General features: G+C 66.4%; 54 protein-coding genes and 2 pseudogenes (2 of these 56 running past the window's edge). 19 read left to right on the top strand and 37 right to left on the bottom strand.

Going from position 1 to position 57,398, the window contains the following annotated elements; all coding sequences use genetic code 11:
• Positions 1-133: the start of a glycine--tRNA ligase gene (locus AC59JP_RS01670; RefSeq protein ID WP_497323883.1), read on the bottom strand. It extends 1,253 nt beyond the left edge of the window; the window shows 133 of its 1,386 coding nt (coding positions 1-133); it begins with the start codon at positions 131-133; the stop codon falls past the left edge of the window.
• A gap of 130 nt (positions 134-263) precedes the next feature.
• Here AC59JP_RS01670 and AC59JP_RS01665 point away from each other — a divergent pair, with 130 nt between their 5' ends.
• Both AC59JP_RS01665 and AC59JP_RS01660 read left to right on the top strand, forming a co-directional pair.
• The gene (locus AC59JP_RS01665; RefSeq protein ID WP_497323882.1) at positions 264-623 is read left to right on the top strand and encodes an ArsR/SmtB family transcription factor; all 360 of its coding nucleotides are present in this window, start codon (positions 264-266) and stop codon (positions 621-623) included.
• A gap of 4 nt (positions 624-627) precedes the next feature.
• Positions 628-1,050: a Fur family transcriptional regulator gene (locus tag AC59JP_RS01660; RefSeq protein ID WP_497323881.1), complete on the top strand. Its 423-nt coding sequence runs from the start codon at positions 628-630 to the stop codon at positions 1,048-1,050.
• Between the two features lie 2 nt (positions 1,051-1,052).
• Here the strand turns inward: AC59JP_RS01660 and AC59JP_RS01655 are convergent, their stop codons facing one another.
• Positions 1,053-1,811, bottom strand: coding sequence for an 8-oxoguanine DNA glycosylase OGG fold protein (locus tag AC59JP_RS01655; protein ID WP_497323880.1), 759 nt, complete (start codon positions 1,809-1,811; stop codon positions 1,053-1,055).
• 74 nt (positions 1,812-1,885) lie between these two features.
• On the opposite strand from AC59JP_RS01655, the gene AC59JP_RS01650 reads away from it, so the two are divergent.
• The gene (locus AC59JP_RS01650) at positions 1,886-2,392 is read left to right on the top strand and encodes an acyl-CoA thioesterase (RefSeq protein ID WP_497323879.1); all 507 of its coding nucleotides are present in this window, start codon (positions 1,886-1,888) and stop codon (positions 2,390-2,392) included.
• A gap of 458 nt (positions 2,393-2,850) precedes the next feature.
• Here the strand turns inward: AC59JP_RS01650 and AC59JP_RS01645 are convergent, their stop codons facing one another.
• The 5 genes from AC59JP_RS01645 to AC59JP_RS01625 form a co-directional block, all read right to left on the bottom strand.
• Positions 2,851-3,258, bottom strand: a complete 408-nt coding sequence (locus tag AC59JP_RS01645) for a YbjN domain-containing protein (RefSeq protein ID WP_497323878.1) — start codon at positions 3,256-3,258, stop codon at positions 2,851-2,853.
• A complete protein-coding gene (locus AC59JP_RS01640; protein ID WP_497324836.1) occupies positions 3,255-4,049 on the bottom strand; it encodes an isoprenyl transferase in 795 nt (264 codons plus the stop codon). Before AC59JP_RS01640 ends, AC59JP_RS01645 begins: the two co-directional genes overlap by 4 nt.
• Positions 4,018-4,830, bottom strand: coding sequence for a DNA repair protein RecO (recO, locus tag AC59JP_RS01635; RefSeq protein WP_497323877.1), 813 nt, complete (start codon positions 4,828-4,830; stop codon positions 4,018-4,020). Before recO ends, AC59JP_RS01640 begins: the two co-directional genes overlap by 32 nt.
• A gap of 113 nt (positions 4,831-4,943) precedes the next feature.
• Entirely contained in the window at positions 4,944-5,447 is a 504-nt protein-coding gene (locus AC59JP_RS01630) for an SRPBCC family protein (protein WP_497323876.1), read from the bottom strand.
• A gap of 11 nt (positions 5,448-5,458) precedes the next feature.
• On the bottom strand, positions 5,459-6,514 hold the full coding sequence (locus AC59JP_RS01625) for a VIT1/CCC1 transporter family protein (RefSeq protein WP_497323874.1): 1,056 nt from the start codon (positions 6,512-6,514) through the stop codon (positions 5,459-5,461).
• A gap of 73 nt (positions 6,515-6,587) precedes the next feature.
• Between AC59JP_RS01625 and AC59JP_RS01620 the strand changes: the two genes are divergently transcribed.
• Positions 6,588-7,988 (top strand): amidase, encoded by a 1,401-nt coding sequence (locus tag AC59JP_RS01620; RefSeq protein WP_497323873.1) that lies wholly within the window; start codon positions 6,588-6,590, stop codon positions 7,986-7,988.
• Positions 7,979-8,560, top strand: coding sequence for a TetR/AcrR family transcriptional regulator (locus AC59JP_RS01615; protein WP_497324835.1), 582 nt, complete (start codon positions 7,979-7,981; stop codon positions 8,558-8,560). Before AC59JP_RS01620 ends, AC59JP_RS01615 begins: the two co-directional genes overlap by 10 nt.
• A 5-nt stretch (positions 8,561-8,565) precedes the next feature.
• Here AC59JP_RS01615 and AC59JP_RS01610 read toward each other — a convergent pair whose 3' ends face one another.
• Positions 8,566-9,039: a DUF6294 family protein gene (locus AC59JP_RS01610; protein ID WP_497323872.1), complete on the bottom strand. Its 474-nt coding sequence runs from the start codon at positions 9,037-9,039 to the stop codon at positions 8,566-8,568.
• A 193-nt stretch (positions 9,040-9,232) separates the two neighbouring features.
• On the opposite strand from AC59JP_RS01610, the gene AC59JP_RS01605 reads away from it, so the two are divergent.
• The gene (locus AC59JP_RS01605) at positions 9,233-11,602 is read left to right on the top strand and encodes an FdhF/YdeP family oxidoreductase (RefSeq protein WP_497323871.1); all 2,370 of its coding nucleotides are present in this window, start codon (positions 9,233-9,235) and stop codon (positions 11,600-11,602) included.
• Positions 11,603-11,626: 24 nt separating this feature from the next.
• On the opposite strand, the gene era is transcribed toward AC59JP_RS01605, so the two are convergent.
• The 4 genes from era to AC59JP_RS01585 form a co-directional block, all read right to left on the bottom strand.
• A complete protein-coding gene (gene era, locus AC59JP_RS01600; RefSeq protein ID WP_497323870.1) occupies positions 11,627-12,538 on the bottom strand; it encodes a GTPase Era in 912 nt (303 codons plus the stop codon).
• Positions 12,531-13,835: a hemolysin family protein gene (locus tag AC59JP_RS01595; RefSeq protein WP_497323869.1), complete on the bottom strand. Its 1,305-nt coding sequence runs from the start codon at positions 13,833-13,835 to the stop codon at positions 12,531-12,533. Before AC59JP_RS01595 ends, era begins: the two co-directional genes overlap by 8 nt.
• Positions 13,832-14,377 (bottom strand): rRNA maturation RNase YbeY, encoded by a 546-nt coding sequence (gene ybeY, locus AC59JP_RS01590; RefSeq protein WP_497323868.1) that lies wholly within the window; start codon positions 14,375-14,377, stop codon positions 13,832-13,834. The genes AC59JP_RS01595 and ybeY overlap by 4 nt, the downstream gene beginning before the upstream one ends.
• Before the next feature lie 68 nt (positions 14,378-14,445).
• Entirely contained in the window at positions 14,446-15,507 is a 1,062-nt protein-coding gene (locus AC59JP_RS01585) for a PhoH family protein (protein WP_497323867.1), read from the bottom strand.
• Between the two features lie 150 nt (positions 15,508-15,657).
• Here AC59JP_RS01585 and AC59JP_RS01580 point away from each other — a divergent pair, with 150 nt between their 5' ends.
• On the top strand, positions 15,658-16,047 hold the full coding sequence (locus AC59JP_RS01580) for a PPOX class F420-dependent oxidoreductase (RefSeq protein ID WP_497323866.1): 390 nt from the start codon (positions 15,658-15,660) through the stop codon (positions 16,045-16,047).
• Positions 16,048-16,073: 26 nt separating this feature from the next.
• On the opposite strand, the gene AC59JP_RS01575 is transcribed toward AC59JP_RS01580, so the two are convergent.
• Genes AC59JP_RS01575 through hrcA form a run of 3 tightly spaced genes read right to left on the bottom strand, consistent with a single transcriptional unit; the run spans position 16,074 to position 19,085 of the window.
• On the bottom strand, positions 16,074-16,835 hold the full coding sequence (locus AC59JP_RS01575; protein ID WP_497323865.1) for a 16S rRNA (uracil(1498)-N(3))-methyltransferase: 762 nt from the start codon (positions 16,833-16,835) through the stop codon (positions 16,074-16,076).
• Between the two features lie 9 nt (positions 16,836-16,844).
• Complete coding sequence (dnaJ, locus tag AC59JP_RS01570) at positions 16,845-17,996, bottom strand: molecular chaperone DnaJ (protein ID WP_497323864.1); 1,152 nt, start codon at positions 17,994-17,996, stop codon at positions 16,845-16,847.
• A gap of 45 nt (positions 17,997-18,041) precedes the next feature.
• Complete coding sequence (gene hrcA, locus AC59JP_RS01565) at positions 18,042-19,085, bottom strand: heat-inducible transcriptional repressor HrcA (protein WP_497323863.1); 1,044 nt, start codon at positions 19,083-19,085, stop codon at positions 18,042-18,044.
• Positions 19,086-19,140: 55 nt separating this feature from the next.
• Here hrcA and AC59JP_RS01560 point away from each other — a divergent pair, with 55 nt between their 5' ends.
• Positions 19,141-19,446 carry a type II toxin-antitoxin system VapB family antitoxin gene (locus AC59JP_RS01560; protein WP_497323862.1) on the top strand — a complete coding sequence of 102 codons (306 nt, stop codon included), beginning with the start codon at positions 19,141-19,143 and terminating at the stop codon, positions 19,444-19,446.
• Between the two features lie 34 nt (positions 19,447-19,480).
• Here AC59JP_RS01560 and hemW read toward each other — a convergent pair whose 3' ends face one another.
• On the bottom strand, positions 19,481-20,668 hold the full coding sequence (hemW, locus tag AC59JP_RS01555; RefSeq protein ID WP_497323861.1) for a radical SAM family heme chaperone HemW: 1,188 nt from the start codon (positions 20,666-20,668) through the stop codon (positions 19,481-19,483).
• 309 nt (positions 20,669-20,977) lie between these two features.
• Between hemW and AC59JP_RS01550 the strand changes: the two genes are divergently transcribed.
• The 5 genes and pseudogenes from AC59JP_RS01550 to AC59JP_RS01530 all read left to right on the top strand — a co-directional run.
• Complete coding sequence (locus tag AC59JP_RS01550; RefSeq protein ID WP_497323860.1) at positions 20,978-22,678, top strand: nitrite/sulfite reductase; 1,701 nt, start codon at positions 20,978-20,980, stop codon at positions 22,676-22,678.
• Between the two features lie 67 nt (positions 22,679-22,745).
• A complete protein-coding gene (locus tag AC59JP_RS01545) occupies positions 22,746-23,462 on the top strand; it encodes a phosphoadenylyl-sulfate reductase (protein WP_497323859.1) in 717 nt (238 codons plus the stop codon).
• A complete protein-coding gene (locus tag AC59JP_RS01540) occupies positions 23,459-24,238 on the top strand; it encodes a sirohydrochlorin chelatase (protein ID WP_497323858.1) in 780 nt (259 codons plus the stop codon). The genes AC59JP_RS01545 and AC59JP_RS01540 overlap by 4 nt, the downstream gene beginning before the upstream one ends.
• A 28-nt stretch (positions 24,239-24,266) precedes the next feature.
• Positions 24,267-25,184 carry a sulfate adenylyltransferase subunit CysD gene (gene cysD / locus AC59JP_RS01535; RefSeq protein ID WP_497323857.1) on the top strand — a complete coding sequence of 306 codons (918 nt, stop codon included), beginning with the start codon at positions 24,267-24,269 and terminating at the stop codon, positions 25,182-25,184.
• Positions 25,184-26,863, top strand: a pseudogene (locus AC59JP_RS01530) (GTP-binding protein); the annotation flags it as partial. The gene cysD and the pseudogene AC59JP_RS01530, both read left to right, overlap by 1 nt.
• 50 nt (positions 26,864-26,913) lie before the next feature.
• Here the strand turns inward: AC59JP_RS01530 and AC59JP_RS01525 are convergent.
• From AC59JP_RS01525 to AC59JP_RS01500, 6 genes are all read right to left on the bottom strand, one after another.
• Positions 26,914-27,969 carry a sulfate/molybdate ABC transporter ATP-binding protein gene (locus AC59JP_RS01525; RefSeq protein ID WP_497323856.1) on the bottom strand — a complete coding sequence of 352 codons (1,056 nt, stop codon included), beginning with the start codon at positions 27,967-27,969 and terminating at the stop codon, positions 26,914-26,916.
• The gene (gene cysW, locus AC59JP_RS01520) at positions 27,966-28,769 is read right to left on the bottom strand and encodes a sulfate ABC transporter permease subunit CysW (protein ID WP_497323855.1); all 804 of its coding nucleotides are present in this window, start codon (positions 28,767-28,769) and stop codon (positions 27,966-27,968) included. Before cysW ends, AC59JP_RS01525 begins: the two co-directional genes overlap by 4 nt.
• The gene (gene cysT, locus AC59JP_RS01515) at positions 28,766-29,602 is read right to left on the bottom strand and encodes a sulfate ABC transporter permease subunit CysT (RefSeq protein ID WP_497323854.1); all 837 of its coding nucleotides are present in this window, start codon (positions 29,600-29,602) and stop codon (positions 28,766-28,768) included. The genes cysW and cysT overlap by 4 nt, the downstream gene beginning before the upstream one ends.
• Before the next feature lie 2 nt (positions 29,603-29,604).
• Positions 29,605-30,624 carry a sulfate ABC transporter substrate-binding protein gene (locus AC59JP_RS01510; protein ID WP_497323853.1) on the bottom strand — a complete coding sequence of 340 codons (1,020 nt, stop codon included), beginning with the start codon at positions 30,622-30,624 and terminating at the stop codon, positions 29,605-29,607.
• 116 nt (positions 30,625-30,740) lie between these two features.
• Positions 30,741-30,830, bottom strand: coding sequence for an Ms4533A family Cys-rich leader peptide (locus AC59JP_RS01505; protein ID WP_371829923.1), 90 nt, complete (start codon positions 30,828-30,830; stop codon positions 30,741-30,743).
• Between the two features lie 120 nt (positions 30,831-30,950).
• On the bottom strand, positions 30,951-31,172 hold the full coding sequence (locus AC59JP_RS01500; protein ID WP_497323852.1) for a hypothetical protein: 222 nt from the start codon (positions 31,170-31,172) through the stop codon (positions 30,951-30,953).
• A gap of 66 nt (positions 31,173-31,238) precedes the next feature.
• Between AC59JP_RS01500 and AC59JP_RS01495 the strand changes: the two genes are divergently transcribed.
• Together AC59JP_RS01495 and AC59JP_RS01490 are read left to right on the top strand one after the other, a co-directional pair.
• Positions 31,239-33,281: a glycoside hydrolase family 15 protein gene (locus AC59JP_RS01495; protein WP_497323851.1), complete on the top strand. Its 2,043-nt coding sequence runs from the start codon at positions 31,239-31,241 to the stop codon at positions 33,279-33,281.
• Between the two features lie 110 nt (positions 33,282-33,391).
• Entirely contained in the window at positions 33,392-34,759 is a 1,368-nt protein-coding gene (locus AC59JP_RS01490) for an MFS transporter (RefSeq protein ID WP_497323850.1), read from the top strand.
• 16 nt (positions 34,760-34,775) lie between these two features.
• On the opposite strand, the gene lepA is transcribed toward AC59JP_RS01490, so the two are convergent.
• Complete coding sequence (gene lepA / locus AC59JP_RS01485) at positions 34,776-36,653, bottom strand: translation elongation factor 4 (protein ID WP_497324834.1); 1,878 nt, start codon at positions 36,651-36,653, stop codon at positions 34,776-34,778.
• A 53-nt stretch (positions 36,654-36,706) separates the two neighbouring features.
• Here lepA and AC59JP_RS01480 point away from each other — a divergent pair, with 53 nt between their 5' ends.
• On the top strand, positions 36,707-37,267 hold the full coding sequence (locus AC59JP_RS01480; protein WP_497323849.1) for a type II toxin-antitoxin system PemK/MazF family toxin: 561 nt from the start codon (positions 36,707-36,709) through the stop codon (positions 37,265-37,267).
• Positions 37,268-37,405: 138 nt separating this feature from the next.
• Here AC59JP_RS01480 and AC59JP_RS01475 read toward each other — a convergent pair whose 3' ends face one another.
• From AC59JP_RS01475 to AC59JP_RS01465, 3 genes are read right to left on the bottom strand one after another with little or no spacing between them, the layout of a single operon-like run.
• Entirely contained in the window at positions 37,406-38,248 is an 843-nt protein-coding gene (locus tag AC59JP_RS01475) for a transglutaminase family protein (protein WP_497323848.1), read from the bottom strand.
• On the bottom strand, positions 38,245-39,216 hold the full coding sequence (locus AC59JP_RS01470) for an alpha-E domain-containing protein (RefSeq protein ID WP_497323847.1): 972 nt from the start codon (positions 39,214-39,216) through the stop codon (positions 38,245-38,247). Before AC59JP_RS01470 ends, AC59JP_RS01475 begins: the two co-directional genes overlap by 4 nt.
• Positions 39,216-40,766 carry a circularly permuted type 2 ATP-grasp protein gene (locus tag AC59JP_RS01465; protein WP_497324833.1) on the bottom strand — a complete coding sequence of 517 codons (1,551 nt, stop codon included), beginning with the start codon at positions 40,764-40,766 and terminating at the stop codon, positions 39,216-39,218. Before AC59JP_RS01465 ends, AC59JP_RS01470 begins: the two co-directional genes overlap by 1 nt.
• A 365-nt stretch (positions 40,767-41,131) precedes the next feature.
• On the opposite strand from AC59JP_RS01465, the gene rpsT reads away from it, so the two are divergent.
• Complete coding sequence (gene rpsT / locus AC59JP_RS01460) at positions 41,132-41,392, top strand: 30S ribosomal protein S20 (RefSeq protein WP_497323846.1); 261 nt, start codon at positions 41,132-41,134, stop codon at positions 41,390-41,392.
• A gap of 90 nt (positions 41,393-41,482) precedes the next feature.
• On the opposite strand, the gene holA is transcribed toward rpsT, so the two are convergent.
• From holA to AC59JP_RS01410, 10 genes and pseudogenes are all read right to left on the bottom strand, one after another.
• Positions 41,483-42,469 carry a DNA polymerase III subunit delta gene (holA, locus tag AC59JP_RS01455; RefSeq protein ID WP_497323845.1) on the bottom strand — a complete coding sequence of 329 codons (987 nt, stop codon included), beginning with the start codon at positions 42,467-42,469 and terminating at the stop codon, positions 41,483-41,485.
• Positions 42,470-42,515: 46 nt separating this feature from the next.
• Positions 42,516-43,883: pseudogene (locus AC59JP_RS01450) on the bottom strand (ComEC/Rec2 family competence protein); the annotation flags it as partial.
• Between the two features lie 83 nt (positions 43,884-43,966).
• The gene (locus AC59JP_RS01445) at positions 43,967-44,659 is read right to left on the bottom strand and encodes a ComEA family DNA-binding protein (RefSeq protein WP_497323844.1); all 693 of its coding nucleotides are present in this window, start codon (positions 44,657-44,659) and stop codon (positions 43,967-43,969) included.
• A gap of 239 nt (positions 44,660-44,898) precedes the next feature.
• Positions 44,899-45,600: a diglucosylglycerate octanoyltransferase gene (octT, locus tag AC59JP_RS01440; protein ID WP_497323843.1), complete on the bottom strand. Its 702-nt coding sequence runs from the start codon at positions 45,598-45,600 to the stop codon at positions 44,899-44,901.
• Positions 45,600-46,196: a histidine phosphatase family protein gene (locus tag AC59JP_RS01435; protein WP_497324832.1), complete on the bottom strand. Its 597-nt coding sequence runs from the start codon at positions 46,194-46,196 to the stop codon at positions 45,600-45,602. Before AC59JP_RS01435 ends, octT begins: the two co-directional genes overlap by 1 nt.
• A gap of 53 nt (positions 46,197-46,249) precedes the next feature.
• Positions 46,250-46,645 (bottom strand): ribosome silencing factor, encoded by a 396-nt coding sequence (gene rsfS, locus AC59JP_RS01430; RefSeq protein ID WP_497323842.1) that lies wholly within the window; start codon positions 46,643-46,645, stop codon positions 46,250-46,252.
• The gene (gene nadD, locus AC59JP_RS01425) at positions 46,646-47,335 is read right to left on the bottom strand and encodes a nicotinate-nucleotide adenylyltransferase (RefSeq protein WP_497323841.1); all 690 of its coding nucleotides are present in this window, start codon (positions 47,333-47,335) and stop codon (positions 46,646-46,648) included. It lies immediately after the preceding gene.
• An 18-nt stretch (positions 47,336-47,353) separates the two neighbouring features.
• Positions 47,354-48,769 (bottom strand): vWA domain-containing protein, encoded by a 1,416-nt coding sequence (locus AC59JP_RS01420; RefSeq protein ID WP_497323840.1) that lies wholly within the window; start codon positions 48,767-48,769, stop codon positions 47,354-47,356.
• Positions 48,769-49,650 (bottom strand): AAA family ATPase, encoded by an 882-nt coding sequence (locus AC59JP_RS01415; protein WP_497323839.1) that lies wholly within the window; start codon positions 49,648-49,650, stop codon positions 48,769-48,771. Before AC59JP_RS01415 ends, AC59JP_RS01420 begins: the two co-directional genes overlap by 1 nt.
• Positions 49,651-49,666: 16 nt before the next feature.
• Positions 49,667-50,938, bottom strand: a complete 1,272-nt coding sequence (locus tag AC59JP_RS01410; protein WP_497324831.1) for a glutamate-5-semialdehyde dehydrogenase — start codon at positions 50,936-50,938, stop codon at positions 49,667-49,669.
• A gap of 128 nt (positions 50,939-51,066) precedes the next feature.
• Here AC59JP_RS01410 and AC59JP_RS01405 point away from each other — a divergent pair, with 128 nt between their 5' ends.
• A complete protein-coding gene (locus tag AC59JP_RS01405) occupies positions 51,067-52,200 on the top strand; it encodes an NADH:flavin oxidoreductase/NADH oxidase (protein WP_497323838.1) in 1,134 nt (377 codons plus the stop codon).
• A 21-nt stretch (positions 52,201-52,221) separates the two neighbouring features.
• Here AC59JP_RS01405 and AC59JP_RS01400 read toward each other — a convergent pair whose 3' ends face one another.
• On the bottom strand, positions 52,222-55,488 hold the full coding sequence (locus AC59JP_RS01400) for an arabinosyltransferase domain-containing protein (protein ID WP_497323837.1): 3,267 nt from the start codon (positions 55,486-55,488) through the stop codon (positions 52,222-52,224).
• Between AC59JP_RS01400 and AC59JP_RS01395 the strand changes: the two genes are divergently transcribed.
• Positions 55,487-57,398, top strand: partial view of a RecQ family ATP-dependent DNA helicase gene (locus AC59JP_RS01395; protein WP_497323836.1) — the 5' portion only. Its footprint extends 227 nt past the window's final position; the window shows 1,912 of its 2,139 coding nt (coding positions 1-1,912); its start codon is at positions 55,487-55,489; its stop codon lies off the right edge, out of view. The two genes, AC59JP_RS01400 and AC59JP_RS01395, sit on opposite strands and share 2 nt — an antisense overlap.

The following is a 57,398-nucleotide window of genomic DNA, read 5'->3' as shown; positions in this document are numbered from 1 at the left end:
CCTTGAGTTCGACGCCGAGAGGGCCGTAGTCCCATGCCGATTTGGTTCCGCCATAGATCTCGCCGCACGGGAACACGAGTCCCCTGCGCTTCGCGAGGTTGGCGACGGTATCGATCTTGGACTTCGGTGCCACGGGGCTAGCTCTCCATCGACTCAGTAGTGCGTCCAGGTATGTGGTGCTCGATCAGACTATCGGGCCGAGTTGACATGCACGAACCTGCATATCAAAATGGTTATGGTTTGCAATAAGGGAGTGGGGTCACATGCAGGACGAGACGTTCGTCGAACTCGAGACACACGAAGACAACCCCTTCGTACCCGCTCCACCTGCGCCGTTACCGCCCAAGGACACGCTCGCGGCCGCGGGCGACATCCTGCGGGCGCTCGCCGCTCCCGTGCGCATCGCGATCGTTCTGCAGCTCCGCGAGTCCGAGCGTTGCGTCCACGAGCTGGTGGGTGCGCTCGGAGTCACCCAACCTCTCATCAGCCAACACCTGCGTGTGCTCAAGTCCGCCGGTGTGGTGCACGGGGAACGCAACGGGCGCGAGGTCATGTACCGGCTCGTCGACGACCACCTCTCCCACATCGTCGTCGACGCCGTCGCGCACGCAGAGGAGGGCTGATCTCGTGACGACCGAACCCGGCCCCACTGTCCGCCGGCCCATCGGCGTGCGCACCACCAAGCAGCGCAACGCCATCTCGGACCTCCTCGACACCATCGACGAGTTCAAGTCCGCCCAAGACCTGCACGACGAACTGCGCAAGCGCGGCGCCGGCATTGGCCTCACCACCGTCTATCGGACCCTCCAAACACTGGCCGACGCAGGCACCGTCGACGTTCTGCGGACCGATTCGGGAGAGTCCGTGTACCGCCGCTGCTCCTCCGGCCATCACCACCACCTGGTGTGCCGTCAGTGCGGCTACACCGTCGAGGTCGAAGGCGCGGCCGTCGAGGCCTGGACCCACAAGATCGCCGACGACAACGGTTTCACCGACGTCCAGCACACCGCTGAGATCTTCGGCACCTGCACGGAGTGCGCACAGAACTGACGTCACAGCGCGTCCCGGAATTCCGTCATGAACGGTGACGGCGACCGCTGACGAGTTCGCCACGAGTGCACCAGCCACATCTCGATCAGCTCGGGTCGCACCCCAGCCTGACGCGCCCACCGCGACAGCACCTCGCAGTATTTGCGGTAGCGCTTCACCGTCATCCCGTTCGCGACCGGTTTCTCGACCCATCCGCGATGCACCAGTTCACACAGAGCCTGCTCGTCCACCAGTTGCGGCCGGTCGATCATGGCGTCGTTCCCCGCCGCCCACGCGAACAACGACAGGGTGACCGGACCGAATCCGGGCGCCTTCGGCCAGCCGGACCACCGTCGTTGCGGACCGAGATCGAACAGCGCCGGCGGGCAGCGGCACTGCTTCAGCGCCAGCTCGATGCGCTCGAACGGTGCGTCCCGTTTGTCGTCGGACAGGTCGCGAGCGTCGGCGAACCTCTTCGCCTTCGTCCGTGAACGGTTGCCGATCAACCAGGCGGCACAGAGGTACAGCGTCTCCAAATCTGTTCTCGTGTAGTCCGATTCGAGATCACGACGTTGAACGAAGCCGATCCCCGTGTCGGTGTCGAACCCGTCGAACGATCGCGCGAACATGCGCACCGGAATCTTGGCCGAGCGTAGGCGTGTGTTCCACCAATCCAGGTCCACCTCGGCCTGATCACCGAGGACCTCGTATTCGTACGATCGCGCGCGGCACCATGCGATGCATGCCTCCGGAAGTGCAGGTTCCCCAACCTCTGCTGTCATGGGCGAGATGGTGACATGCAGCACCGACACTGCCGCTGCCCGAATTCGGCGGGTGCGATCATGTGGCCATGCTGATGACGCTTCGCTGGCTCGTACGCCTGATCGCGACTCGAAACGTACATGCCACGATCGGTCAGCCGTACTCCACGACCTTCCGCGTCATGCCGTCCGACTTGGACATCCTCATGCACATGAACAACGGCCGGTACCTGTCTGTGCTCGACGCCGGCCGCACCTCGTATCTGGTGAAGACTGGCCTGTGGCAGCAGCTACGAGCACGCAAGTGGCACCCGGTAGTCGCGGCGCAGACCATCGTCTATCGCCGGTCGCTGCAGTTCGGCACCAAGTACACCGTGCGCACGACTTTCGTCGGGTTCGACGCGAAGAACGGATACTTCGATCAGGCATTCGTGGTCGACGGCCGCGAATACGCATCCGCGGTGGTGGCAATCCGCTACCTGGACGAGTCCGGAGCCTCGGTACCTCCGTCGGAAGTGCTTGCGCTGACGGGTGACTGGTCCCTCCCCGAGGTACTGCCCGACTGGGCGACGGCGTTGTCGGATGCGGTGCGGCCTGCCTGATGGGTGAGGCCCGTTCGGGCACTCGTGATCGCAGGTGGCCGGAGCTCGTGCACCTCGGATAGTTTCGGGCAGTCCTGATTGCGTGTGCACGAAGCGAACTGCGATGCGCGAGAATCGATCAGGGCAATACGCGCACCTTGCAGACATACGCGTACGGCGCAGCGTGCGCCCACGTCTGAACGGTAGGCGTATCGCTGGGGCGCTCCCCGATGGCACCCTCAGCATCACGTCGCGCACCGCCAATTGCAGGTGCGCCAAGCTCGGGCACCTCCCATCGCGCCGCGCAGCCTCAATCGAAAGCGCCCGAAGCAAACCGCGGTGCCCGGCGACGCCACGGGCCCCTCCTCTAATGACCGCGCACAACTTTGCTCAACCGCGCGCACAATAACCCGCGCGGTCAGACGAATCCGCGCGCGATCACCACGACCCGAAGCGAACCGTGATGCCCACAGCACGAATCACAACGGCCGCAGCCCCTCCCGAGCCTTCTCGACCCCGGACAGCACAAGCACCAGCATCGTCATGAGCGGTTCGTCGTCCAACCCGGTGGCCGGGAAGGCGTACCGCATCACGATGTCGCCCAGCTTCCCGGTGCTGGTGATGGCAATGGATCCGAACTGCGATTCGGCGTTCCGCTCCGCCACCTTCTTGTGCAGCGCCGGTTTGATGGGCCGGTCCCACGCCAATACCGCGGTGAGCGACAGCACTTCGAGGCCGGGAGACAACGCGAGCGCGCGCAGGGAACAGAGTGCACCCGCGTAGCCGAACCCCAGTGAACCGTCCTCGCTCACCGTCACATCGGCAAAGTTCACCAGCGCCAATCGCGCCCGATCCTGGAGCGCCGCAACAACTTCGTCTTCGCTCATTTCACACCACCGAATCGTCGATCTCGTTGGGCGTACTCGAGGCAGGCGGCCCACAGGTCCCGTCGGTCGAAGTCGGGAAAGAGCTTCTCCTGGAACACCATCTCCGCGTACGCCGACTGCCAGAGAAGAAAGTTCGAGGTCCGCTGCTCACCGGACGGGCGCAGGAACAGGTCGACGTCGGGCATGTCCGCCTCGTCGAGGTACTTCGCCACCGTCGCCTCGGTGATCTTGTCGGGGTTGATCTCTCCCGCTACCGCGCGGCGCGCGATTTCCTTTGCCGCGTCGGCAATTTCGGCCCGACCACCGTAGTTGACGCACATGGTCAATGTCATGACCGTGTTTTCCTTGGTGAGCTCCTCGGCAATTTCGAGTTCCTTGATCACACTGGCCCACAGGCGAGGACGACGCCCCGCCCACCGAACGCGAACACCCATCTCGTGCATCTCGTCGCGCCGGCGGCGGATCACGTCACGGTTGAAGCCCATCAAGAAACGCACTTCGTCGGGGCTGCGGCGCCAGTTCTCCGTGGAGAACGCGTAGGCCGACAGCCACGTCACGCCGATGTCGATGCATCCGCAGACGGTGTCCATGAGCACCGCTTCGCCGCGCTCGTGGCCTGCCGTGCGAGGTAACCCCCGATCCTGCGCCCATCGGCCGTTGCCGTCCATGACGAGGGCGACGTGGCGGGGTACGAACTGCGCGTCGATCTTCGGCGGTGTCGCGCCCGACGGGTGTGGATCGGGCGGGCGGACAACCCTGTCAGGCCGAGCTTGCTCGCGTCGTCGAATCACGGTCTTCATCCTGCACCACAGCAGTCGTCAGCAGAGCCGGTACCTGCTTCTGCGAGCGCTCGATCAACGGCAGCGTGCGCAGCTTCCGCTCGAGATGCCATTGCAGGTGCGCGGCCACCAGCCCGCTGGCCTGGCTGCGCACCGACTCCGAGGTGGCCACTGCGCTGTCCCAGTCGCCGACCTGGAGCGCGGTCATCAGGTCCAGCACCCCCAGCGCAGGTGTGGATGCTCCCGGCGGGCGGCAATGGATGCATACCGAGCCGCCGGCGGCGACGTGGAACGCACGGTGCGGGCCGGGTGCCGCGCACTTGGCGCATTCGTCGAGCGAGGGCGCCCATCCGGCGAAGTTCATCGACCGCAACAGGTACGCGTCGAGAATCAGTTCGCTCGGATGAACATGGGTGCTGACGGCGCGCAACGCTCCGACGGTGAGATGGTGCAGCCGGGGCGCCGGGGCATGCTCTTCGCCAGCCAGCCGTTCGGCGGTTTCGAGGATTGCGCACGCGGTGGTGTACCGCCCGTAGTCGGCGACGATGTCTCCGGCGAACGCGTCGATGGTCTGCACCTGCGTCACGATGTCGAGATTGCGACCGGGGTACAGCTGCACGTCGATGTGCGCGAACGGTTCGAGGCGAGCGCCGAACTTCGACTTCGTACGACGCACGCCTTTCGCCACCGCGCGGACCAGGCCGGTGCGACGGGTGAGCAGGGTGACGATGCGATCGGCCTCGCCCAGCTTGTGCTGGCGCAGGACCACGGCGTTGTCTCGATAGGGTCGCATCTCACCTCCTCACGGAATTACATCACCAGTATTCACTACGCGCGGCCCACAGAAACCGGTGATCACGGCGAGATCGTTCGACTATTCGCGAATTCCGAACATTTCGACCGTGATCACCGCGAGACGGGACCGAACGCCCCCTGCACATTCTTCAACGTCTTCGCAATGTTCCGACGCTGGAAGTCCGCGAACATCGACCCTCGCGTCACGATCCTGTCGAACACCGCAGCGGCGAAGTCCGGCCACGGCCGGTCGTCCGTCCACGTCTCGGTGACGCGAGTGCCGCCGTCGACCGGTTCGAAGGTGTACTCCCAGGACGCGTTGCGCGCCTTGATGCTCGGGGTCTTGGCTCCGATTCCGTGCACTCGGAAGGCGAACCGGCGTCCGGGGTCCGCGGCGGTCACCGTGCACAACGTGACCCAACGAGCCCCGCCGCGCTTGTTTCGGCCCACGAACTCCATCCCGACGTACGCCTCACCGCGGGCGTCGGTCACCGTCGCACCGCGATTCTCCGGGCTCCACTCCCCCATGCGCGTCGGGTCGGAGAGGGCGGAGTACAGCGACATCGAATCAGCGGCAACGACCACGCTGTCGCTGACGGTTTTCGTACGGCTCATGACACTCGACACTACGCACCGAACAGCAGACCCAGGACATACGTGGCAGCCGCAGCGCCGTACCCGATCGCCAGTTGTCGCAGCGCCCTCTTCACGGGCGGGCCTCCGCTGAGAAGGCCCACCACCACGCCGGTTCCCAGCAGGGCGATGCCCACCAGGACGGCCGCGACGACCAGCGCGACGTATCCCTGGAGGCCGAACAGATAGGGCAACACCGGAATGATGGCGCCGGACGCGAAGAAGCTGAAACTTGCTGCGGCAGCGCCCAACCCGGTTCCGATGGATTCGTGGTCGTCGACTTCCGCGGCGTCGTCGTCGCCGAAGTTCCGGCCGCCGAGAACCTCCGCTGCTCGCGCGTCCGCATCCTCCTCCGACATTCCGCGGGCGCGGTAGACGAGGCTCAGCTCGTTCGCGTTGACGTCGAGTTCGGGAACCGCATCTCGTGCCGACGCGGCCGGGTTGGACGCCTCGAGCAACTCGCGCTGCGAGCGCACCGAGACATATTCCCCGGCGCCCATCGACAGTGCGCCCGCCAGCAGTCCGGCCAAGCCGGTCAGCAGCACGAACTGGTTCGACGCTCCCGATCCGCTGATGCCGAGGACCAACGCCAGGTTGCTGACCAACCCGTCGTTCGCCCCGAAGACCGCCGCCCGGAAGGTGCCCGACAGTCGGCTGCGTCCGCGCGCGGCGAGGGCACGAACCACCTCTTCGTGAATCTGCTCGTCGGCCGCCATCGCGGAGGTGGCGTCCGCGTCGGACGAGTACGGCGACCGCGTCTCGGCCCGCTGCGCGAGCGCCAACACGAATACCGACCCGAACCGCCGCGCCAGCACCCGCAGCATCCGCGAGCGCAGGTCACCACGAACGGGCTTGCCGACGTTGTCGCCCAACAACGTCCGCCAGTGCTGCTCGTGACGCTTCTCCGCGTCCGCCAAGGCCAGGAGGATCTCGCGTTCCTCACCGGTACGCCGACCGGCGAGATCCCGGTAGACGGCCGCTTCGGCGCGTTCGTCGGCGAGGTAGTGGCGCCAGCGCCGGATGTCGCGTGAGGACGGTGCTGAACTCATGCCGACATGATCGTCCGACGTGGACCCGGCGCATCGATCGGGATACTGTTCGTTCGAACGAACAGGAGACCCGGTGACCACTACCGCCCCGTCCGGACTGACCGATCATCTCGCCGCGCTCGGCGCAGGCACCACGTCCGTCGACCTCGTTCGACGCACCCTCGATCGGATCGACGACAGTCAACCCGCCCTGAACGCATTCCGAGTGGTGCGACGTGACGCGGCACTCGCCGACGCGGCGGACGCCGACCGCCGACGCGCCGCAGGAGAGGACTTACCCCTTCTCGGCGTACCGGTCGCCGTCAAGGACGACACCGACATCGTCGGTGAGACAACCGAGTTCGGCTGTCCTGGTGCGTTTCGGCCTGCATCGACGGATTCCGCCGTCGTCAGCGAACTCCGCGCAGCCGGCGCCGTCATCGTCGGCAAGACCACCACACCGGAGATCGGGCAATGGCCGCTCACCGGAGGCCATTTCGGCCACACCCGCAATCCGTGGAGCCGAGACCACACGCCCGGTGGATCGTCTGGAGGCAGCGCGGCCGCCGTCGCCGCAGGGCTCGTGCCGGTCGCGGTCGGATCCGACGGCGCCGGGTCGGTGCGCATCCCGGCGGCCTGGTGCAACCTCGTGGGGATCAAGCCTCAGCGCGGCCGGATCTCGTCGTATCCCGATCGGGAGTCCTTCCACGGCCTGACCGTCGTCGGGCCGTTGGCCCGCACAGTGGCCGACGCCGCTCTGCTCCTCGACGTTCTCCAGGGACCGATGGACGGCGACCGCCATCGCCCCGTCCCCACCACCGTGTCCGACGCGGTGGGCCGCGACCCCGGATCACTGCGCATCGCGCTGTCTCTGCGGTCGGCCTACACCCCGTTCCGCGTCACCCTCGATCCCGACGTGCGGGCCGGCGTCTACCGCATCGCCGACGCGTTGCGCGGACTCGGCCACCGAGTCAGCGTCGACGACCCCGACTACGGCGTCGTGGCCGGACTCGGCTTCCTCCCCCGCTCGATGGCCGGTATCGCCGACTGGGTGGACCGCTTGCCGGACCAGTCGATCATCGACCCGCGTACCCGAGCGAACGCGCGCAACGGAAAGCTCGCGCGAGGGCCCGCGCTCCGGGCCGCTCGTGCAGCAGAGCGCGTCGCGAAATGGCAGATCGGCCGCATCTTCGACAACTACGACGTGGTGCTCGCGCCCACCACCGCCTCGTCGCCACTGCCGCTCCACGCGATCGACGGTCTCTCCAACGGAGCCACCGACCGCGTCATCACCACCGCCTGCCCCTACACCTGGCCGTGGAACGTTCTCGGGTGGCCGAGCATCGACATCCCGGCCGGCTTCACCGCGAACCGGCTCCCCGTCGGTGTTCAGCTGATGGGTCCGGACAGCTCCGAGCGGTTGCTCGTATCCGTTGCCGCGCAACTGGAATCGGTACTGCGGTGGGACGTGATCAGGCCCGAGAAATGGTGGTGAGCGTCCGCGATCGCATCATCGCGGCCACCCTCGACATCGTCGGCACCGACGGTGTCGCCGCGGTCAGCAACCGGCGCATCGCCGCGGACGCCGGCGTGGCGCTCGGGTCGATCACGTACCACTTCGCCACCCAGACCGATCTGCTTCGCGCAGCGCTGCTCGGTTTTGTCGACGCCGAAACCACGCGTCTGGTTGAGCTGGCCGAGCAGTACCGCGACGCCGATCTCGATGTGGAGCGAGCGGCGTCGTTGACAGAGCAGGTCGCGGTGGACTTGTCCGGAACCACGCACCAGCTTGCGTTGTTCGAGATGTACATCCATGCCGGCCGCGACCCCGAGTTACGTTCTGCAGCAGCACAATGTTTCGCCGCCTACGACCGGTTGGCGGTCACGATTCTCGAAGGACTCGGAGCGACGGACCCACAGCAGCTGGCCCCGACGATGGTGGCAACCGTAACCGGCATCCAACTGCGACGCGTGGCCACGGGTGCTGTCCCGGTCGACATCGCCCAGGCAGTCGTCGCGATGTTGACAAACGCCACCCGCTGCGGAGCCGTCGACACCGTGTCCTGATCCGATCAGCAGTGCATACGTGGGATCCGCGCGCCACCGAAATGATCGTAGAGATACGCGGGGAAGAAGAAGTTCTGGTTCCACGTCACCCACTGGCCTTCCCAGATCATCGGCGGTCCGACGAGCTTTCCGCTGCGCCACAGCTCGACCCCGTGGCCGTCCAGAATGGCAATTCCGTCGTAGAACACCCAAACGTCGTCGCTGTCACTCGATTTCGCGTGAGCGAAGAAGTTGGCGCGCCCATCGGGCCACAGACGCAAAGTCATGTGCTCGATTGCGCAATCGCCCGTGTTGTAGCGACTCGGCCAGGCCACATACTTGGACGGAAGGTCGGCCGCGACGATATCGGCCGGCGCGGGGGCAGGGCCTGCGTCCGACAGATCGACGGCGCCGCTGATTGCTTCGATCGGCGGCAGGTCCTTGCAACTGGGCGCGTCGGCGTTATCGCTTGCCGACGTCGTGATCGTGTTCTCGGTCATCGTGACTCCTGAAATGGTGTGCGTCCAACGATCGTCCGATCGCCTGGGACAACCGTCTGCGGTACCGCGCCACAGAACACGCGTAGTGCGCTACTCGACTTCTCGATCGGAGTAGAGCCCCGGGGGCGGTTCGATTCGTGCGCTGCGGGGCACACTGTGATCACTCACGACTTGCTTATCGCTAGGAGCTTCGATGACGACGACAGACCGACCGCGCGACTACGACGAGGCAGACCTGTCCATCGAGAAGCCCAAGACTCATGCCGCGGGCATCACCGCCGTCGCGGTCTCGATGAAACGATCCCTCGAGCGGATGGGCCCGACCCGTACGGCGAAGAGTCTGCTGAAGCTCAATCAAGCCGAGGGCTTCGACTGTATGAGCTGCGCGTGGCCCGATCCGGACCCCGGCCACCGACACGCAGCGGAATTCTGCGAGAACGGTGCCAAGGCCGTAGCCGAAGAGGCGACGACCAGAACCGCGACCCCCGAACTGTTCGCGAAGCACAGCATCGCGGAACTCGAGCAGCACAGTGAGTACTGGCTGGGCCAACAGGGTCGAATCACGCACCCTATGGTCAAGCGTTCGGGCGGAACGCATTACGAGACCATCGACTGGGACGACGCTTTCACAATGATCGGAGAGCAGCTGAAGGCTCTCGAGCCGGACCAGGCGACGTTCTACACGTCCGGACGCGCGTCCAACGAGTCGGCGTTCGTCTACCAGTTGTTCGCTCGGGCGTACGGCACCAACAATCTGCCGGATTGCTCGAACATGTGCCATGAGTCCACATCGTTCGCGCTGCAGGAGACCATCGGCATCGGCAAGGCCAGCGTCGTTCTGCAGGATGTCTACGACGCCGACCTGATCGTCCTCGCCGGGCAGAACCCCGGTACGAACCACCCCCGAATGTTGTCCGCACTCGAGCAGGCAAAGCACAATGGAGCCAAGATCATTGCGATCAATCCGCTGCGTGAGGCCGGGTTGATCAATTTCAAGAATCCGCAGACGCCTCGCGGAGTGGTGGGTCCCGGAACGAAGATCGAGGATCTGCACCTCCCGGTCCGGATCAACGGTGATCTGGCTCTGTTCAAGGCGTTCGGGAAGCTACTCGTTGAGTGGGATGCACTCGATCACGCGTTCATCGACAAGCACACCAACAACTTCGACCTCTGGAAGCAACACGTGTCGGAGGTGGACTGGAACGAGGTCGAGACCGTCACCGGTCTCTCGCGTACGCAGATCACCGAGGCAGCTCGGATGTTGCGGGATTCGAAGAAAACCGTGTTCTGCTGGGCGATGGGTATCACCCAGCATCACAACTCCGTGAACACGATCAAGGAAATCGTCAATCTTGCCTTGGCGCAGGGCAACATCGGCAAGCCGGGCGCAGGACTGCTTCCAGTGCGCGGTCATTCGAACGTGCAGGGCGACCGCACGATGGGCATCTGGGAACGGGTGCCCAAACATTTTCTCGACGCGATCGAGAACGAGTTCGGGTTCGATCCACCCCGTGAGAACGGTCTGGACACCATCGACTCGATTCGCGGGATGCGCGACGGCAAAGTCCACTTCTTCCTCGGACTCGGCGGCAACTTCGCGCAGGCGGCCCCGGATCAGAACGTCACGTTCGATGCGATGCGCAAGACCAAGATGACGGTGCACATCTCGACCAAGATCAACCGTTCCCACCTCGTCACCGGTGACGTCGCTCTGATCCTGCCCGTGAAGGGACGCACGGAGAAGGACGTGCAGGCCAGCGGGCCGCAGTGGATTTCCGTCGAGGATTCCACGTGCTCGGTGCACTCCTCCCGCGGCCCGCTCGATTCGCCGTCGCCTCATGCGAAGTCCGAAGTCGACATCATCACCCGCATTGCCGAGGCCACCATCGGCACCAGGTACGGAATCGACTGGAAAGGCATGCGGGACAACTACACCAACATCCGCACGCACATCTCGCGCGTCGTCCCGGGCTGCGAATCCTACGAGGTGAACGCTCGTCGCCCCGGAGGGTTCGTTCTTCCCCACCCTCCGCGCGATTCCCGAACGTTCCAGACGACATCGGAACTCGCCGAATTCTCGGTCACACCGATCGACGCACTGCACGTACCGCCGAAGCACCTGTTGCTGCAGACCTTTCGCAGCCACGACCAGTTCAACACCACGATCTACGGGCTCAGTGACCGGTACCGCGGAATCGAAGGCGGTCGGCGGGTCATCTTCCTCAACCGCGACGACATCGCCGAACTCGGCTTCGACGACGGCGATCTCGTGGACATCACTACCAGGTGGGACGACGACGACGTCGAGCGCGTCGCGGAGAACTTTCGGATCGTCGAGTACAAGACACCACGAGGCTCGGCGGCTGCCTATTATCCGGAGACCAACGTTCTGGTGCCGCTGGATTCCAGTGCAACGGACAGCAACTGCCCGACGTCGAAATCCATCGTCGTCACGCTGAGTCCGGCGAAAGCCGGCGCCGCAGCGAAGGGCAGGGGCGGACAGGACGAGATGCGGTCGGACGAGAGCCACAAGACTCAGACCAGGCCCGAACACCTCTCCTAGTCCAGACGAGAAGCAGCTGGGACGTCAGAAACCCAAGCGCCCCAACTGCTTCGGATCGCGCTGCCAGTCCTTGGCCACCTTCACGTGAATGTCGAGGTAGATGCGCGTGCCGAGCAGCTTCTCGATCTGCAGGCGCGCGGACGTACCGACGTCACGCAGCCGCGAGCCCGCCTTGCCGATCACGATCGCCTTCTGACTCTGGCGCTCGACGTACAGCGTGGCGCGCACCTCGAGCATGTCCTCGTAACCTTCTCGCGGCCCGACTTCTTCGATCACCACGGCGAGCGAATGGGGCAGTTCGTCGTGGACCCCTTCGAGTGCGGCTTCGCGGATGAGCTCGGCCATCAGCGTCTCTTCGGGCTCGTCGGTCAGATCGCCGTCCGGGTAGAACGCCGGACCGGGCGGAAGCGCCTTGGCGAAGACGTCGACGACCACTTCGACCTGCTCGCCGGACGCTGCCGAGACCGGCACCACCTCGGCGTCGGGCCCGAGCAGCTTCGACAGCGCCAGAAGTTGTTCCATCACACGCTGTTTCGACACCTTGTCGATCTTGGTGACCAGACCGACGATGGTGGTTCCACGTGCGTTGTGCTTCACCTGTTCGAGAATCCAGCGATCGCCGGGACCGATCTTCTCGTCGGCCGGGATGCACAGGCCGATCGCGTCGACCTCGGAATACGTGTCGCGGACAAGATCGTTGAGTCGCTGACCGAGCAGGGTCCGCGGACGGTGCAGCCCCGGGGTGTCGACCAGGATGAGCTGCGCGTGGTCACGGTGGACGATCCCGCGAATGGTGTGCCGCGTGGTCTGCGGGCGCGAGGAGGTGATCGCGATCTTGGAGCCGACCAGCGCATTCGTCAGAGTCGACTTGCCCGTGTTCGGCCTGCCCACGAAACAGACGAAGCCCGAACGGAATTCGGGTTCGCGCTCAGTCATCCTCGTTCTCCTCGCTCTCGTCCTCGGGCGTCGGCACGCGCTCGACGAGTACTGTCGACACTCGCACGCGGCCACGCGCGTCGGCGCCGCCCTCACCCACGAGAATCAGGCCGTGCGTCTGCACACGCGCACCCGGAAGAGGGACGCGACCGATCTCGTAGGAGAGTAGTCCGCCCACCGTGTCGACCTCCTCGTTGTCGATCTCGATGTCGTACAGCTCACCGAGATCCTCCAGCGGAAGCCGCGACGACACGCGGAAGCGCTCGTCGCCGAGCTCCTCGATCGGGGCGACCTCGTCGGTGTCGTACTCGTCGGCGATCTCTCCGACGATCTCCTCGAGGACGTCCTCGATGGTCACCAACCCTGCGACACCGCCGTATTCGTCGACGAGGACGGCCATGTGCTTGCGATCGCGCTGCATCTCCGCCAGCAACGAGTCGAGTGGCTTGGAGTCGGGCACGAACACGGCCGGCCGCATCACCTCGTCGACCCGCACGCTGTGACCGCTGTCGGCGGAGCTGTAGGTGCGCTGCACCAGATCCTTGAGGTAGACGACCCCGAGGATGTCGTCGACGTTCTCGCCGATCACGGGAATACGCGAATGTCCGCTCAGCACAGCCAACGACGTGGCCTGCCCGGCAGACTTGTCTCGCTCGATCCACACCATCTCGGTGCGCGGCACCATCACCTCACGCGCCGAGGTGTCGCCGAGTTCGAAGACGGACTGAATCATGCGTCGCTCGTCGTCGGCCACCACGCCGCGTTCCTGCGCCATGTCGACCAGCTCGCGAAGTTCGATCTCGGACGCGAACGGCCCGTTGCGAAATCCCTTGCCGGGGGTGATGGCGTTGCCGACGAGAATGAGCAGCCGGCTGATCGGTACGAGCAGAATACCGATGGCGCGCAACGGATACGACGACGCCAGCGCAATCGAATACGCGTGCTGGCGTCCCAGAGTTCGCGGACCGACACCGATCACGACGTAGTCGACGATCACCATCACCAGAGCCGTGACCGTCAGAGCCAACGCGCTGTCCATCCAGTCGATGAGCGCGCCCGCGAGCAGCACCGTTGCACCGATCTCGCAGAGGATGCGCAGCAGAACCATCAGGTTCACGTACCGCGGGCGGTCGGAGAGAATCCGCAGAAGTTCGACCGCACCGGGCCGTCCGTCCTTGACCATCTCCTCGACGCGGGCCGCGGAGACGGTGTTCAGCGCCGCATCGATGGCAGCGAACGTTCCACCGATGGGCACCGCGGCGATCGCGAGCACCATCAGTGCAGGCGCGTCGCTCACCGATTCGAACTAGGGCGATCGAAGCCCGTCTTGTCCAGCAGAGCGGCGTCGCGCTCGGCGGCACGAGAGGCACGCTCGGCCTGACGAAGGTCCTCGTACCACTCGTCGAGGAGGCTGTTCTGCAGCGCGAACATTTCCTTCTCCTCGTCGGGTTCGGCGTGGTCGTACCCCAGAAGGTGCAGCACACCGTGCACCGTGAGGAGCGCCAGCTCGTGCGAGAGCGGGTGTCCCGCCTTCTCGGCCTGCTCCGCGGCGAAACTCGGGCACAGCACGATGTCGCCCAGCATCGACGGCCCCGGATCGGGCGAGTCGGGCCGACCTCCCGGTTCGAGCTCGTCCATCGGGAACGACATCACGTCGGTCGGACCCGGAAGGTCCATCCAGCGCATGTGCAGATCGGCCATGGCCGCGGAGTCGACGAGCACCATGGACAGCTCGGCCGCCGGGTGGACGTCCATGCGGGCGATGGTGAAACGGGCGACGCTGACCAGGTCGGTCTCGGAGATGTCCATCCCCGACTCGTTGGAGACCTCGATGCTCATCGTCTGCTCGCCGTTGGAGTGGTGGTGAACACCGGTAGAGCTCCTTCGATCAGTGAGGGCGGTGACCGTCAGCGCTGAGCCGACCTGGGTCCGCTCCGGCGCTGCGCGCGGTTGCCCATTTTTGCATCTCCCGCTTCGAAGCGGTCGTACGCGTCCACGATCTCCGACACCAGCCGGTGACGCACCACGTCGGAGCTGTCGAGGAACGCGAAGTGGATGTCGTCTACGTCGACGAGCACTTCCGTGGCCGCACGCAGACCAGACCGCGATCCGCCCGGCAGGTCGACCTGCGTCACGTCGCCCGTGACCACGATCTTCGATCCGAATCCGAGGCGGGTGAGGAACATCTTCATCTGCTCGGCCGTGGTGTTCTGCGCCTCGTCGAGAATGATGAACGCGTCGTTCAGCGTCCGGCCGCGCATGTAGGCCAGGGGTGCGACCTCGATGACGCCGGCCGCCATCAGCTTCGGAATGGCTTCGACGTCCATCATGTCGTGCAGGGCGTCGTGCAGAGGCCGCAGGTAGGGGTCGATCTTGTCGTGCAACGTGCCCGGCAGGAAGCCCAGTCGCTCGCCCGCCTCTACGGCCGGACGGGTGAGGATGATGCGGCTGACCTGCTTGGCCTGCAACGCCTGCACGGCCTTGGCCATCGCGAGGTACGTCTTGCCCGTGCCGGCCGGGCCTACTCCGAACACGATGGTGTTCTCGTCGATCGAGTCGACGTAGCGCTTCTGGTTCAGAGTCTTGGGCCGGATGACCTTGCCGCGACGCGAGAGAATGTCCAGGCTCAGGACCTCTGCGGGCGACTCCGACACGCCTTGCGTGAGCATGGCAATGGTGCGCCGCACAGCGTCGGGGCCGATCGATCGGCCGCCGGCCACGATGCCACTGAGCTCTCCGATGACCCGCTCGGCCAAGGCCACGTCGGCCGGGGTGCCCGAGAGGCTCACCACGTTTCCGCGCACGTGCACGTCTGCCTTCAGTTCCTGCTCGAGAGCTCGCAGATTTTCGTCCGCGGAACCCAGCAGCGGAAACATCGTTTCCGGGGCCAGCTCGATGCTCGACGTTCCCGTACGTGCCGGGATCACGTTCCGCTTGCTCGAACGGGTGAGATCGTTGTGTTCACTCACGTGGTGGCTATGGCCTGCTTTCTGGGGTCAGGTACTTCTGTGTCGAGTTTAACGCCGTCGGTGAAACACGCATTCCCTTTGTTGTTCGTGGCCAAGCAGCCAATCGTCGGCGCAGACTGAACATCGTCGTCGACTCGAAGGGGATGGCCCATGATCACACTCGACCCGAAAGTTCGCGAGACGCTCGACAGCTCCGCGCTCGCACACGTCGCCACGGTGCTGCCGGACGGCGGCCCGCACGTGGTGCCCGTCTGGATCGGGATGGAGGGCGACAACATCGTGTTCTTCACCGGAGCCGGCAGTCGCAAGGCACAGAATCTGGCCCGCGATCCACGCGTCTGCATCTCCATGACACCCACCGACAACCCGTTCTTCCCGATCTCGATCCGCGGCCGACTGGTCGACCGCATCGAGGGCGACGCGGCGTGGACCATCATCGACCGCATTTCGACCACGTACACCGGCGGGCCGTACTCGCGCGAACACGAGCGCATCGTGCTGGTCGTCGAACCCGAGAAAGTGGCTGCCGGGCTCGGCTGACCGCCTGGTACGACAACCCGGCCGGCTCACTCGACAGGGCGTTCTCCCCATCGGTCGGTGAGCACTCCTATTGCACCGAGCGCGACCGCCGCAGCGGTGGACGTCCGTAACACCGTGGGCCCCAACAGGACCGGGCGCGCACCTGCGGTCACCAGTGCCTCGATCTCCCTGTCGTCGAGCCCGCCTTCGGGCCCGACGATCAAGACGACCTCGTCGGCGTCCCGTAACGGCATGGAGGCCAACGGTTCCCGAGCCGACTCATGTAGCGCTGCCGCAATTCCTCCGCGCGCCACCGTGTCCCGGACGAGGGCGAGCACCGCAGCGGTGTCGTGGAGGTCGAGCACGTCCGGAACGAATGCGCGACGCGACTGCTTGGCTGCTGCCAGCGCTGCCGACCGCCACTTCGCGACGCCCTTCGCCGCCTTCGGGCCTTCCCACCGCGCGACGCAGCGCAGCGACTGCCAGGGAACGATGGCATCGATGCCTGCTTCGGTGGCCGTCTCGACGGCCAACTCCGAGCGCTCAGACTTCGGAAGAGCCTGCACCAGTGTCACTTTCGGACCACGCGCAGTCGCAGTGGTCCGACTTTCGACGGACAGCTCGAGGCGATCTCGCGCCGCGGAGGTCACCACGGCGTCGGCCATGCCCCCGCGACCGTCGGACAGCACCACCCGCTCGCCGACGCCCGTGCGCCGCACCGTCGCGGCGTGACGACCCTCGGGACCGTCCAGAACGGCGACGCTCCCGACGTCGGGCAGCGGGTCGAGGTAGTAGACGGTGGCCGCCATGATTCGCCGCTAGCGGCTGAACGCCTCGCGCAACCGGGAGAACAAGCCGCCGGAGTTCTGCGAGGCGGAGGTCACGACTTCGGCCTTGTCGCGGTCACGCCGTGTACGCAGGTCCTTCAGCAGACGCATTTCCTCGTGGTCGAGGCGCGAGGGCACCACCACTTCGAGGTGGGCGTGCAGATCGCCGCGGACTCCGCTGCGCAGCTTCGGCATGCCGTGGCCGCGCAACACCGCAACTGCGCCCGGCTGGGTTCCGGCGTCGATGTTGATCTTGGTGGGGCCGTCGAGGATGGCGTCGACGGTCACCGACGTGCCGAGGGCCGCGTCGACCATCGGGACACGGATGGTGCAGTGCAGATCGTCGCCGTCGCGCACGAAGGTCTCGTGCGTCTTCTCGACCACCTCTGCGTACACGTCACCGGCGGGGCCACCACCCGGGCCTACCTCGCCCTGGCCGGCGAGTCGGATACGCATTCCGCTGCCGACTCCGGCCGGAACCTTCACGGCGATGTCGCGGCGAGCACGCACGCGTCCGTCGCCGCCGCACTTGTGGCACGGATCGGGGATCACTTCGCCGGCACCGCGGCACGTCGGGCAGGGGCGAGCGGTCATGACCTGACCGAGGAACGAGCGCTGAACGGACTGAACCTCGCCCGCTCCGCCGCAGGTCTCGCACCGCTCCGGCTTGGAGTCGCCGTTGGTGCCGGCGCCGGTGCAGACGTCGCACAGGATCGCGGTCTCCACGGCAATGTGCTTGGTCACGCCGGTGGCGCACTCGTCGAGCGTCAACGTCGTGCGCAGCAGGGAATCGGATCCGGGCTGAACGCGGCCGCGGGGACCACGGGAGCTTCCGCCTCCGCCCCCACCGAAGAACGCCTCGAACACGTCTCCCAAACCGCCGCCGAAACCGGCGGCGCCGAAGCCACCGCCACCGCCGCCACCGCTTTCGAGCGGATCTCCGCCGAGGTCGACGATGCGCCGCTTCTCCGGATCGGACAGCACCTCGTACGCCGTCGAGATCTCCTTGAAGCGGGCCTGGGCCGACTCGTCCGGGTTGACGTCCGGATGGAATTCACGCGCCAGCTTGCGGTAGGCGCGCTTGATCTCCTGATCCGTCGCCTTGTTCCCGACGTTCAGGGTTCCGTAATAGTCCCGTGCCACGTATCTCTCTCGTTCTCGGTTTTCGTATGTCGTGATCGCGTGCGTCTAGCGCTCGGCCAGAACTTCGCCTATGTATCGCGCAACAGCCGCGACCGATGCAATTGTTCCTGGGTAGTCCATCCGCGTCGGACCCAGGACCCCCAAACCGCCCAGGACGTTGCCGCCGCTGCCGTACGCCGTGGACACCACGGAGGCGCCGCGCATCTCGGGAGCCATGGTCTCTTCGCCGATCTGCACGGTCACCCGGCCGGTTTCCTGAGTTGCGGCGATGAGCTTGAGAACCACCACCTGCTCCTCGAGCGCCTCGAGAACCGACCGCAACGACCCGGGGAAGCCGGCCAGAGACGCGAAATCGGCGGCATGAGCCGTCAGGTTGGACGTGCCGCCGAGCACGAGCCGCTCCTCCGGATGCTCGACCAGCGTCTCGATCAGCGTGGTCGACGTCCGGACGACCACGTCTCGCAGATCGTCCGGCGCGTTGTCGGCCAACTCCGCCACCGCCGCCGACGCCGCCGCGAGCCGCTTGCCCTCCAGCGCGCCGCCGAGCAGGGCCCGCAGGCGCGAGAGATTCTCGTCGTCGATCACGTCACCGAGCTCGACGATGCGCTGATCGACGCGACCCGAATCGGTGATCAGAACGAGCAACAGGCGCGCGGGCGTCAGCGCTACGACCTCGATGTGTCGGACAGACGACGCCGACAGCGTCGGGTACTGCACGACGGCGACCTGACGGGTGAGCTGCGCGAGCAGCCGTACTCCGCGCCGAAGCACGTCGTCGAGATCGACGCCCGTCTCCAGGAACGTCATGATGGCGCGACGCTCCGCGGCCGACAACGGCTTGACGTCCGCGATCCGGTCGACGAAGAGCCGGTAACCCTTGTCCGTCGGGATGCGGCCCGAGCTGGTGTGGGGCTGAGTGATGTACCCCTCGGCCTCGAGGACAGCCATGTCGTTGCGCACGGTGGCGCTGGACACGCCGAGGTTGTGCCGCTCGACGATGGCCTTCGAACCGATCGGTTCCTGCGTGGCGACGTAGTCGGCGACCAGAGCGCGGAGCACTTCGAAACGACGATCTTCGGTAGTGGACACGGTCACCTCCGTCTGCGCAGTTGTGTGGGTCGAGTCTAGTGGTTGACTGGAGGACATGATCTTCCGAGGAGTGCGAGACGGGAAGCCGTATCCCGAGCACGGTCTGTCGCTGCGCGACTGGTCGAAGATCCCACCGCGGCAGCTGCGACTGGACGAGATCGTGACCATCACCAAGGTGCTCGAACTCGACCGCCTGCTCGCGGAGGACAGCACCTTCTACGGTGACCTCTTCCCTCACGCGGTGCACTACCACGGGGTGATCTACCTCGAAGACGGTCTGCACCGAGCCGTCCGCGCGGCGCTGCGGAACCGCGTGGTGCTGCATGCGCGGGTGTTCGACTACGACGCGATCGGGGCGTAAGGGGCTCCGCCCCTTGTGCGCTAGTGGGGCTCGCCTACCCCAGCACGTCCCGCACGACCCCGTCCGCCAGCAGCCTCCCGCGATCGGTCAGGACGAACCTCTGGCCCTCTCTGGTCAGCAATCCGTCCGCCACGATCGACTCGGCACGCTCCACCTCGTCCGCGGACAGGTCGGACGCCGAGAGACCGGTCCGCAGCCGCGCGGTCAACATCACCCGTTCCATATGGACCTCGTCGTCGGTCAATACCTCCGAATCGGCGATCGGCAGCTCGCCGGCCTGCAGCCGATCGGCGTATCGCGCGGGATGCTTGACGTTCCACCACCGGGTTCCGCCGAGATGACCGTGGGCGCCGGGACCTGCGCCCCACCAGTCCCCGCCGTCCCAGTAGCCGATGTTGTGGCGGCATTCGGAGTCGTCGCCGCGGGACCAGTTCGACACCTCGTACCACCCGAAACCGGCCGACGTCAGTGCCGCGTCGATGCGCTCGTACCGCGAGGCCAGCACGTCGTCGTCGGGCCGCGGCAACTCACCGCGCTTCACCTTGCGGGCCAGCGCCGTACCGTCCTCGACGATCAGCGCGTAGGCGGACACGTGATCGACGTCGGCGTCCAACACTGCGGCGAGCGAAGAGTCCAGGTCGCTGTCGCGTTCACCGGGCGTGCCGTAGATCAGGTCCAGGTTGACGTGGTCGAAACCGGCTGCGCGTGCCTCGCGCGCGGCGTCGACGGCTCGGCCCGGCGTGTGTGTGCGGTCGAGCACGGCGAGCACGTGCGGCGCCGCGGACTGCATGCCGAGCGAGACGCGGGTGTACCCCGCCGCGCGGATGGCGTCGAAGAACTGCGGCGAGGTCGACTCGGGGTTCGACTCGGTGGTCACTTCGGCGCCGTCGGCCAGCCCGAACGTGGATTTCACCGCGCCGAGCAACGTGGCGAGACCGTCGCCGCCGAGCAGCGACGGCGTTCCGCCGCCGACGAAGACGGTGTCGGCGCGGGGAACGGCTCCCGCGGAGGACGACATCAGCGATGCCGCGCTCTCGAGTTCGGCGGTGATGGCCTCGAGCCACGACTGCGGCGACGCCGACGTTCCGAGCTCGCCCGCGGTGTAGGTGTTGAAGTCGCAGTATCCGCAGCGCGTCGCGCAGAACGGGACGTGCAGGTACACCCCGAACGGCCGGGTGCCGAGCCCGTCGAAGGCGGCGGGTCGGAATTCGGATGTACTCACTCGCCTCAGTGTCCTCGCCACATTGATGCGGGAAACGCTCGGCCTATTTCCCCACATTTTCCGGGAAATACCCGTCCCGGATCGGCGGGGGCCGCGCAACGTGGCAGAATGATCGCCATGACCGCACTCGATTTCCGACTGGTGGCACGTCGCCACGTCGATCTCGGTCGTGTCAGCAGCTGTCTGGGGTTCGATCTCTAACTGCCCACCAGCCCGCATACCCGGCCGGTCGCAGGCGAGGTACGCGGGAGCAGCCCCTCCCCGAACACCGCCAAAGATCGGCGCCCAACATTCTGGAGCGCCTTCTTCATGACGCAAGACACGTCCGACGCAGCCCCCCGCGCCCGCACCGCCCGGCCCACCAAGCGCAAGGCCGAGGGCCAGTGGAAGCTCGGTTACCGCGAACCGCTGAACCCGAACGAGCAGTCCAAGAAGGACGACAACCCGCTCAACGTTCGCGCGCGCATCGAGAACATCTACTCGAAGGGCGGCTTCGACAGCATCGACAAGGCCGACCTTCGCGGCCGCTTCCGGTGGTGGGGCCTGTACACCCAGCGCGAGCAGGGCTTCGACGGAACCTTCACGCACGACGACAACATCGACATGCTCGAAGCCAAGTACTTCATGATGCGCATCCGCTGCGACGCAGGCGCTTTGAACGTTCAGCAGCTGCGCACGCTCGGCGAGATCTCCACCGAGTTCGGCCGCGACACCGCCGACCTGTCCGATCGCGAGAACGTGCAATACCACTGGATCAAGGTCGAGAACGTCCCCGAGATTTGGCGACGCATCGAGGCCGTCGGACTGAAGACCACGGAGGCGTGCGGCGACTGCCCCCGCGTCGTGCTCGGGTCCCCTCTCGCGGGTGAATCGCTCGACGAGGTTCTCGACCCCACCACCGCGATCGATCAGATCGTCGAGCGCTACATCGGCAAGCCCGAGTACTCGAACCTCCCGCGCAAGTTCAAGACCGCGATCTCGGGCCAGCAGGACGTGGTGCACGAGGTCAACGACGTCGCGTTCATCGGTGTCAACCATCCCGAGCACGGCCCCGGACTCGATCTCTGGGTCGGCGGCGGACTGTCGACCAATCCGATGCTCGCTCAGCGCGTCGGCGTGTGGGTGCCGCTCGACGAGGTGGCGGACGTCTGGGAAGGCGTCGTGTCGATCTTCCGCGACTACGGCTACCGCCGGCTGCGGGCCAAGGCGCGGCTGAAGTTCCTCATCAAGGACTGGGGCATCGAGAAGTTCCGGGAGGTCCTCGAGACGGAGTACCTGCACCGCAAGCTGATCGACGGCCCCGCGCCGGAAAAGCCCACCCGGCCCATCGACCACGTGGGCGTCCAGAAGCTCAAGAACGGCAAGAACGCGGTGGGCCTCGCCCCGATCGCCGGCCGCGTCTCGGGCACCATCCTGTCGAAGGTCGCCGACGCCGCCGAGCGTGCCGGCTCCGATCGCATTCGCTTCACGCCGTACCAGAAGCTGATCGTGCTCGACATCGCCGACGACAAGCTCGAGTCCTTCATCTCGGAGATGGACGCGTTGGGTCTGCCCGCCCGGCCCAGCGTGTGGCGCAAGAACCTGATGGCCTGCAGCGGCATCGAGTTCTGCAAGCTCTCGTTTGCCGAAACCCGCAAGCGCTCACAGGTTTTGGTTCCCGAGCTCGAACAGCGGCTCGAGGATCTCAACGCCGAACTCGACGTGCCGATCACCATCAACATCAACGGGTGCCCCAATTCCTGCGCACGGTCGCAGATCGCGGACATCGGATTCAAGGGCCAACTGGTCGACGACGGAACCGGCGGACAGGTCGAGGGATTCCAGGTTCACCTCGGCGGCAGCCTCGGATTCGACAGCGCCTTCGGCCGAAAGCTTCGGCAGCACAAGGTGACCAGCGACGAGCTCGGCGACTACATCGAACGCGTCGTACGCAACTTCACCAAGCACCGCATCGAAGGCGAGCGCTTCGCCCAGTGGGCAGTGCGCGCCGACGATGCGGATCTGCAGTGAGCGGGAACAGCCCCGTGGTCCGCGGTGTTGGCAACACCACCGCATTCGGCACACGAAAGGTCACAGCATGAGCGTCACGACACATCGGCATCTGTCCGAATCGGAGCTCCGCACCATCGCCGAGCGCGGAGCGCGCGAGATGGTTGGAGCGTCGGCGCAGGACCTCATCCGTTGGACCGAGGACACGTTCGGCGACGACTACATCGTGGCCTCGAACATGGAGGACGGCGTCCTCGTTCACCTGGCGGCCGAGGTCCATCCGGGCGTCGATGTCCTGTTCCTCGAGACCGGCTACCACTTCGCCGAAACACTCGGCACCCGCGACGCCGTCGAGCAGGTGTACGGCGTCAACGTCATCAACGCGAAGGCCGAACACTCGGTGGCAGAACAGGATTCGATCGAAGGCAAAGACCTGTTCGCCCGTGATCCCGGCCGGTGCTGCGCGCTACGGAAAGTTGCGCCGTTGAAGTCCGAGCTGAAGAACTACAGCGCGTGGGTCACCGGCATCCGCCGCGTCGAGGCCCCCACGCGCGCCAACGCGCCGCTGATCTCGTTCGACGAAGCATTCGGCCTCGTCAAGATCAACCCCATCGCCGCATGGTCCGACGAGGACAAGCAGAGCTACATCGACGCACACGGCATCCTCGTCAACCCGCTCATCGACGAGGGCTACCCGTCCATCGGATGCTTCCCGTGCACAGCCAAGCCTGCCCCCGGCGCCGACCCGCGCAGTGGCCGCTGGGCCGGCAGCTCCAAAACCGAATGCGGGTTGCACAGTTCGTGAACGCTCCGTCTCCGGGTCGCTCCGCAGGCTCCGCTCCTGCCCTCGTAGCGGTTGCGCATGGTAGCCACGACCCCCGCGCCGAAATCACACTGCGCCGCATCGTCGACGCCGTGGACGCCTCGCTTCCGAATGTCGATGTGCGCCTTGCCTTCCTGGGCCTGAACTCACCGTCCGTCGACACGGTGTTGGACGAGCTCGCACAGGACGGGCACCGTCACGCCGCGGTGGTGCCGATGCTGCTCGGCGACGCCTTTCACGCGAGAGTCGACCTGCCCGCACTTCTCGACGCCGCGGCGCAACGGCATCCGTTTCTCACCACCACCCAGACTCCGGTCCTGGGATCCGACGCCGGCATGATCGACGCGATGCGGAGCCGAATCACCGACACCGCAACGAGCCTCGACGACGAACGCGTTGGAATCCTCATGCCCGCGGTGGGTTCGTCCGACCCGCGCGCCAACGTGCTCACCCGTCGTATCGCTCCGCGACTGACCGAGGGAACCGCCTGGACTGCGGCCATCGCGTGCTTCGCGACGTCGGCCGAGCCGGACACCGCCCGAGCCGTCACCGCGCTCCTGGACTCGGGAGTCGACCGCATCGTCGTCGCCCCGTGGTTCCTGGCCCCGGGGAAGCTTCTCGACAAGGTCACCGACATCGTCGACCGACTCTCCCCCACCGCTGTGTACGCCGACACCCTGGGCGATCACCCGAGTGTCGTTCGGGCGATCGGAGCGCGCTACGCCTCCGTCGTGGCCGAGTTGGGTGTGGCCGCATGACCATGGACAACACTGGAGGAATCACCGCATGACCGCCGCCGCTGTCACCCACGTCGACGAATTACGCGCTCTCGAAGCCGAATCCGTCCACATCATCCGCGAAGTCGTTGCCGAACTGGAACGACCCGTGCTGCTGTTCTCCGCCGGCAAGGACTCCATCGTCCTGCTCAGACTGGCAGAGAAAGCGTTCCGCCCCTCCCCCGTCCCGTTCCCGGTCATGCACGTCGACACCGGACACAACTTCGACGAGGTCATCGAGTTCCGCGACCGCCGACTGCGCGACGCCGGCCACTCTCTCATCGTCGCCTCCGTCCAGGAATCCATCGACAGCGGACGCGTCACCGAAATCGGTGGCCCCCACGCCTCCCGCAACCGCCTGCAGACCCGCACACTCCTCGATGCCCTCGAAAACGGAAAGTTCGACGCCGCGTTCGGCGGAGCCCGTCGCGACGAAGAGCGCGCCCGCGCCAAGGAACGCGTTCTGTCCTTCCGCGACGAGTTCGGCCAGTGGGACCCCAGAGCCCAACGCCCCGAACCGTGGTCGCTCTACAACGGGCGCATCAAGCGCGGCGAGCAGGTCCGTGTGTTCCCGCTCAGCAACTGGACCGAACTCGACATCTGGCGCTACATCGAACTCGAGAACCTCGAACTGCCCTCCATCTACTTCGCGCACCCCCGCGAGGTGTTCGAGCGCGACGGCATCCTCCTGGCCACCTCCCGGTTCACCACGCCCACCGATTCCGAACAGGCCAAGGTCGAAATGGTGCGCTACCGCACCGTCGGCGACCTCACCATCACCGGCGCCGTCCGCAGCACCGCCACCACCATCGCGGACGTCATCGACGAGATCAGCGCCGCCACCGTCTCCGAACGCGGCGAAACCCGCGCCGACGACCGCACGTCCACAGCCGCCATGGAAGACCGCAAACGCGAGGGATATTTCTGATGACCGTTCTCGCCGAAACAGCCCCCGACACAGCCGTTGTCACGAGGCAGCTTCTCCGCATCGCGACCGCCGGATCGGTCGACGACGGCAAGAGCACGTTGATCGGTCGGCTCCTGCACGACACCGACAGCCTGCCTCTCGACCACCTCGATTCGGTGACCGACGACCAGGGCGTGGCGGACTTGGCCGCACTGTCCGACGGCCTGCGCGCCGAGCGCGAGCAGGGCATCACCATCGACGTGGCGTACCGCTTCTTCTCCACGCCCACACGCAATTACATCCTCGCGGACACCCCCGGTCACGAGCGCTACACGCGCAACATGTTCACGGGCGCCTCCAACGCGAACGTCGCCATTCTTCTGGTGGATGCGCGCGCGGGCGTGCTGCGTCAGACGCGGCGCCACGCCCGCATCGCGACCTTGGTGGGCGTGAACCGACTTGTCGCCGCCGTGAACAAGATCGACCTCGTCGACTTCGACGAGGCGCGCTTCCGTGAGGTCGAGAGCGAACTCGTGGAACTCGGTGAGCGTCTCGGCGCCAAGATCCTCGTCATTCCGATCGCAGCGAAGCTCGGCGACAACGTGGTGCACCGGTCGTCGAACACCCCGTGGTACTCCGGTCCGACGCTGCTCGAACACCTCGAAGCCATCGAATTGACCGCTCCCGCACCGGTGTCGACGCAGCTGCGCCTCCCCGTGCAGTGGGTGTCACGGCCGACCGCAGGTGAGCGTCGCCGCTACACCGGACGCCTGTCGGCCGGAACGCTCGAAGTGGGCGACGCGGTCATGGCCCTCCCGTCGGGATCGCGCAGCGTGGTCACCGCGCTCGACACCCTCGACGACACCCGCTCCATTGCCGTTGCGCCACTGTCCGTTTCGGTCGAGCTGGCCGACGACATCGATGTCGCCCGTGGTGACGTACTGGTCAGCGCGGCCGACGACGCCGCACTTCCTACCGCCGCCCGCGAGGTCGACGCCACCGTGTGCTGGCTGGCCGAAGCGCCGTTGCGGCCGGGTGATCGCGTCGCCCTCAAGCACACCACGCGCACCGTGCGGGCGACGGTGCACCGCATTCATTCGCGCTTGGACCCGGAGACCCTGGACGAGCACGGGGCGCCGGCGGAACTGACGCTCAACGACATTGCGCGCGTGACGCTGCGAACGAGTTCGCTGATCGTGGCCGACGACTACGCGAGCAACCGCGACGCCGGGGCGTTCGTTCTGATCGACGAACACACCAACGACACCGTCGGCGCGGGCATCGTTCTCGATGCCCATGAAGCGACCGACAGGTCCGGTGCCGAGAATCTGGAGTGGCTCGAGCCGGCACTCGATCGGACTGTCCGCAGCGAACGCACCGGCCAACGGGGAGCGACGATCTGGCTCACCGGGAACGCATCGGACGCCAAGGCGGCCGTCGCGGTGGCGGTCGAAGACCTGCTGACCGCGTCGGGACAGACTGCCTATGTTCTGAACGGCGACAACGTCGTTCACACTCTGTTCGACGACCTCGACGCTTCGGCCGGACAGCGCAGTGAGCACGCGGATCGACTGGGACGGCTGGCGCGCCTGTTCGCGGACTCCGGAACGGTCACCGTGACGGCGATCGAGACCGACACTGCGCCGGCTCGCGCCGTGGTGGAGGCCGCCGAGTTGCCGTTCGTCGAGGTGGAAGTCGCTGCGGACGCCGACGTCTCGGCGCTCGCCCGCGAGATCGTCGGGCGGCTGGCCTAGACGCTCGTAGCGGGCAGGCCGGAGGCCGGTCGGGAAACCGAGTCGGCGATGTGCGGCACTCTGGTTGCGCGCACGTACACCGTCTCGCCGCCCTGCAGGCCCAGTGCCTCGTTGTCGCCGCGGGTGATCTGAGCGAAGAAGATCTCACCCGTTGCGGCATTGAGCAATTCGATCCGTACCTCGAAGCCGAGGTGGACGACGCGCTCCACTCGGGCGCGCAGCACACCGGCCGACTCCGCGGTGCCCTCGTGCTCGGCCCGCGCCAGCTCCGGTGTGCGGCCGACGCGAATGTCGTGGGGACGCACCAACTGTCCGTTCAGCTTGGACACCTCGCCCAGGAACGACATGACGAAGTTGTTGGCGGGGCGGTCGTAGAGGTCACGCGGCTCGCCGACCTGCTCGATACGACCCTTGTTGAGCACGGCGATGCGGTCCGCGACGTCGAGCGCCTCCTGCTGGTCGTGCGTCACCAGCACAGTGGTGACATGCACGTCGTCGTGCAGGCGCCGCAGCCACGTCCGGAGGTCGGCACGCACCTTGGCGTCCAGAGCGCCGAACGGCTCGTCGAGAAGCAGCACCTGGGGGTCGACGGCCAGCGCTCGTGCCAATGCCATGCGCTGACGTTGGCCGCCGGACAGCTGCGAGGGGTAGCGACTCTGAAAGCCGCTGAGTCCCACGATCTCGAGCAGTTCGTCGACCTTGTTGTCGATCTCCTTCTTCGGCTTCTTGCGAATCTCCAGGCCGAAGGCGACGTTCTTGCGGACCGTGAGGTGCTTGAAAGCGGCGTAGTGCTGGAACACGAATCCGATGTCGCGCTTCTGCGGGGTGACGGTCGTGACGTCCTTGCCCGCGATCACCACGCTGCCCGAATCGAGGTGCTCGAGCCCGGCGATGGACCGCAACAACGTCGACTTGCCCGACCCGCTCGGACCGAGGAGCGCGGTCAGCGAGCCCTTCGGAATGTCGATGGAGACGTCGTCGAGAGCGGCGAAGTCCCCGAAGTGCTTGTTGGCGCCCGAAACCGAGATTTCGATCGAATCGCTGCCGGTCATTGTGTTCTCCTCTTGCGATCGAGCAGGGTCATGAGCAGCAGCACGACGACCGCCACGACCATGAGCAGAGTCGACGCCGCGTAGGCGCCGGCCTCGTTGAAGTCTTCGTACCGAGAATTGACAAGCAGCGTCAGAGTCTGCGAGATGCCGGGCAGGTTGGTCGACACGACGATCACGGCGCCGAATTCACCGAGCGAGCGCGCCACCGTGAGCACCACACCGTAGGTCAGTCCCCACCTGATCGCGGGCAACGTGATGCGCCAGAACGTCTGCCACGACGACGCGCCGAGCGTGGACGCCGCCTCTTCCTGCTCCTCGCCGATCTCCCACAGCACCGGTTCCACTTCGCGCACGACGAACGGGAGGGTGACGAAGATGGTCGCCAGCACCATGCCGGGCAGGGCGAAGATGATGGTGAAGCCCCAGTCGGAGAGAAAGCCGAACCATCCGTTCACGCCCCAGAGAAGGACCAGGGACACACCGACGATGACCGGTGACACGGCGAACGGAAGGTCGACGATGGCCTCGACCACGCCCTTGCCGCGAAACTTGCCACGTACCAACGCAAGTGCGGTGACCACGCCGAAGACGACGTTGATCGGTACCACGATGGCCACGATGAGTAGGGAGAGTTGCAGCGCCGAAATCGCAGCCGGGGTGGAGATCAGCTGGAAGAAGGACACCACGCCGTCCTGAAACGTCCGATAGAAGATGGCGACGAGCGGAAACAGCACCAGCACGGCGAGATAGACCAGCGCCAGGGTTCGAAGCCCGAGCTTGGTCGGCGTTCCCGGTTTCATCGCTTCTGCTCCTCACGACGCGCGAGCCGTGCGCCGACGATGCGCAGCACGAACAACACCGCGAACGCCATGAGCAACAGCACCACCGACACCGCGGCCGCGTCGACCGGCCTGTCCGTCTCGATCTGTTCCCGAATGAGCTGCGAGGCAACCTGAGTCTCACCGGGGATGTTGCCGCCGATGAGCACGACGGATCCGAATTCCCCGATGGCACGCGAGAATGCGAGCCCCGCACCGCTCAGGATCGACGGGAGGAGAACCGGAAGTACCACTCGCCGGAAGATCACCATGTTGCTCGCGCCGAGCGACGCGGCGGCCTCCTCCACTTCCGCGTCGAGTTCGATCAACACCGGCTGCACCGCCCGCACGACGAACGGGAGGGTCACGAACGCGAGCGCCACGATCACACCGATCTTGGTGCCGTTCAACGTGAGTGACACCGGGCTCTTCGGACCGTAGAGCGAGAGCAGGACCAGCGACGCGACGATGGTCGGCAGTGCGAACGGGAGGTCGATCAGGGAGTTGACGATCGACTTGCCGGGAAATTCGTCGCGCACGAGCACCCAGGCGATGACGGTCCCCATGACCACGTTCACGAGCGCCGCGATCACCGACACCTCCAGCGTCACGCGGAACGTCGCGAGGGCCCGCGGCTCGGTGACCGCGTCCCAGAAGGCGGCGGGACCCTCCGAGACCGACTTGCTCAGTACCGCCGCCAACGGAAGCAGCACCATGAGGCTGAGCCAGAGCACGACGGTGCCCAGGCTCAGCCCCCGGAGGCTGCGCCGCTGCCGACGCACGTCGGGCGGAGCAGCGACATCGGATACGACCATTGCTAGCTGCCCGACCCCTTGTAGATCGCGGTGATCGCGCCGTTGTCGCCGAAGAGGTCGGCGTCGACGGTTGTCCATCCGCCCAGATCGTCGATTGTGTACAGCTTCTCCGGTGTCGGGAACTTGTCCGTGTACTGCGCCGCGATTTCCGGATTGACCGGACGGAAGCCGGCCTCGGCCCAGATCTTCTGCCCCTCGTCGGTGTAAACGAAGTCGTTGAGCGCGTTCGCCTTCTCCAGGTTGGCGCTCGACTTGATCACGGCCACAGGGTTGTCGATGCGGAACGTGTCCGACGGGTTGATGTGCTGCACCGGCTGACCTTGACCTTCGAGCAGCAGCGCCTCGTTCTCGTAGCTCAACAGCACGTCTCCCTGCCCCTGCAGGAACGCCTCACTCGCGGCGCGGCCGGAATCGGGCTGCACCGGGAAGTGGGTGACGAGCTGGGAGATGTAGTCGAGCCCTGCCTGCTTGTTCTGGCCCCCGTTGCTCTTGGCTGCGTACGGCGCCAACAGGTTCCACTTCGCGGAGCCGGAGCTGAGTGGGCTGGGGCTGATGACCGATACGTCGGGCTTCAGCAGATCGTCCCACGTCTGGATGTTCTTCGGGTTTCCCTCACGCACCACGATCGAGACCACCGATCCGAACGGAACTCCGTTGTAGGCGTTCTTGTTCCAGTTCTCGTCGACCTTGCCGGCCTTCACCAGCCGAGTGACGTCCGGCTCGACGGAGAAGTTCACGATGTCGGCGGGAGCACCGTCGGCGACCTTGCGGGACTGGTTACCGGAGGCGCCGTAGTCGGCGTTGATGGTGGACCCGTCGCCTGCGTCGGTCTTGGCGAACGCGGGAGCGATTGCGTCCCAGCCGTTCTTGGGAACGGCGTACCCGATCAGCGTCAGGGCGGGGCCGCCTCCCGACGCATCGGACCCACCGACGGTGTCGCTGGAACCACCGCCGCAGGCGGTGAGGGCGAGAGCGGATGCGGTCACGACAGCGGTCAGCGCAAATTTCAAGCGGGATGTCATCGAAGGGCCTTTCTGGGGCTCTCTGGGATCGGTGCGAAGCGGGCCGCAAGCTCACGGGACGGTGAGCGGTGGCGTCGAAAAGGTTGCGAGCGCGAACGGTCTCGCCGGAGCGGGAGTCAGCGACAGTCGACGTCGGCGACCGCGAGCATGCCGACTGCGATCAACGCCAATTCATGGCGGACCGGAGGCAGTACTGGTGCGTGCACGGGCAGAAATCTAGCAGAGCGGGCCTGCGGACCTGCAATCGAGTCAGCGCGTCAACAGCCACGCGACGACGACGAGAAGCAGCAGCGCAAAGAGCGCGAGGGTGACCCTCGAGCGCGGCATCAGGGTTCCACCGTGGCTGCGTTCGGAGCAACGGGTTCCCGGCGACTGCTCTTGCCGCGCGGATTGAGCTTGGTGAGCTCGGAGACGACGCGGTCCGCCGCCAGGGCGATGACACCGGCGATGGGCAGCACCACGACGACGACGAGGGCGACCTGAGGAATGAAGGGCAGACCGACGACCCAGAGCTCGATGCCGTCCCACCAACTCGTCGCGTCGTTCACACCCCGACCCTAACCTCTTACGCGTGTGCAGTGGACGGGGGCGACCGCGAAGATCATGATGGCGGCATGAGCCCGTTCGACGACAAGTCCGTGGTCCCGCGAGTCGCCAGCGCCGAGGAAGCAGTGTTCGGAGCGAGCGCCGACGCCGCCCTGGAGCACACCGCACTCGACGCCGTTCCGGCCAACAACCAGACCTGGCTCCCCCGCCGGTCCGCGTTTCCGCCGATCGACGACTACGCGTTCCTCTCCGATTGCGAAACGACGTGCCTGATCGCGCGCAACGGTTCGGTGGAATGGATGTGTGTTCCGCGCCCGGATTCGCCCAGCGTGTTCGGCTCCATCCTCGACCGGAGCGCCGGGCATTTCCGTGTCGGCCCGTATGGACAGAACGTCCCCGCGGCGCGACGGTATCTGCCCGGCGGACTGATCGTGGAGACGACCTGGCAGACCGAAACCGGATGGCTCATCATTCGCGATGCCCTGGTGATGGGACCGTGGCACAACACCGACGAGCGGTCGAAGACTCACCGGCGAGCACCCTCGGACTGGGATGCCGAGCACTGCCTGCTGCGGACCGTCAAATGTGTCAGCGGCACAGTCGAATTGGAGATGAGCTGCGAGCCGGCGTTCGATTACCACCGCACGGGCGCCGAGTGGGAATACACCGGCAAGGTGTACGAGGAGGCGACGGCCACGGCGCGCGCTGCCGACGGATCGGACCAGCCCGCACTCAAGCTGACCACGAACCTGCGCATCGGTATCGAAGGACGCGAGGCACGCGCTCGCACCCGAATGAGCGAAGGAGACAACGTCTTCGTCGCATTGTCGTGGTCGAGCCTCGAGCCGCCCCGCACCTTCGACGAGGCCGCGGACCGGATGTGGCGAACGTCCGAATGCTGGCGCCAGTGGATCACGATCGGCCGCTTCCCGGACCACCCGTGGCGGGGCTACCTCCAGCGCAGTGCGCTGGCGTTGAAGGGTCTGACCTACGCACCGACCGGAGCCCTGCTCGCGGCGTCGACCACGTCGTTGCCGGAAACGCCCAAGGGCGAACGCAATTGGGACTACCGCTACGCATGGGTGCGCGACTCGACCTTCGCCCTCTGGGGCCTCTACACCCTGGGGCTCGACCGCGAGGCCAACGACTTCTTCTCCTTCATCTCCGACGTGTCCAACGGGCCGGGCGACTCCCTGATCCCGCTGCAGGTCATGTACGGCATCGGTGGCGAGCACACCCTCGAGGAGACCGAGCTGGGTCACCTGTCGGGGTACGACGGCGCGAAGCCCGTGCGCATCGGCAACGGCGCGTACAACCAGAGCCAGCACGACATCTGGGGCACCATGCTCGACTCTGTGTATCTCCACGTGCGGTCGCGCGAGCAGGTTCCGGAATCGTTGTGGCCGCTGCTCAAGGAGCAGGTCGAGCAGGCCATCGAGAACTGGGGCAAACCCGACCGCGGAATCTGGGAGGTGCGCGGGGAACCGCAACACTTCACCTCGTCCAAGGTGATGTGCTGGGTCGCTCTGGACCGCGGCGCCAAGCTGGCCGTCATGCACGGCGAGGACGGTTACGCCGAGCAGTGGAGCGCGATCGCCGACGAGATCAAGGAGGACATCCTCGCGAACGGTGTCGATTCGCGCGGCGTGTTCACCCAGCGCTACGGCGACGATTCCCTGGACGCGTCGTTGTTGCTCGCACCCCTGCTGCGCTTTCTGCCCGCGGACGACGAGCGCATCCGCGCCACCGTGCTCGCCATCGCCGACGAGTTGACCGAGGACGGTCTGGTTCTGCGCTATCGCGTCGACACCACCGACGACGGCCTCTCCGGCGAGGAGGGGACGTTCACGATCTGCTCGTTCTGGCTCGTCTCCGCGCTGGTCGAGATCGGTGAGCTGGACCGGGCCAAGCGGCTCTGCGAGCGGCTGCTCGGCTACGCCAGCCCCCTCAAGCTCTACGCCGAGGAGATCGACGCCAAGACCGGACGTCATCTCGGCAACTTCCCGCAGGCGTTCACGCACCTGGCCCTGATCAATGCGGTCGTCCACGTGATCCGCGCGGAGGAGGCGGCGGAGACGGGGCACTTCCAACCGGCGCACACGGCGAGATGAGGGGCCTGCTCTAGCTACCCGCAGCGACTCAGGGGCACCCTCGGTCGACCTGACGACGTGAGGGGCGCCCTGAGTCGATGGCGCGCGCCACTTCTTCTACAGTTAGTTAGGTGAACGATACAACCGTGTCTGTCGCCGCCCGCCTCGATCGACTTCCCATCGGGCGCATGCATCGCGTCGCCACCGCGGTGATCGGTCTGGGACTGTTCTTCGACCTCTACGAGAACTTTCTCGCAGCCACGATCTCGGGCGTGCTGAAGACCGACCTCGATCTGAGCCGGACCGAGCTGAATCTGCTGCTCGGGTCCGCGTTCCTGGGCCAGTTCATCGGCGCCCTCACCATGGGTCGCCTCGCCGACCGAATCGGCCGACGCCCGGCGTTCATGATCAACCTGGCGGTCTATTCACTGTTCTCGCTGCTGGGCGCCTTCAGCCCGAACGCCGTGTTCCTCGTCGTCACCCGTTTCGTCGCGGGCATCGGAATCGGCGCGGAATTCTCGCTCGCCGACTCGTACCTCTCGGATCTGCTTCCGAAGGACATGCGCGGCAAGTTCATCTCCATCGCCTATACCGTCGCCTTCTTCGGCGTCCCGACCGTGGGATTGCTGGCGCGCTGGCTGGTCCCGCAGCAACCGTTCGGTGTCGACGGGTGGCGGTGGCTGTTCGTCTTGGGCGGCATCGGATCGTTCGCCGTGTGGCTGGTGCGACGGGGGCTGCCGGAATCGCCTCGCTGGCTCGAACTCCAGGGCCGACACGACGAGGCCGACGCCATCACGACCGCGTTCGAGAACGAGGCGCGAGCAGCGGGACATGTTCTGGCCGACCCGGATCCGTCGATCGACGTCACCGCGGCACCCAAATCTTCGCTCCGCTCGCTGTTCCGACCGCCGCTGACCCGTCGAACCACGATGCTCTGGATTCTGTCGATCCTGGAGGTGTTCGGGTACTACGGGTTCGGCACCCTGGCACCGATCGTGTTGACGAGCAAGGGATTCGACCTGGTGACCTCACTCGGGTTCGTCGCACTCACGTATTTCGGCTACCCGATCGGATCCGCGCTGGCCGTCCCGATCGTCGAACGGATCGAGCGCAAGTACCTCGTGATGGCCTCCGCCGGCGGCATGGCCGCGTTCGGGCTCTGGTTCGGGTTCTCGGCGTCGGCCTGGTCGATCCTGGTCGCCGGCACGCTCTACACGATGACGAGCAATCTCTTCTCCAACGCCTACCACGTCTATCTCGCCGATTCCTACCCGACGTCGATCCGCGGAACCGCAACGGGCGCAGCCTATTCCCTGTCCAAACTGATGACCGGGGTGCTGCCGTTCGTGCTACTCCCGTTCCTCGACAAGCACGGTTCGGGGCCGGTCTTCGGGCTCGTCGCCGTCGCCATGGGACTGCTCGTGGTGAACGTCGCGGTCCTGGGGCACCGCAGTACCGGGAAGTCGGCCGACGACATGACGCTGTTCACCGCTAGCTGACGACTCCGAAAAGCAACTACTTCTTCTTGCTGTCCGCCGACGAATCGGTCGACAGCGCCGCCACGAACGCTTCCTGCGGCACGTCGACCCGGCCGATGGTCTTCATGCGCTTCTTACCGGCCTTCTGCTTCTCGAGCAGCTTGCGCTTACGGCTGATATCGCCGCCGTAGCACTTGGCGAGAACGTCCTTGCGAATTGCCCGAATGTTCTCGCGCGCAATGATCTTGGCGCCGATGGCGGCCTGGATCGGAATCTCGTACTGCTGACGCGGAATGAGGTCCTTCAGACGCGTCGTCATCTTGTTGCCGTACGCGCCCGCAGCGGCGCGGTGGACGATCGCCGAGAACGCGTCGACCGCTTCGCCCTGCAGCAGAATGTCGACCTTCACCAGGTCCGCTGCCTGCTCGCCGACCTCCTCGTAGTCGAGGCTGGCATAGCCGCGTGTGCGCGACTTCAGGATGTCGAAGAAATCGAAGATGATCTCTGCCATCGGAATCGTGTAGCGAAGCTCGACACGGGTTTCCGACAAATAGTCCATTCCGCCCAGCTCGCCGCGGCGGCTCTGGCACAGCTCCATGATCGAACCGATGAACTCGCTCGGCGAGATGATGGTGCACTTGACCATCGGCTCGAACACGTCGCGCGCCTTACCTTCCGGCCAGTACGACGGGTTGGTGACGATGTGCTCGGCGCCGTCGTCCATCTCGACGCGATACACCACGTTGGGCGACGTAGAAATCAGATCGAGGTCGAACTCTCGCTCGAGTCGCTCACGCGTGATCTCCATGTGCAGCAATCCGAGGAAGCCGCAGCGGAATCCGAAGCCCAGGGCAACGGACGTCTCCGGCTCGTAGGTCAGCGCAGCGTCGTTCAGCTGAAGCTTCTCCAGCGCGTCACGCAGAACCGGGTAGTCGGACCCGTCGACCGGATACAGGCCCGAGTAGACCATCGGTCGCGGTTCGCGGTACCCGGTCAGAGGCTCGGTCGCACCCTTGCGGGCCGACGTGACGGTGTCACCGACCTTCGACTGACGAACATCCTTGACGCCGGTGATGAGGTAACCCACCTCACCGACACCGAGTCCCTGCGTCGGCTTCGGGTCAGGCGAGACGATGCCCACCTCGACCAACTCGTGCGTCGAGCCGGTCGACATCATGGTGACCTTCTCGCGCGGAGTGATGCGCCCGTCGACCACACGCACGTAGGTCACGACGCCGCGGTACGCGTCGTACACGGAGTCGAAGATCATGGCCCTCGCCGGTCCGTCCGCGTCACCGACGGGGGCAGGCACCAGCTTGACGACCTCGTCGAGCAATTCCTTCACGCCGACGCCGGTCTTACCGGACACCCGCAGTACGTCACCCGGCTCGCACCCGATGATGTGCGCAATCTCGGCGGCGTAGCGGTCCGGATCGGCGGCCGGGAGGTCGATCTTGTTCAGGACCGGGATGATCGTCAGGTCCTTCTCGAGCGCCAGGTACAGGTTCGCCAGCGTCTGCGCCTCGATGCCCTGCGCCGCGTCGACGAGCAACACCGCACCCTCGCAGGCCTCCAGAGCGCGCGAGACCTCGTACGTGAAGTCGACGTGGCCGGGCGTGTCGATGAGGTGCAGCACGTGCTCCTGATCGCCCACCTTCCACGGCAGCCGCACGTTCTGAGCCTTGATGGTGATACCGCGCTCGCGCTCGATGTCCATCCGGTCCAGGTACTGGGCCCGCATCGAGCGGTCGTCGATCACACCCGTGAGCTGCAGCATGCGGTCGGCCAGCGTGGACTTGCCGTGGTCGATGTGCGCGATGATGCAGAAGTTACGGATCAAGGCCGGATCCGTGAACGTGGTGTCGGCGAAGCTGCTACTGATGGGGTTCTCCTCGGTGTCGAACCACCAGAATATCGGCTCCCGCGCGCTCGGGCGTACGGGGAGGACGATCCGTATTGTTCGGAGCTATGGCAAGCATGTGGCAGATCCTCGGCAAACTGGCCGTTCGCGAAGGTCCGCGGATCTTCCGGCAGCTTCAACGGTCGGGCGCGCTCGACAAGGTGACCGAGGCCATCGGCTCTCGAGCCGGCGCGACCAAGACCATCGAGCCGGCGAATCCGGGCCGCCCCGTCTCGTCCACGGCAGTGCCCACGGCCCACCGAGCGCGATCGGTCGAATACTCCCCCGACCTCGACGGCAAAGCCGATCCCGGTGAGATCGTGTGGACCTGGGTGACCTTCGAGGAGGACGCGAACCAGGGGAAGGATCGCCCGGTGCTCGTCGTCGGTCGCGACGGCGGCACACTCCTCGGCCTGATGCTCTCGTCGCAGGCCCGACGAGACGGCGAGCGCGACTGGCTTGCCCTCGGTTCCGGCAGCTGGGACCCCGAGCGTCGCCCGAGCTGGGTGCGCCTCGATCGTGTGCTCGACGTCCCCGAGAGCGGTATTCGCCGCGAAGGCGCCGTCTTGCCCAAGGACAAGTTCGACCTGGTGGCATCTCAGCTCCGGAGTCAGTTCAGCTGGCGGTGAGGCCGGCGCGATAGTTCGGGCACCTGCAATTGCCGGTGCCCGAACTTCGGGCACCACGGATCGTTCCGGGCACCCCCGATCGCCGGAGCCCGCAGCGAACCGGGGTGCCCCAAGGGACCGAGCCTCGAGCGCCCCGAACTACGCCAGCCGCGTGATCTCCACGACCACATCGAGTTCGGTCGACCCACCGCCCGAGAAGATGCCCTTCAGCGGCGGCACGTCCGCGTAGTCGCGGCCGATGCCCACCGAGACGTGTTGCTCGCTGATGTGCACGCCGTTGGTCGGGTCGTATCCCCACCACGATCCGGTCCACGCTTCGATCCACGCGTGCGACTGACCCTCGACGGCATCTCCGATGACCGCTTCCTTGGTCGGGTGCAGATACCCGGACACGTAGCGGCACGGAATTTCGATGCTGCGCAACATGAGCAGGGTCAGGTGCGCGTAGTCCTGGCACACGCCCTTCTTCTCGGCCCACGCCTCGACGGCGGAGGTGTGCACGTCGGTGGTGCCGGGAACGTAGGAGATCTCCTCGTTGACCCACTTCGCCACGGCGACGACGGACTCGTACGGATCGAGGTCCTTCGTCAACTTCTTGGCCACAGCGGCCAATTGGCGATTGCGCGGCACATAGCTGCTGTGTCCGAGGAGTTCGTCGAAACGGTCCTTGACGGCGTCCGTGGTGAGCTCGTCGAAGTTGAGCGTCTCCTCGGGCGGCACGAACGGATCGGTCTCGACGACGGACGACCCGGCCACTTCGAGGGCGGTGTGCGGTGCGTGCAGGTCGAATGCCGTGACGGCGGTGCCCCAGTAGTCGGTGTACCGGTACGAACGAGTGGCCGGATCGGTTTCGACGCGATTCAGAATCACGTTCTGCCGGTTGTCACTTCGCGGAGTCAACCGAGCTTCGTTGTACGACGACGTCACCGGGGAGTCGTAGTTGTAGCCGGTCGTGTGGACCACGCGCATACGCCAGCTCACAGTTCACCTTCCAATTGTGCTTCGTCGCTACTGGATCCGGCATCGGTCCACGCCACCCACGGGGCGGCGTGGAAGTACTGCGTCGAAATTGCCTCACCGATCGCGCGGCAGGTTTCCTGCAGGTCCATCAGTCGTTCCTGCAGGTCTTCCAGCAGCACGCCCGGCTGCAGGAATTCGAGTTCGCTTCGCGCGCGTCCCAGCAGTCGCTGCGCTTCCGCGCGGGCACCGACACGAGAGTTCGGGTGCTGATCCAGTCGGTCCAGCGAGTGTTCCGCCTGGGTCAACGCGTAGAACACCGAACGCGGGAAAAGCCGGTCCAGCAGCATGAATTCGAGCACGCGCTGGGCGTCGAGAGCGCCGCGGTAGGTACGCAGGTACGTGTCGTGCGCACCGGCAGAACGCAGCACCGTCACCCAGGCGGGCGACGTCGGGCGGTCACCGGCTCGGGCGAGCAGCAGTCGCACGGTCATGTCGACCCGCTCCACCGACCGTCCGAGAACGAGGAAGCGGTACCCGTCGTCGCGGCTCAGGGTCGAGTCCGACAATCCGGCGAACATCGCCGCCCGCTCCTCGACGAAGGTCAGGAACTCGTGCGGTCCCAGCCTTTTCGCGGCGCGGACGCGTTCGGTCAGCGCGTTGTACGTGGTGTTGAGGCATTCCCACATCTCACTGGACGTGACTTCGCGTGCGCCACGGGCATTTTCGCGAGCGCTGGCCAGCGAGTCGATGATCGAGCCGCTCCCCTCGCGCGAGAATGCCACCAACTCGGTCAGCGACCACACGTCCAAGCGCTCGTCCGGCTCCTCGAATCCCAGGACGCGCAACAGGATTCGCGATGTGTAGTCCGGGTCGACCGTCGCGTCTTCGAGAAGTTGGTGCACGGTGACGTCGAGGATGCGGGCCGTGTCGTCCGCACGTTCGACGTAGCGCCCGATCCAGTACAGAGACTCGGCGTTACGAGCGAGCATCAGCGGTCACCGTCCTTGCCGTACAAATCCCACCCCTGTTGCTGCTGTTGCTGTTGCTGCTGGATCTGCTGCATCGTCAGCTCCGGGCCCTGCTCCGCCATCGGGGACGCCGGTGGCTCGCTGACGATTTCGTCGCCGCCGAGTTCGCGCTCCTCCTCGGGCGCGGTGCGGCCGGCGAGCACCCAGGTGTCCTTGCTGCCGCCGCCCTGGCTCGAGTTCACCACGAGCGATCCCTCGGGCAACGCGACGCGCGTCAATCCGCCCGGAAGCACCCAGACGTCGTCACCGTCGTTGACGGCGAACGGACGCAGGTCGACGTGCCGCGGGGCGAGTTGGTCGCCGATCTTGGTGGGCACCGTCGAGAGCTGCACCACCGGCTGCGCGATCCACCCTCGCGGATCGGCGCGGATCTTCTTGCTGATCGTCGCGAGTTCTTTCGGCGAGGCGTCGGGACCGAACACGATTCCGTAGCCACCCGACCCTTCGACGGGTTTGATGACCAACTCGTCGACCCGGTCGAGAACTTCCTCGCACTCCTCGGGAAGCCAGCACCGGAAGGTGTCGACGTTGGCGAGCATCGGCTTCTCGTTCAGGTAGTAGTCGATGATCGTGGGCACGTAGGTGTAGGTGAGCTTGTCGTCACCCACGCCGTTGCCGACCGCGCTCGAGATGACGACGTTGCCGGCGCGCGCTGCGTTGACCAGACCGGCGACGCCCAGAACGGAGTCGGGGCGGAACTGCATCGGGTCCAGGTAGTCGTCGTCGATGCGCCGGTAGATCACGTCGACCTGACGCTCTCCTTCCGTGGTGCGCATGTAGACGACGTTGTCGCGGCAGAAGAGGTCTCGGCCTTCGACGAGCTCGACGCCCATGAGGCGGGCGAGAAGCGAGTGCTCGAAGTAGGCGGAGTTCGCCACACCGGGCGTCAGCACGACCACGGTCGGGTCGGCCTCGTTGATGGCTGCCGCTGCTCGCAGAGCGCGCAGCAGGTGCGAGGCGTAGTCACCGACCGCCCGCACGCGGTGGCTGGCGAACAGGTCCGGGAACACCCGCGCCATCGTGCGCCGGTTCTCCATGACGTACGAGACGCCGGACGGCGACCGGAGGTTGTCCTCGAGAACACGGAAGGTGCCCTCGGCGTCGCGAATCAGGTCGATACCCGCGACGTGAATGCGCACGCCGTTGGGCGGGGTGATGCCGTACGCCTCGCGGTGGAAGTGCTCGCACGAGGTGATCAACCGCTTCGGAACGACGCCGTCGCGCAGAATTTCCTGCTCGCCGTAGATGTCCGCGAGGAACATCTCGAGCGCCTTCACGCGCTGCTTGATGCCCTTCTCGAGGCGATTCCACTCGGCGGCAGCGATGACGCGCGGCACCGGATCGAGGGGAAACGGACGTTCCTGGCCCGACAGGGAGAAGGTGATGCCCTGGTCGATGAACGCACGGCCGAGCGCCTCGGATCGCGCTTCGAGCTCCGCGGCGTCGGACGGCGCGAAGGCTTTGTGAATTCCCTTGTACGGGGCGCGGAGTCCTCCACCGGAATCGAACATCTCGTCGTAGGCGAGGTCGTACTTGCCGATGTCGTCGTACCCGTCGAACACACCCGACTGCGATTGCGATTGTCGGCCCTTCGACTTGCTCTGGGACTGCGTGGACTTGTTCCGGGGCACCGTTGCAGATCGCGGACTCATGGTCGCCATGCTGCCTCAGGCGAGCCGCTTAGTCGCGATGGACATGTAAATTTCCGTAAATAAACCGAGGTCCGTCGGGTGGAACGGGTACGCAGGTCAACCGGATTGGGACGAACAGCTCCCCGCTGGTATTCTCGACTGTCGGCGCTCGGAGCGGTTGGATACATCACCGCCTGCGCTGAGAGACTTACGGTTATCAATCGAGCAAACAGAAGGAACTACGCGTGGCCAACATCAAGTCCCAGGTTAAGCGGATCGGCACCAACGAGCGTCAGCGTCTGCGCAACCAGTCGGTGAAGTCCTCGCTGCGTACCGTCATCCGTTCGTTCCGTGAGGCCACGGCCGAGGGTGACAAGGACAAGGCCCAGACCTTGCTCCTCACCGCCAGCAAGAAGCTCGACAAGGCAGCCAGCAAGGGTGTCATCCACAAGAACCAGGCCGCCAACAAGAAGTCGGCTCTGGCGCTTGCTCTGAACAAGCTCTGATCTTTCTCCACGCACGACGCACCGCCCCGGCACCTCGGCCGGGGCGGCTTTTGTTGCGTTCAGCGCTGTTGTATCAGCGCTGTGTTGTGTTCAGCGCTGTGAACTGAGTTCCGCGACGATGCCGACGGCCCGCTCGACCGCGTAGTCCGCGTCCGCCGCCTGCCCCTTCACGTCCGCGTTCAGTGCAGCGACAACCTGAAGGGCGTCGCCGATCCGAGCCGGGTCCCAGTTGCGGGCCTGCGCCTGCGCCTTCTTGATCTTCCACGGCGGCATGCCGAGCTGCGACGCCATACCGAACGGATCACCGCGTCCCGCCGACCCGACACGGGCGATGGTGTGGACCGCGTCCGCGAGCGCGTCGGCCAACAACACGTGCGGGGTCCCCCGCAGCATCGCCCACCGCAGCGACTCCAGCGCGCCGGCGAGATCGCCGCTGACCGCCTTGTCCGCGATGTCGAAACCCGAAATCTCCGCCTTGCCGGAGTAATAGCGCTTCACCGCCGCCACGTCGACCTTGCCGCCCGTGTCGGAGACCAGCTGTGAGCACGCCGCCGCGAGCTCGCGCAGATCGGATCCGACGGATTCGACAAGGGTGGTGATCACGTCCTGCGAGACCCTGGTCTCGTTCAGTGCCCGAAACTCCGCGCGTACGAAGTCCATTCGCTCACCGGGCTTGGTGAGCTTGCCGCACTCGTGCACCACCGCACCCGCCTTCTGCAGCGCGCCGACCATGCTCTTCGCGCGGCCGCCGCCGGAGTGCACGACCACCAGAACGACGCCCTCAGGCGGCGACGCAGCCGTGTCCTGGATCAGCGCGACCGCATCCTTACCCGCTTCGGCCGCTGCCTCGAGAATCACCACGCGGTCCTCCGCGAACAATGATGGGCTCAGCAGCTCCGACAGTTCGGACGCGCTGGTGTCGCCCGCGCGTAGGCGATCCACGGGCACGTCGCTGCCCGCTCCCGCCGTCGCGGCCCGCATGGCGGAGACGATCGCCGACACCGCGCGCTCCACCAGAAGCTCCTCGTCGCCGAGAACGAGGTGTAGCGATTCGGGGCGTCTCTGCTGCGAAGTCACGACCCGATCGTGCCACGACGGTCCGACAGAGCTGGAAAAGCGCAGCGACCCCGAGCACTCCGACGCCGACCACGATGGCGCCCACGAGCCCGGACGGCACGGCCACCGATGCGAAAGGCAACGACGCGGACTCGTCCGCCACCGTCAGCAGCCACCACAGCGGCGGGCCCGCCGCCCTCGCCAGCACCTCGGCCGCGGGGAGATACACCACGGCGACGACGGCAACACCCGCTCCGATGACCGTGATGGGACCGACGACAGGGGCCACCAGAACGTTCGCGACCACCGCGACCACACTGAACGAGCCGGCGAGTGCGGCAACGATGGGCGCCGTCACCGCGTGCGCCGCACACGCAACGGCCACGGCCGCGGCAACCGGACCGGGCAACACTTTCTCGAACCGGCGTGTCAGCACGGGTGCAACGAGAATCAGTGCGGCCGTTGCTGTTACGGACAGTGCAAATCCGAATCCGACGGCGAGAGCCGGGTCCACCGCCAACAACACGATCACCGCCGCCGCGAGCGCGGGCAAGGCATGTTTGCGACGTCCGGTCACGAACGCGAGAAGCCCGATCGACCCCATGACGGCCGCTCGCAGCACGCTCGGCGACGGTCTCGCGATCACGACGAAGGCCACGAGCACGACGGCGGCGACGACGGTGGTCGTGCGTGGGCCCACCGTGGCGACCCGCGCGGCGATCAGGACGGCTCCGATCAGGTACGTGAAGTTGGCGCCGGAGACAGCCGTGAGATGCGTCAACCCCGCCACCGTGAACGCGTCGACCACGTCCGGTGACAGCGCCGACGTATCTCCCACCACGATGCCCGGCAGCAATCCACCCGCATCCGGCTCGAGGGCGTCGTGCGAGGCGACGGCCAACCGCTCTCGCACTGTGTGCGCCCACCTCTGGAACCAGACGGGCTTTTCGGTCACCTCCAGTGGACCGGTCGAGCGCACCACGGCCACGGTGAGGTCGCGTCGCTGCGGCAGTGCGGCCCGGCCCCGGACGGTGATCGACTGGCCGACGACGGCCGACGCCCACGACTGCGCGGGCCCGAAGACGACCACCCGCCCGCCGACTGCGAGAGCGTCTGCGCCTATTCGCACGCTGCTCATGTCGACGCCGACGATCGCAGTCGGGGCGAAAGATGATCGCAGAACCCGAGGATCGTCGGCCACGGTGCCGGTGATGGTGACCGTGCGGCCGTCCACGGCGGCATCGCGTAGTGGGTTCGACTCCACCGCGGCGGCTCGAATGCCCACTCCCACAGCCATACACGACCCGAGCGCCCCGGCCGCCACGACCATCGTGGCGACGGTCGTCCAGCTGCGCCGTCGGGCGACGAGCACCGTCATCACGCACACGGCCGCGCCGATTCCGGCACACACCGCCGCCCACGATGCGCCGAGCACGAACGCAACCAGACAGACGAACCAGCACAGAATCGCGGACGGAACCAGCCGCGCGTCCAGTGGTGGGGCGTCGACCGGTTCTGTCACGGCGACACCAGATCTCGCAGTTTCTCCAGCCGCGACGGACCGATCCCGTCCACCTCGCTCAGTTGGTCGACACTGGTGAACGGCCCGTTGGCATCGCGCCACGCCACGATGGACGCGGCGGTCACGGGCCCGACACCCGGCAGTGCATCGAGTTCCGCCTCGGTGGCGTCGTTGAGAGACACCACACCGTCCTCGGCCGCAGCATCGTTCGACACGGATCGGGCCGGCGCTCCGACCACGATCTGGTCGCCGTCGGACACTTTCTGCGCCAAATTGAGGGCGGTCAGGTCGGTGCCGGGAAGGGCGCCGCCGCCGGCTGCGAGCACGTCTGCGACGCGGCTGCCCGGCGGCACGGTGACGAGACCTGGCCGCGCAATCGCCCCCACGACACTCACGACAAGATCGGCAGCCGCGGGCTCGTCCGACGGTGCGGGCGTGGATGCCACGACGGGTAGAGCCGGAACCGGTTGCGGCGCAGGGTGATCGCGCCAGACGAACAGTCCGGCCAGAACCACGACGGCGGCGCCGACCCCCGCCAGCGCCACCATCCCGCGCCGGCCTGGATCGATGCGGACCCTGCCGACCGGTTCCTCGTCGTCGATCTCGTCCCAGCCGTCGTCGTCGTACGCCGATTCGGGTTCGCGCGTGTCGAGTCGATGTCGGACGGATCGGATCTCGGGCGGTGCCATGGCACACGACACTAGGAACCGCGTGATCGCGCCGGGCGGCGAAAAGTGCCGCTGGAGAAAAGCTGTGGATGGCCGGGAGTCCTGTGGACGAGCGCGATGGCAGACCTAGCAGGGTTCGGCAGACCCTGCAGCGTCTGCCGAACGCTGGAAGGTCTGCCGAAATCGCCACGGGTGCACGCGGTCGGAAGTTGTGCACGATCCGTCTCGGATCCCGAGACAAATCCTGCACAACCAGCGCACTACCCCTTCAGCACACCCAACATCTCCTCCGCCACCCGCCGGTGCGCATCCCATCCCCAGTGAATACCGTCCGGATTGGCGTTGCCGGAGAGAAGGTCGTCGTAGGTCGCCGCTTTGAGGTCGACCAACGGAACCTCGTTCGCCGACGCCCACTTCGTGGTCGCCTGGACCGCCGCGGGCCGGCCGGGGTGCACCTTGCCGTAGGCGTCGCAGGTGTGAGTCGGCGGGAGGGTTCCGACGACGGGGAGGTCGGGCCGGAGGTTGGTCATCGCGGCCCGTATCTGTTCGAGATAGGAGACGCTGAGCTTCGGGGGCAGCGCGACGGGGCGACCGAGATGCGCGAGACGTGGCTGCGCCCAGCCGTATCCGGCGCGCACCACCCGGCGTAGCGCGGGGGGCCGGACATAGCGGATCTGCTCCCGAAACGCCGTCGGCAGCGGGGACGGAAGCGAATCCATCCCTCCCACAGCAAGTATCAGCGCACCGGCCCGCGGCACCGTCGCCCACACGCGCGGGTCCTGCGTGACGGCCCACCACGCGTCGCGCGCAGTCCAGCCGATCCGCGCCACCAGCTCGACGTCCCAATCCAGCTCACGCGCAACGATGTTCGGCCAGATGTCGGGGTGGTCAGCCGGCAGACCACCCTTGGGCCCGTAGTACGCGAGCGAATCCGCGAGGACGAGCAGAACGGGCCGACCCATCAGAGAACGTCGCCCGCCACCCGCGCGGCAGCGTTCCACACGTCCAGCCGCCATTCGGCGGGCAGGCCGGAGGCCGGTCGACTGTCCCTGCCGTGTCGCGTGACCTGAACCCAGCTGGCGTTGCCGAGCCCGCCGAGGACGGGCCACCGGTCGACCGGCAGGTCGAGCAGCGCGGCGGTCATCGCCGCGATCGTGCCGCCGTGCGCGACGAGGACGATGGGCCGATCTCCCCAGTCACCCTTCTCCACCAGCTCCTGGACCAGCGGCATCGACCGCGCTGCGACGTCGACGCGCGATTCGCCGCCGGGTGGCGCCAGGGACGCGTCGGCGCGCCACTGCTCACGCGCGCCCGGAGCGATGGCGTCGACCTCGTGGTGCGTCAGGCCTTGCCATTCCCCGAGGTGGGTTTCGCGTAGTCGCTCGTCCGTGGTGACCGGCAGTCCGACGGCGTCGCCGAGTGCGACGGCGGTGTCCAGCGCACGAGACAGATCGGACGAGATGATCTGCTGCGGAGCAAGTTCCGCGAGGTCGCGCGCTGCCTGCTTGGCCTGGCTGTGCCCGAGTTCGGTCAACTCCGTGTCGAGATGACCCTGCATGCGGTTGGTCGCGTTGTACTCGGTCTGTCCGTGGCGCAGAAGGATGAGCCGTCTCAAGCCTGATCCTCGGCCGCTTCGGTGGGGCGCTCGCCGAGACCGGGAACTTCGATCGTCGGGCAGTCCTTCCACAGACGTTCCAGCGCGTAGAAGTTGCGCTCGTCGTTGTGCTGGACGTGGACGACGACGTCGACGTAGTCGAGCAGCGCCCACCGGCCTTCGCGGGTGCCCTCGCGGCGTACCGGCTGGTGTCCGGCTTCGCGCAGCTTCTCCTCGATGTTCTCGACGATGGCGTTGACCTGACGCTCGTTGGGTGCGGAGGCGATGACGAAGCAGTCGGTGATCACCAGCTGATCGGACACGTCCAGGACCACCACGTCGGCGGCGAGCTTGTCGTCGGCGGCGAGCGCGGCGATGCGCGCGATCTCGGTGGCGTCGGCTGTTGCGGTCACTTAATTGTTCTCCTGGTTGATCGGTGTATCAGTACTGGTGGGCGGTGAGGTCGTGACGTATCCGTCGTGGCGGAGCTCGCCCTCGCGGCGGTACAGGTCCCGTTTGGAGATGTACTGCACCACTCCGTCGGGCACGAGGTACCAGACGGGACGATTCTCCCCCGCCCGCAGCCGACATTCCGTCGACGAGATGGCGAGAGCCGGAATCTCGACGAGACTCAACACGTCCTTCGGCATCCGCGCGAGATGCTCGGCGAGGTGTTCGGCACCGAGTTCGAAGCCCGGACGCGAGACTCCGACGAAGCGGGCGAGTTCGAAGAGTTCCTGCCAGTCCTGCCAGCCGAGGATGCTGCTCAGAGCGTCGGCTCCGGTGATGAAGTACAGGTCGGCGTCGGGGTGCTGGCGCTTGAGGTCGCGCAGAGTGTCGACGGTGTACGTGCTCTTGCCTCGATCGAGATCCACCCGGCTGACCGAGAAACGCGGGTTGGACGCCGTCGCGATGACGGTCATCAGATAGCGGTCCTCGGCGGGACTGACCGTGCGGTCGGCCTTCTGCCAGGGCCGCCCGGTTGGGACGAAGATCACCTCGTCGAGCCCGAAACGGTCGGCCACTTCGCTCGCCGCGACGAGGTGTCCGTGGTGAATGGGGTCGAAGGTTCCACCCATCACCCCGACACGTCGTCTACTCACGACTAGGCAGCTTACGTCTCACACCGGGAGCAACCGAGCGACGACGGCCGCGAGCTGCTGAGCGGAGCGGCACTCGTGCATCGTGATGACCTCCCGGTAGACGTCCGCCGCGGAGTCTCCCGACCCCCATTGCGCCCGAGGTTCCGGGTTGAGCCAGTGGGCATGCTTGGACACCGACACCATCCGGGCCAGGGCCTCGAGCTTGGGGTCGCGATAGTTGGTACGGCCGTCGCCGAGCACCAGGAGCGACGAGCGCGGGGAGACCACATGCAGGTGCCGCTCGGCGAACACCGCGAAGGAGTTCCCGTAGTCGGAGTGCCCGTCGTAAGTGATCAGGTCGGATTCGGCGATCATCCGCGACATCGACGACCCCAGATCGCCGTCGGAATCGAAGAACCGCGTGACCTCGTCCGTGGTGTCGATGAACGCGAAGACGCGCACTCGGGAGAACTGCTCGCGCAACGTGTGCACCAGCAGCAACGTGAACTGGCTGAAGCCGGCGACCGACCCGGACACGTCGCACAGCACCACCAGTTCGGGCCGCGCCGGACGCGGCTTGCGCAGCACCAGGTCGATCGGGACGCCGCCGGTGGCCAGGGACTTGCGCAGCGTGCGCCGCATGTCGATCGCACCCGATCGCGCGCGGGCCCGTCGCGCCGCCAGCCGACTGGCGAGCAACCGTGCCAGCGGGGCGACGTTGCGCCGGAGCTGATCCAACTCGGCGTCGGACGCGCGCAGGAAGTCGACCTCCTCGGCCAGGCGCGGCACCCCGTAGGAGGCGACGCGTTCCTTGCCGAGGACCTCGGCCGATCGGCGGCGGGTCTCCTTGCCGATCATCTTCTTGAAGTCCGCGATGCGCACGGCCGCAGTGCGTTTGGCCACTTCGGACTCGTAGTCGCCCACGTCTCCGTGCTCGGATCGGTCGGCTCGACCCAACAGCCCGTCTAGGAGCTTGGACAGGATGGCCCTCGGTTCGATCTCGCGGAGGGCCTGGTATTCGGAAAAGGAATCGCCGCTCGCCGTCGTGTACGTGCCCAGCTCGTCGACGATTCCGCTCACGAGCCGCTCGGTCAGCGCCATGGCCTCGTCGGATCCCTCGGCGAGCAGTTCGGCGATCAGATCGCGCAGGGCGTCGAGGTCGACGGTTCCGTCGGCCTTCCGCGGGATTGCCACGTCCGGATCGTCGTCCGGTGCCCCGATGCCCGACGGGAACCACAGGTCGAAGAGCGCATCGAAGGTCGCCCGGTGAGTGGGTTTGCGGAGCAGCGAGCACGCGAGGCCTTCGCGCATCACGTCCCGATCGAGGAGATCGAGCACGGACAGAACACGACCCGCGTCGACGGTCTCGGACGGCCCCACGTCGATACCGCGCCGGCGTAGCGCCTCGACGAAGTCCACGAGGTGTCCCGGCATGCCGAAGGGGGCCGGCTGCATCAGTTCAACCGAAGTTCGGCGCTCGCGCGCACCTGATCCGACCGGTGTTTGAGGACGACTCCGAGTGTGGATCGCACGGCGTCGTCGTTCAGGCTGTCCATGCCGAGCGCGAGCAGCGTGCGACCCCAGTCGATGGTCTCCGCCACCGAGGGCACCTTCTTGAGCTGCATCTGACGCAGCACGCCGACCGTGCGCACCATCTGCTCGGCGATGGCGTCGGGAAGCTCCGGAACGCGGCTCGCCAGGATGCGGCGCTCGAGGTCGGCATCGGGGAAGTCGAGGTGCAGGAACAGGCACCGACGCTTGAGTGCTTCGGACAGCTCTCGCGTGGCGTTGGACGTCAGCACGGTGAAGGGCCGGCGCGTGGCGACGATGGTTCCCAACTCGGGGACGGTCACGGCGAAGTCGCTCAACACCTCGAGCAGCAGGCCCTCGATTTCGATGTCGGCCTTGTCGGTCTCGTCGATCAGCAGGACCGTCGGATCGCTGCGCCGAATCGCGGTGAGAAGCGGACGCGTCAGGAGAAACTCCTCGGAGAACACGTCGTGCTTCGTCTCGTCCCAGACCTGACCCGAGCTGGACTGGATGCGCAGAATCTGCTTCGCGTGGTTCCACTCGTAGAGCGCGCGCGACTCGTCGACTCCCTCGTAGCACTGCAGACGCACCAGCTCCGCGTCCGCAGCGGTGGAGACGGCGCGCGCCAGTTCCGTCTTGCCGACACCCGCCGGGCCCTCCACCAGCAGCGGCTTGCCCAGTCGATCGGCCAGGAAAACCGCTGTGGCCGTCGCCTTGTCGGCGAGGTATCCGGTGGCGGCGAGGCGCGTGACGACGTCGTCGACTCCGGTGAAGAACGGAACGGCGTCGGGTGCTGCGTGATCCATGTTTTCCTTCGTCGACTCAGACGGGCCGGACGTGGCCGTCGCCCCAGACGATCCACTTGGTGGACGTCAGTTCCCGCAGACCCATCGGGCCGCGTGCGTGCAATTTCTGGGTGGAGATGCCGATCTCGGCGCCGAATCCGAACTGCTCGCCGTCGGTGAACGCGGTCGACGCGTTGACCATCACCGCGGCCGCGTCGACGCGCGCGGTGAATTCGCGTGCCGCCGCGAGATCGGCAGTCACGATGGCTTCGGTGTGGCCGGTGCCGTAGGTGTCGATGTGCCGCACGGCGCCGTCGACGCCCTCGACCACGGCCAGCGCGATGTCGTCGGAGAGGTATTCGTCGGACCAGTCGGACTCGGTCGCCGGAACCAGGCCGGGCAACGAACCGTGCACTGTCACACCGTGATCGGTCAGTGCCGACACCAATCGAGGGACTGCGACGTCGGCGATCGCGTCGTCGATCAGCACGGTCTCGGCGGCGTTGCACACACTCACGCGACGAGTCTTGGAATTGAGAAGAATGCGCTCGGCCATGTCCAGGTCGGCGGCGGAATGGACGTAGACGTGGCAGTTTCCGACGCCGGTCTCGATGGTCGGCACCGTCGCGTCACGGACGACGGCGGAGATCAGCCCGGCTCCGCCGCGGGGAATGGCGACGTCGACCAACCCGCGGGCCTGGATGAGGTGGGTGACCGTCGAGCGGTCCACGCTCGACAACAGTTGCACCGCATCGGGATTGATACCCCGCTCGACCAGGGACGCGCGCAACACCGCCACCAGCGCCTCGTTCGACTTGACCGCCGACGACGAACCACGAAGCAGCGCAGCGTTTCCCGACTTCAGCGTCAAGCCGAACGCGTCGACCGTCACGTTGGGGCGCGCCTCGTAGACCATGCCGACGACACCGAGCGGTACCGCGATCTGACGCGCCTCGAGGCCGTTGGGGAGAGTGCTGCCCTGGACCACGTTCCCCACAGGATCGGGAAGGGACGCAACCTGCCGCAGCCCCACGGCGATTCCGTCGACGCGGTCGGCTGTGAGCCGCAACCGGTCGAGTTGGGAGGGCGGTGTCCCGGCCGCGGTCGCGACGTCGATGTCCTCGGCGTTGGCGGCCACGATCGACGCCGACGACGCCAGCAACGCATCGGCTGCCGCGTGAAGCGCCGCGTCCTTGTCCGCACGGGTCAGCAGAGCGAGTTCACGAGAGGCGACGCGGGCGCGGCGGGCGGCGGCGTGCACGGCGTCGCGCAACGCCGTCTCGTCACCGAGTACAGCGTCGTCGACCAGCACGTTCTCGTCGGCGGAGGTGGAAGTCACACTCACACAGTAGGCGACAGCGGGTGGCAGTCCGGAATGCCTCCGTGATCTTCGCGGTTGGCACCGATGGATACGTAGTCGATTTTCGAGGAGCCGATGTGAGCACCCTGTTCGAGCCGTTGACCCTGCGTGAGGTCACCATTCCCAACCGGGTCTGGATGTCGCCGATGTGCCAGTACTCGGCCGACGTCACCGGGCCGGACGTCGGAACAGTCAACGGATGGCACAGGACCCACTTGATCAGCCGCGCCATCGGAGGCGCCGGCTTGATCGTGACCGAAGCCACGGCTGTCAGCCCGGAAGGTCGCATCTCACCGGCCGACCTGGGAATCTGGAACGACACGCAAGCCCGCGCGATCGCCGAGATCGTCGCCGAGATCGAGTACTTCGGCGGTGTGCCCGGGATTCAGCTCGCGCACGCCGGCCGCAAGGCGTCCACCGCCGCACCCTGGCGTGGTGGAAAGTCCCTCCGAACCACTGTCCGACCGGCCTCCGGCCTGCCCGCTCCTGACGATTCGCTCGCGTGGGAGACCGTCGCCCCGTCCGCTGTGGCGTTCGGCGACTACGCGACTCCGCGGGCGATGACCGTCGACGACATCGCGAAAGTGACGGACGATTTCCGCGCCGCGACCGAACGCGCCGTGCGGGCGGGGTTCAAGGTGATCGAGATCCACGCCGCGCACGGATACCTGCTGCACCAGTTCCTCTCACCCGCCAGCAACACCCGAACCGACGAGTACGGCGGATCGTTCGACAACCGCACCCGCATCGTCCGCGAGGTCGTGTCCGCCGTTCGCGAGGTCCTTCCTCCCGAGCTCCCGCTGTTCGTGCGAGTGTCCGCCACCGACTGGGTCGGCGAGGACAAGGGAGTCGACTCCGACACCTGGACGACGGATCAGACGATTCTGCTGACCCAGCAACTCGGCGAGCTGGGCGTGGACCTGATCGATGTGTCCTCCGGTGGCAACGAGCCGCACGCCAAGATCACCACCGGACCCGGCTACCAGGTCCCGTTCGCACGACGCGTTCAGAACGAGACCGAGGTGCCCGCAGCCGCGGTCGGCATGATCACCGAGCCCAAGCAGGCGCAGGAGATCATCGACACCGGCGACGCCGTCGCCGTGTTCCTCGCCCGTGAGCTGCTACGGGATCCGTACTGGCCGCGTCGTGCAGCCCGCGAACTCGGTGTCGACATCACCCCGGCAGCGCCGAAGCAGTACGGCCGGGCCTAAGGGTCCATTCGGGCACAGCGGTCAGGACGTCTTGATCGGCCCCGGGCTCCAGAACCCCGACCTCGACACGCGAGTCACGTCGAGCTGCGCGGGTACTGCCTCGGGGTCGATCGGCGTGTACTTCTCGATGTCGCCCCAGTCACGCGACCAGTCGTCCTTCAGGTAGGACGGCATCGATCGAGCCGACTGCAGACGGTCGATCCAGCCCAGCGGGCCGCCGCCGAAATGGTCCTGCCAGGCGTTGGTGGACACCGCGCCGGTGCGGTCGGGCTTGATGCGGTACTGCGGAATCTCGGCCACACCGTCGTGGTGCGTGATCATGTCCTGGCACGGGAAGTTCATGCCGACCGCCCAGTCGAGCAGCACCGGCGTGGTCGACCCGACCAGGTCGTTCAGCGTCTGCGTCTGCGGCACCCGAGGAGGCGTGACCGCGAGCCACTGGTCGGGATCCAGGCTCGGATCGGATACGACCAACCGGACGGTGTCGGCGTCGGACGGCAACTGGGACATGGGAACTCGCAGATTTCGCCAAGACGGCTGCGGTCCGATGTCGATGGGTGTCACGCGCCCGAGTGCCGTGACCGTCCCGTCGGGCCCGGTGCGTCCGTACTCGACCTCGAGATTCTGGCCAGGTGTGACGATGCCGTCTTTGTCGACGCTGCGGATCCGGCCGGCGGCCGCAATGGAGATGAGGTCGCCGCGCTCGCTCGGCAGGCGGTACCAGTCCGAGGTCAGCGACGCCGGGGTGGTGGCGCCGAAACTACCGAGGACGGGTGTGCGCGCCGGATCCAGGCCGAACGGAAGTGCCACCGAGCTGCCGTTCACACCGGACACGCCTGCGCCGCCGCCCGTTCCGGCCGAGGTGCTGGTCTCGGTATTCGTCTGAGACGGATCGTTCGTCACCGAGTTGGCCGTTCCCGCAGCGGCTTCGGACTCGTCCGACGTCAGGTCTCCGGCCACTCCGTTGGGGGTGAAACCGACGGAATCGGTGCCCGCCAGTCCAGCGGCGACGTCGCCCGACAGCGGAGTGAGCATCGACGCATTCGGGTCGGTTTCGACGAGGACGTCGTTGGCGAGCCCACACGAATTGCCCATCAGCGCATCGACGTTCGAGCGGCCGACCGAGTAGGCCGGGTACTGCGTGACCGCACCCTTGGCGAGGGACAACACCTCGAAGAGCACCACGGCCGCGGCAGCCACGGTGAGCGGCGGGATCTTCCAGAGCCTGGCCGTCGGCGTTCCGGGGTGCGTGTAGGGATCGCGCACATGGAAATACAGCGCGGCCAGCAATCCCAGGACCGTGAGCCCGAGGAAGCCGGTCGACAGACCGTGTCCCGAGATGGACGGTGGCTTGTCGAACCACGGCACCCCGTAGCTCGAGACGTACCAGTATCCGTTGGGACCGCGGAAGTCCAGGGCGAGGAGGAAGAGGACACCCGAGGCGAACAACAGCCGGTTGCGACGCGACCGCACGACGGTCGGCCCGACTGCGACGGCCAGCAGGACCGCCATCGACCCGGCCAGACCGGCGTACACGCCGAAGTGGTGGGTCCACTTGGTGGGCGTCCACATCATGAGAAGCATGGCGCCGATGGTGATGCCGATCAGCCGGCGCGCTGGACCCCCGGCGGTACCGGGGATACGTCCGTGCTTGCGCAGCATCACGGCGATGGTGACCACGATCGCGGTGACCAGAACGAACACTCCGAATCGGCGCGCGAGGGAACCGTCGGGCGTCGGGTTCATCAGGTACTGGTAGCGGAGGTACTCGTCGAACCACGCCACGTTCGGCCCGGCTGCCTCGTGCGCGGCCTGCATGACCGGCACGGTGGCGAACGGCTGGTCGGCGAAAACGGCCACCAGCACCGCGGTACCCGACGCGATCAGCGGCAGAACCACGGCGAGAATGCCGGATTCGCGTGCCCGGTCGGTGACGATGCGCACGATCGGTCGCAGCCCGGCGATCAGCGGTGCCAGACAGATCAGTCCCGACGGCCCGGCCGTCAACGTGAAGGCGGCGGTCAGGATCGCGGTGGCGGCCGGCAGCAGTCGGTGCGTGGCAATGGCCCGTTCGACGGAGCACCACGTCAGCAGCACACCCATCGCGACGACGGGCTCCGGACGCAGACCGTTGTTGTAGGGAAGCCAGAACGCGAGGAACACCAGCGCGCCGGTCCACATCGGCACCCGCGCGATCCGCGACGCCCGGCCGAGACGCGGCACCACTTCCCGGCTGATCACCAGCCACGTCACGATCCCGGCGATCAGCGCCGGAATGCGCATCCACACGCTCGCCGACGTGACGTTGGTCATCAGAGCCAGGAGGTCGTAGTAGGGCGTCCCGAACGGGGTCTCCGGCACCCCGAAGTAGCGGAAGAAGTTCGACATGTAGCCGGCGCCTTCCGACACCCGAGCCATGCCGAGGAGGTAGCCGTCGTCGGCCGTGTTGGCGCCGATGATGTGCCACACCAGGAGGGTGCCGACGACGACCGCGTCGGCGACACCGAACTTCCACCACCCCGAGGGCAGGAATCGTCGTGCTCGCCTGCCGTCGAGCGAATCGATCCGGTGCAGGGCGACGAGCGCCACCAGGGTCGCCAGGACTCCGACGATCATCGCGAGAAGCTTCAGCACCGTCGGTGTCGACGTGAACCGGCTGTCGATGTTCGCCGTCGCCGTCATCCCCGCCGGAACCGTCTGCAGGTCGGTGAAGATGCCGGACAGCTGCGGCCGGTCGTCGACGGGGCGTACGACGGGATCGCGCCCGGTGAGTGTGACCGTGGTGGCCGCGGACGTCGAGTCGATCGTGATCGAGCACCCGGCGGGTAGTTCGGAGACAGGCACCGACAGCAGCTCGGTGTTGCGTTGAACAACGCTCAGAGTGGAGTCCGAGACCGACACGATCAGTCCGTACCGCTCGGCGTCGGGCGAGTTCTTCGGATTGGTGGATAGCAGCAGCCCGTCCTGTGTGGCGGCCGCGCACGGGATCGTCGCGTCGAACGAGGTCGGGGTGTACTCGATCAGCGGTGCGGTGACGCTGGCGGCGGAGTCGTTCTGCGGCCAGTTCAGCGTCGTGTCGTCGGTGGTGACGGGGAGAAAGGGCACTGCGACGGTGAGAACGATCCCGACGATCGCCGCCACGATGGCGACAAGCCGAGGTGTGATTCGTTCCCGCACGCGTTGCCTCCCGGCGTCGATTCGGATTGCCCGAGGCAACGTACCAGCAGCGACGTGAGCGATTCCTGAGACAACGGGGCTGTCAGGGCCAGCCGATACCCTTCGTTGCATGACCACCGCGGACATGACCAGCGAAGGATCCAGCCGGGCGCCGGCCTCCCCGCACCTGCGCGACCGCGCCGAAGAGCTGCTGCGCGATCTCGCCGGACCGTCCGCCGTCCTCCGCGACGATCAGTGGACTGCCATCGAGGCGCTCGTCGTACATCACCGCCGCGCCCTCGTCGTGCAGCGCACCGGATGGGGAAAGTCCGCGGTCTACTTCATCTCCGCGCGATTGCTGCGCGAGCAGGGATTGGGGCCGACGGTCATCGTCTCCCCTCTTCTCGCTCTGATGCGCAACCAGGTCGCCGCCGCCGAGCGGGCCGGAGTGAAAGCGGCCACCATCAACTCGGGCAACGTCACCGAGTGGGACGAGGTGCACCAGAAGGTGAACTCGGGTGAACTCGACGTTCTGCTCGTGAGTCCGGAGCGCCTCAACAATCCGGACTTCCGGGACCAGGTTCTCCCGTCCCTCAGCGCGGACGCCGGTCTCGTCGTCGTGGACGAGGCCCATTGTGTCTCGGACTGGGGCCACGATTTCCGCCCCGACTATCGCCGCATTCGCACCCTGGTGGCCGAATTGCGCGACGGCATACCGGTTCTCGCCACCACCGCGACGGCCAACGACCGGGTGGTCGACGACGTCGCAGCGCAACTCGGTGTCGGCGGTGCGGACACGACCATTCTGCGCGGCGGCCTCGAACGCGAGTCGCTGCATCTGTCGGTGGTCCGTATCCCCGATCCCACTGCGCGGATGGCGTGGTTGACCGAGCACCTCGAGACACTGCCGGGATCGGGCATCGTCTACACCCTCACCGTGGCCGCAGCGAACGATCTCGCGGCACTGCTGCGCGACCGCGGCCTGACCGTCGCGGCCTACACCGGGCAGACCGATCCCGCGGAACGTGAAGTGGCAGAACAAGATCTGCAGGAGAACCGCGTCAAGGCTCTCATCGCCACGTCGGCGCTGGGAATGGGATTCGACAAACCCGACCTCGGTTTCGTGGTCCACGTGGGCGCCCCCTCGTCACCGATCTCCTACTACCAGCAGGTCGGCCGCGCCGGCCGCGCAACCGATCGCGCCGAGGTGGTGCTGCTCCCCGGTCCCGAGGATCGCCAGATCTGGAGCTACTTCGCCTCGGTCGCCTTCCCACGCGAACACGTCGTGCGGCGTGTGCTCGAGGTGCTCGACCCGGACAAGCCCCAGTCCACGCAGGCGCTCGAACCGATGGTCGAGCTCAACCGGACGCGGCTCGAGATGGTGCTCAAGGTCCTCGACGTCGACGGCGCCGTCCACCGCGTGCGCGGCGGATGGCTCGGCACCGGTCAGCCGTGGACCTACGACCGAGAGCGCTACGAGCGCCTCGACGAAGCCCGTCTCTCCGAGCAGCGGGCGATGATCGAGTACGAGAACACTTCCGAATGCCGCATGGCGTTCCTGCGGCGCCAGCTCGACGACCCCGGCTTGACCGGCGATCCCGAGAAGGACAGGTGCGGGCGATGCGACAACTGCAGCGGCGCAACGTATTCGGTCGACGTCGATGCCGCTGCGGTCGAGTCGACCCGCAAGCGTCTCGACCGTCCGGGCCTCGACTTGCCGTTCCGCAAGCAGTGGCCCACCGGATTGAAGAAGGTCGGCGTCGAACTGTCCGGCAAGATCACCGACGGTCCCGAGACCGGACGGGTGCTGGGGCGCATGTCGGACCCGGTGTGGGGTCCGCGGCTGCGAGCGCTGGTCGACGGCCCCGACGAACCGGCACCCGACGCATTGGAGAAGGCGTGCATCACGGTCCTGGCGAACTGGACGTGGGAGACGCGCCCCACGAGCGTGATGGTCATGGATCGCCCGGGCCACAACGTTCTGCTGCGCGATCTCGGTGAGCGATTGAGCTCGGTCGGCAGGCTGACGAACCTCGGTGTCC

This window comes from Rhodococcus sp. 320_ES (assembly GCF_059691855.1).
This window is presented reverse-complemented; position numbering and strand designations above follow the sequence as displayed.

Bases quoted from the DNA above. Each gene is read 5' to 3' on its own strand.
- octT (WP_497323843.1), bottom strand. From the start codon at position 45,600: ATGGGTCGGCCCGTTCTGCTCGTCCTCGCGGATTCGCTCGCGTACTAC.
- AC59JP_RS01400 (WP_497323837.1), bottom strand. From the start codon at position 55,488: ATGCAACGAAGGGTATCGGCTGGCCCTGACAGCCCCGTTGTCTCAGGA.
- cysD (WP_497323857.1), top strand. From the start codon at position 24,267: ATGACCGCCGCCGCTGTCACCCACGTCGACGAATTACGCGCTCTCGAA.
- ybeY (WP_497323868.1), bottom strand. From the start codon at position 14,377: ATGAGCATCGAGGTCTCCAACGAGTCGGGGATGGACATCTCCGAGACC.
- AC59JP_RS01525 (WP_497323856.1), bottom strand. From the start codon at position 27,969: ATGACCGGCAGCGATTCGATCGAAATCTCGGTTTCGGGCGCCAACAAG.
- AC59JP_RS01445 (WP_497323844.1), bottom strand. From the start codon at position 44,659: ATGGCACCGCCCGAGATCCGATCCGTCCGACATCGACTCGACACGCGC.
- AC59JP_RS01480 (WP_497323849.1), top strand. From the start codon at position 36,707: ATGGCAAGCATGTGGCAGATCCTCGGCAAACTGGCCGTTCGCGAAGGT.
- cysT (WP_497323854.1), bottom strand. From the start codon at position 29,602: ATGGTCGTATCCGATGTCGCTGCTCCGCCCGACGTGCGTCGGCAGCGG.
- AC59JP_RS01435 (WP_497324832.1), bottom strand. From the start codon at position 46,196: ATGCAGGGTCATCTCGACACGGAGTTGACCGAACTCGGGCACAGCCAG.
- AC59JP_RS01495 (WP_497323851.1), top strand. From the start codon at position 31,239: ATGAGCCCGTTCGACGACAAGTCCGTGGTCCCGCGAGTCGCCAGCGCC.
- AC59JP_RS01605 (WP_497323871.1), top strand. From the start codon at position 9,233: ATGACGACGACAGACCGACCGCGCGACTACGACGAGGCAGACCTGTCC.
- AC59JP_RS01465 (WP_497324833.1), bottom strand. From the start codon at position 40,766: ATGTTCGATTCCGGTGGAGGACTCCGCGCCCCGTACAAGGGAATTCAC.
- AC59JP_RS01415 (WP_497323839.1), bottom strand. From the start codon at position 49,650: ATGGATCACGCAGCACCCGACGCCGTTCCGTTCTTCACCGGAGTCGAC.
- AC59JP_RS01615 (WP_497324835.1), top strand. From the start codon at position 7,979: ATGGTGGTGAGCGTCCGCGATCGCATCATCGCGGCCACCCTCGACATC.
- AC59JP_RS01470 (WP_497323847.1), bottom strand. From the start codon at position 39,216: ATGCTCGCTCGTAACGCCGAGTCTCTGTACTGGATCGGGCGCTACGTC.
- AC59JP_RS01630 (WP_497323876.1), bottom strand. From the start codon at position 5,447: ATGAGCCGTACGAAAACCGTCAGCGACAGCGTGGTCGTTGCCGCTGAT.
- AC59JP_RS01645 (WP_497323878.1), bottom strand. From the start codon at position 3,258: ATGAGCGAAGACGAAGTTGTTGCGGCGCTCCAGGATCGGGCGCGATTG.
- AC59JP_RS01545 (WP_497323859.1), top strand. From the start codon at position 22,746: ATGAGCGTCACGACACATCGGCATCTGTCCGAATCGGAGCTCCGCACC.
- AC59JP_RS01610 (WP_497323872.1), bottom strand. From the start codon at position 9,039: ATGACCGAGAACACGATCACGACGTCGGCAAGCGATAACGCCGACGCG.
- AC59JP_RS01510 (WP_497323853.1), bottom strand. From the start codon at position 30,624: ATGACATCCCGCTTGAAATTTGCGCTGACCGCTGTCGTGACCGCATCC.
- AC59JP_RS01665 (WP_497323882.1), top strand. From the start codon at position 264: ATGCAGGACGAGACGTTCGTCGAACTCGAGACACACGAAGACAACCCC.
- AC59JP_RS01655 (WP_497323880.1), bottom strand. From the start codon at position 1,811: ATGACAGCAGAGGTTGGGGAACCTGCACTTCCGGAGGCATGCATCGCA.
- AC59JP_RS01575 (WP_497323865.1), bottom strand. From the start codon at position 16,835: ATGGCGGCCACCGTCTACTACCTCGACCCGCTGCCCGACGTCGGGAGC.
- AC59JP_RS01550 (WP_497323860.1), top strand. From the start codon at position 20,978: ATGACGCAAGACACGTCCGACGCAGCCCCCCGCGCCCGCACCGCCCGG.
- AC59JP_RS01420 (WP_497323840.1), bottom strand. From the start codon at position 48,769: ATGCAGCCGGCCCCCTTCGGCATGCCGGGACACCTCGTGGACTTCGTC.
- AC59JP_RS01650 (WP_497323879.1), top strand. From the start codon at position 1,886: ATGACGCTTCGCTGGCTCGTACGCCTGATCGCGACTCGAAACGTACAT.
- era (WP_497323870.1), bottom strand. From the start codon at position 12,538: ATGACTGAGCGCGAACCCGAATTCCGTTCGGGCTTCGTCTGTTTCGTG.
- cysW (WP_497323855.1), bottom strand. From the start codon at position 28,769: ATGAAACCGGGAACGCCGACCAAGCTCGGGCTTCGAACCCTGGCGCTG.
- AC59JP_RS01625 (WP_497323874.1), bottom strand. From the start codon at position 6,514: ATGAGTTCAGCACCGTCCTCACGCGACATCCGGCGCTGGCGCCACTAC.
- AC59JP_RS01560 (WP_497323862.1), top strand. From the start codon at position 19,141: ATGATCTTCCGAGGAGTGCGAGACGGGAAGCCGTATCCCGAGCACGGT.
- recO (WP_497323877.1), bottom strand. From the start codon at position 4,830: ATGCGACCCTATCGAGACAACGCCGTGGTCCTGCGCCAGCACAAGCTG.
- AC59JP_RS01580 (WP_497323866.1), top strand. From the start codon at position 15,658: ATGATCACACTCGACCCGAAAGTTCGCGAGACGCTCGACAGCTCCGCG.